The organism is Neorhizobium sp. T7_12, from assembly GCF_002968535.1.
GTDB classification, from domain to species: domain Bacteria; phylum Pseudomonadota; class Alphaproteobacteria; order Rhizobiales; family Rhizobiaceae; genus Neorhizobium; species Neorhizobium tomejilense.
On the sequence record NZ_PVBK01000001.1, the window covers coordinates 335,393 to 390,345 of the forward strand.

The 54,953-nt window shown below is 62.2% G+C and carries 59 protein-coding genes and 1 tRNA gene (2 of these 60 running past the window's edge); 42 read left to right on the forward strand and 18 right to left on the reverse strand.

The features are described 5' to 3' along the window. The 10 genes from C5J26_RS01605 to C5J26_RS01650 form a co-directional block, all read left to right on the forward strand. A protein-coding gene (locus C5J26_RS01605) for an AbrB/MazE/SpoVT family DNA-binding domain-containing protein (RefSeq protein ID WP_105400239.1) crosses the window boundary here: on the forward strand, window positions 1-251 show its 3' portion. Its footprint begins 13 nt before the window's first position; 251 of the gene's 264 nt are visible here — the last part of the coding sequence; its start codon lies off the left edge, out of view; its stop codon occupies window positions 249-251. Further along, window positions 232-648 carry a type II toxin-antitoxin system VapC family toxin gene (locus tag C5J26_RS01610; RefSeq protein WP_105400240.1) on the forward strand — a complete coding sequence of 139 codons (417 nt, stop codon included), beginning with the start codon at window positions 232-234 and terminating at the stop codon, window positions 646-648. The genes C5J26_RS01605 and C5J26_RS01610 overlap by 20 nt, the downstream gene beginning before the upstream one ends. Window positions 649-660: 12 nt before the next feature. Then, entirely contained in the window at window positions 661-1,278 is a 618-nt protein-coding gene (ruvA, locus tag C5J26_RS01615; RefSeq protein ID WP_038544898.1) for a Holliday junction branch migration protein RuvA, read from the forward strand. A gap of 73 nt (window positions 1,279-1,351) precedes the next feature. Then, window positions 1,352-1,636: an AbrB/MazE/SpoVT family DNA-binding domain-containing protein gene (locus tag C5J26_RS01620; protein ID WP_105400241.1), complete on the forward strand. Its 285-nt coding sequence runs from the start codon at window positions 1,352-1,354 to the stop codon at window positions 1,634-1,636. Then, complete coding sequence (locus C5J26_RS01625; RefSeq protein ID WP_105400242.1) at window positions 1,633-2,037, forward strand: PIN domain-containing protein; 405 nt, start codon at window positions 1,633-1,635, stop codon at window positions 2,035-2,037. Before C5J26_RS01620 ends, C5J26_RS01625 begins: the two co-directional genes overlap by 4 nt. Next, entirely contained in the window at window positions 2,034-3,074 is a 1,041-nt protein-coding gene (gene ruvB / locus C5J26_RS01630) for a Holliday junction branch migration DNA helicase RuvB (RefSeq protein ID WP_046634939.1), read from the forward strand. Before C5J26_RS01625 ends, ruvB begins: the two co-directional genes overlap by 4 nt. Next, on the forward strand, window positions 3,074-3,973 hold the full coding sequence (locus C5J26_RS01635) for a metallophosphoesterase (RefSeq protein ID WP_105400243.1): 900 nt from the start codon (window positions 3,074-3,076) through the stop codon (window positions 3,971-3,973). The genes ruvB and C5J26_RS01635 overlap by 1 nt, the downstream gene beginning before the upstream one ends. A 5-nt stretch (window positions 3,974-3,978) precedes the next feature. Further along, window positions 3,979-4,488 (forward strand): NUDIX hydrolase, encoded by a 510-nt coding sequence (locus tag C5J26_RS01640; RefSeq protein WP_105400244.1) that lies wholly within the window; start codon window positions 3,979-3,981, stop codon window positions 4,486-4,488. A 153-nt stretch (window positions 4,489-4,641) separates the two neighbouring features. After that, the gene (locus C5J26_RS01645; RefSeq protein ID WP_105400245.1) at window positions 4,642-4,863 is read left to right on the forward strand and encodes a DUF2945 domain-containing protein; all 222 of its coding nucleotides are present in this window, start codon (window positions 4,642-4,644) and stop codon (window positions 4,861-4,863) included. Further along, entirely contained in the window at window positions 4,856-5,221 is a 366-nt protein-coding gene (locus C5J26_RS01650; RefSeq protein WP_105400246.1) for a hypothetical protein, read from the forward strand. The genes C5J26_RS01645 and C5J26_RS01650 overlap by 8 nt, the downstream gene beginning before the upstream one ends. Here C5J26_RS01650 and C5J26_RS01655 read toward each other — a convergent pair. From C5J26_RS01655 to C5J26_RS01665, 3 genes are all read right to left on the reverse strand, one after another. Then, window positions 5,205-6,092 (reverse strand): NAD(P)-dependent oxidoreductase, encoded by an 888-nt coding sequence (locus C5J26_RS01655; RefSeq protein WP_105400247.1) that lies wholly within the window; start codon window positions 6,090-6,092, stop codon window positions 5,205-5,207. The genes C5J26_RS01650 and C5J26_RS01655 overlap by 17 nt on opposite strands. Beyond that, complete coding sequence (locus C5J26_RS01660) at window positions 6,089-6,901, reverse strand: glycosyltransferase (RefSeq protein ID WP_105400248.1); 813 nt, start codon at window positions 6,899-6,901, stop codon at window positions 6,089-6,091. Before C5J26_RS01660 ends, C5J26_RS01655 begins: the two co-directional genes overlap by 4 nt. A gap of 285 nt (window positions 6,902-7,186) precedes the next feature. Next, window positions 7,187-8,407 (reverse strand): NAD-dependent epimerase/dehydratase family protein, encoded by a 1,221-nt coding sequence (locus C5J26_RS01665; RefSeq protein WP_105400249.1) that lies wholly within the window; start codon window positions 8,405-8,407, stop codon window positions 7,187-7,189. Between the two features lie 122 nt (window positions 8,408-8,529). Between C5J26_RS01665 and ybgC the strand changes: the two genes are divergently transcribed. Then, complete coding sequence (gene ybgC / locus C5J26_RS01670; protein WP_046666777.1) at window positions 8,530-8,997, forward strand: tol-pal system-associated acyl-CoA thioesterase; 468 nt, start codon at window positions 8,530-8,532, stop codon at window positions 8,995-8,997. Between the two features lie 8 nt (window positions 8,998-9,005). On the opposite strand, the gene C5J26_RS01675 is transcribed toward ybgC, so the two are convergent. Next, a complete protein-coding gene (locus C5J26_RS01675) occupies window positions 9,006-9,686 on the reverse strand; it encodes a lysozyme inhibitor LprI family protein (protein WP_105400250.1) in 681 nt (226 codons plus the stop codon). A gap of 348 nt (window positions 9,687-10,034) precedes the next feature. On the opposite strand from C5J26_RS01675, the gene tolQ reads away from it, so the two are divergent. The 9 genes from tolQ (at window position 10,035) to glmM (ending at window position 20,805) form a co-directional block, all read left to right on the forward strand. Next, entirely contained in the window at window positions 10,035-10,754 is a 720-nt protein-coding gene (tolQ, locus tag C5J26_RS01680) for a protein TolQ (protein WP_037076986.1), read from the forward strand. A gap of 31 nt (window positions 10,755-10,785) precedes the next feature. Continuing rightward, window positions 10,786-11,238, forward strand: a complete 453-nt coding sequence (gene tolR, locus C5J26_RS01685; protein WP_046634957.1) for a protein TolR — start codon at window positions 10,786-10,788, stop codon at window positions 11,236-11,238. Between the two features lie 10 nt (window positions 11,239-11,248). Beyond that, window positions 11,249-12,469 (forward strand): hypothetical protein, encoded by a 1,221-nt coding sequence (locus C5J26_RS01690; protein WP_105400251.1) that lies wholly within the window; start codon window positions 11,249-11,251, stop codon window positions 12,467-12,469. 84 nt (window positions 12,470-12,553) lie between these two features. Then, entirely contained in the window at window positions 12,554-13,867 is a 1,314-nt protein-coding gene (tolB, locus tag C5J26_RS01695; RefSeq protein ID WP_038544862.1) for a Tol-Pal system beta propeller repeat protein TolB, read from the forward strand. 172 nt (window positions 13,868-14,039) lie between these two features. Next, on the forward strand, window positions 14,040-14,573 hold the full coding sequence (gene pal / locus C5J26_RS01700) for a peptidoglycan-associated lipoprotein Pal (RefSeq protein WP_046666774.1): 534 nt from the start codon (window positions 14,040-14,042) through the stop codon (window positions 14,571-14,573). A 175-nt stretch (window positions 14,574-14,748) separates the two neighbouring features. Next, window positions 14,749-15,801: a tol-pal system protein YbgF gene (gene ybgF / locus C5J26_RS01705; RefSeq protein ID WP_105400252.1), complete on the forward strand. Its 1,053-nt coding sequence runs from the start codon at window positions 14,749-14,751 to the stop codon at window positions 15,799-15,801. 19 nt (window positions 15,802-15,820) lie between these two features. Then, the gene (gene tilS / locus C5J26_RS01710) at window positions 15,821-17,182 is read left to right on the forward strand and encodes a tRNA lysidine(34) synthetase TilS (RefSeq protein WP_245441023.1); all 1,362 of its coding nucleotides are present in this window, start codon (window positions 15,821-15,823) and stop codon (window positions 17,180-17,182) included. A 105-nt stretch (window positions 17,183-17,287) separates the two neighbouring features. After that, window positions 17,288-19,222, forward strand: coding sequence for an ATP-dependent zinc metalloprotease FtsH (ftsH, locus tag C5J26_RS01715; RefSeq protein WP_105400253.1), 1,935 nt, complete (start codon window positions 17,288-17,290; stop codon window positions 19,220-19,222). A gap of 230 nt (window positions 19,223-19,452) precedes the next feature. Next, window positions 19,453-20,805: a phosphoglucosamine mutase gene (gene glmM / locus C5J26_RS01720; protein WP_105400254.1), complete on the forward strand. Its 1,353-nt coding sequence runs from the start codon at window positions 19,453-19,455 to the stop codon at window positions 20,803-20,805. Between the two features lie 99 nt (window positions 20,806-20,904). Here glmM and C5J26_RS01725 read toward each other — a convergent pair whose 3' ends face one another. Further along, on the reverse strand, window positions 20,905-22,872 hold the full coding sequence (locus C5J26_RS01725) for a methyl-accepting chemotaxis protein (protein WP_105400255.1): 1,968 nt from the start codon (window positions 22,870-22,872) through the stop codon (window positions 20,905-20,907). A gap of 599 nt (window positions 22,873-23,471) precedes the next feature. Between C5J26_RS01725 and C5J26_RS01730 the strand changes: the two genes are divergently transcribed. From C5J26_RS01730 to serA, 3 genes are all read left to right on the forward strand, one after another. Then, window positions 23,472-24,320, forward strand: a complete 849-nt coding sequence (locus tag C5J26_RS01730; protein WP_105400256.1) for an outer membrane protein — start codon at window positions 23,472-23,474, stop codon at window positions 24,318-24,320. Between the two features lie 183 nt (window positions 24,321-24,503). Continuing rightward, window positions 24,504-25,682, forward strand: a complete 1,179-nt coding sequence (locus C5J26_RS01735; RefSeq protein ID WP_105400257.1) for a phosphoserine transaminase — start codon at window positions 24,504-24,506, stop codon at window positions 25,680-25,682. A gap of 82 nt (window positions 25,683-25,764) precedes the next feature. Then, window positions 25,765-27,360, forward strand: a complete 1,596-nt coding sequence (gene serA / locus C5J26_RS01740) for a phosphoglycerate dehydrogenase (protein ID WP_105400258.1) — start codon at window positions 25,765-25,767, stop codon at window positions 27,358-27,360. Window positions 27,361-27,453: 93 nt separating this feature from the next. Here the strand turns inward: serA and C5J26_RS01745 are convergent, their stop codons facing one another. Continuing rightward, window positions 27,454-28,350 carry an alanine--tRNA ligase-related protein gene (locus tag C5J26_RS01745; protein ID WP_245441025.1) on the reverse strand — a complete coding sequence of 299 codons (897 nt, stop codon included), beginning with the start codon at window positions 28,348-28,350 and terminating at the stop codon, window positions 27,454-27,456. Between the two features lie 216 nt (window positions 28,351-28,566). Between C5J26_RS01745 and C5J26_RS01750 the strand changes: the two genes are divergently transcribed. Continuing rightward, window positions 28,567-29,628, forward strand: coding sequence for a Tim44 domain-containing protein (locus C5J26_RS01750; protein ID WP_105400259.1), 1,062 nt, complete (start codon window positions 28,567-28,569; stop codon window positions 29,626-29,628). On the opposite strand, the gene C5J26_RS01755 is transcribed toward C5J26_RS01750, so the two are convergent. Then, window positions 29,625-30,044, reverse strand: a complete 420-nt coding sequence (locus C5J26_RS01755; protein WP_105400260.1) for a DUF1810 domain-containing protein — start codon at window positions 30,042-30,044, stop codon at window positions 29,625-29,627. The genes C5J26_RS01750 and C5J26_RS01755 overlap by 4 nt on opposite strands. Window positions 30,045-30,163: 119 nt before the next feature. Here C5J26_RS01755 and C5J26_RS01760 point away from each other — a divergent pair, with 119 nt between their 5' ends. From C5J26_RS01760 to C5J26_RS01775, 4 genes are all read left to right on the forward strand, one after another. Then, window positions 30,164-31,285: a mechanosensitive ion channel family protein gene (locus tag C5J26_RS01760; RefSeq protein ID WP_105400261.1), complete on the forward strand. Its 1,122-nt coding sequence runs from the start codon at window positions 30,164-30,166 to the stop codon at window positions 31,283-31,285. A 105-nt stretch (window positions 31,286-31,390) separates the two neighbouring features. After that, window positions 31,391-31,777 (forward strand): VOC family protein, encoded by a 387-nt coding sequence (locus C5J26_RS01765; protein ID WP_105400262.1) that lies wholly within the window; start codon window positions 31,391-31,393, stop codon window positions 31,775-31,777. A 172-nt stretch (window positions 31,778-31,949) separates the two neighbouring features. Continuing rightward, on the forward strand, window positions 31,950-33,146 hold the full coding sequence (mnmA, locus tag C5J26_RS01770) for a tRNA 2-thiouridine(34) synthase MnmA (RefSeq protein WP_105400263.1): 1,197 nt from the start codon (window positions 31,950-31,952) through the stop codon (window positions 33,144-33,146). Window positions 33,147-33,281: 135 nt separating this feature from the next. Then, a tRNA-Met gene (locus C5J26_RS01775) sits at window positions 33,282-33,358 on the forward strand. A 64-nt stretch (window positions 33,359-33,422) separates the two neighbouring features. Here C5J26_RS01775 and C5J26_RS01780 read toward each other — a convergent pair. Then, window positions 33,423-34,025 (reverse strand): TetR/AcrR family transcriptional regulator, encoded by a 603-nt coding sequence (locus tag C5J26_RS01780; protein ID WP_105400264.1) that lies wholly within the window; start codon window positions 34,023-34,025, stop codon window positions 33,423-33,425. A gap of 173 nt (window positions 34,026-34,198) precedes the next feature. On the opposite strand from C5J26_RS01780, the gene C5J26_RS01785 reads away from it, so the two are divergent. Then, on the forward strand, window positions 34,199-34,600 hold the full coding sequence (locus C5J26_RS01785; protein WP_245437353.1) for a nuclear transport factor 2 family protein: 402 nt from the start codon (window positions 34,199-34,201) through the stop codon (window positions 34,598-34,600). Window positions 34,601-34,655: 55 nt separating this feature from the next. Here the strand turns inward: C5J26_RS01785 and C5J26_RS01790 are convergent, their stop codons facing one another. The 3 genes from C5J26_RS01790 to C5J26_RS01800 form a co-directional block, all read right to left on the reverse strand. Next, window positions 34,656-35,207, reverse strand: coding sequence for an AraC family transcriptional regulator (locus C5J26_RS01790; RefSeq protein WP_105400266.1), 552 nt, complete (start codon window positions 35,205-35,207; stop codon window positions 34,656-34,658). A 249-nt stretch (window positions 35,208-35,456) separates the two neighbouring features. Next, the gene (locus tag C5J26_RS01795; protein ID WP_105400267.1) at window positions 35,457-36,653 is read right to left on the reverse strand and encodes a mandelate racemase/muconate lactonizing enzyme family protein; all 1,197 of its coding nucleotides are present in this window, start codon (window positions 36,651-36,653) and stop codon (window positions 35,457-35,459) included. A gap of 30 nt (window positions 36,654-36,683) precedes the next feature. Further along, entirely contained in the window at window positions 36,684-37,466 is a 783-nt protein-coding gene (locus C5J26_RS01800) for an IclR family transcriptional regulator (protein WP_245441030.1), read from the reverse strand. A gap of 146 nt (window positions 37,467-37,612) precedes the next feature. Between C5J26_RS01800 and C5J26_RS01805 the strand changes: the two genes are divergently transcribed. The 9 genes from C5J26_RS01805 to C5J26_RS01845 all read left to right on the forward strand — a co-directional run bounded on the left by C5J26_RS01805 (window position 37,613) and on the right by C5J26_RS01845 (window position 46,190). After that, complete coding sequence (locus C5J26_RS01805) at window positions 37,613-38,308, forward strand: RraA family protein (protein WP_105400268.1); 696 nt, start codon at window positions 37,613-37,615, stop codon at window positions 38,306-38,308. Between the two features lie 14 nt (window positions 38,309-38,322). Next, window positions 38,323-38,760, forward strand: coding sequence for a VOC family protein (locus C5J26_RS01810; protein WP_105400269.1), 438 nt, complete (start codon window positions 38,323-38,325; stop codon window positions 38,758-38,760). Between the two features lie 49 nt (window positions 38,761-38,809). Continuing rightward, window positions 38,810-39,985, forward strand: a complete 1,176-nt coding sequence (locus C5J26_RS01815) for a mandelate racemase/muconate lactonizing enzyme family protein (protein ID WP_105400270.1) — start codon at window positions 38,810-38,812, stop codon at window positions 39,983-39,985. A 115-nt stretch (window positions 39,986-40,100) separates the two neighbouring features. Then, a complete protein-coding gene (locus C5J26_RS01820; protein WP_105400271.1) occupies window positions 40,101-41,234 on the forward strand; it encodes a mannonate dehydratase in 1,134 nt (377 codons plus the stop codon). Window positions 41,235-41,292: 58 nt separating this feature from the next. After that, window positions 41,293-42,510, forward strand: a complete 1,218-nt coding sequence (locus tag C5J26_RS01825; RefSeq protein ID WP_245441031.1) for a sugar ABC transporter substrate-binding protein — start codon at window positions 41,293-41,295, stop codon at window positions 42,508-42,510. A gap of 82 nt (window positions 42,511-42,592) precedes the next feature. Further along, entirely contained in the window at window positions 42,593-43,453 is an 861-nt protein-coding gene (locus tag C5J26_RS01830) for a carbohydrate ABC transporter permease (RefSeq protein WP_105400272.1), read from the forward strand. After that, window positions 43,450-44,298 carry a carbohydrate ABC transporter permease gene (locus tag C5J26_RS01835; RefSeq protein ID WP_105400273.1) on the forward strand — a complete coding sequence of 283 codons (849 nt, stop codon included), beginning with the start codon at window positions 43,450-43,452 and terminating at the stop codon, window positions 44,296-44,298. The genes C5J26_RS01830 and C5J26_RS01835 overlap by 4 nt, the downstream gene beginning before the upstream one ends. 2 nt (window positions 44,299-44,300) lie before the next feature. Beyond that, window positions 44,301-45,113 (forward strand): aldo/keto reductase, encoded by an 813-nt coding sequence (locus C5J26_RS01840; RefSeq protein WP_105400274.1) that lies wholly within the window; start codon window positions 44,301-44,303, stop codon window positions 45,111-45,113. Window positions 45,114-45,134: 21 nt separating this feature from the next. Beyond that, on the forward strand, window positions 45,135-46,190 hold the full coding sequence (locus C5J26_RS01845; RefSeq protein WP_105400275.1) for an ABC transporter ATP-binding protein: 1,056 nt from the start codon (window positions 45,135-45,137) through the stop codon (window positions 46,188-46,190). A gap of 41 nt (window positions 46,191-46,231) precedes the next feature. Here C5J26_RS01845 and C5J26_RS01850 read toward each other — a convergent pair whose 3' ends face one another. The 3 genes from C5J26_RS01850 to C5J26_RS01860 form a co-directional block, all read right to left on the reverse strand. Continuing rightward, window positions 46,232-47,299, reverse strand: coding sequence for an LLM class flavin-dependent oxidoreductase (locus tag C5J26_RS01850; RefSeq protein WP_105400893.1), 1,068 nt, complete (start codon window positions 47,297-47,299; stop codon window positions 46,232-46,234). An 87-nt stretch (window positions 47,300-47,386) separates the two neighbouring features. After that, window positions 47,387-48,163 (reverse strand): SDR family NAD(P)-dependent oxidoreductase, encoded by a 777-nt coding sequence (locus C5J26_RS01855; protein ID WP_105400276.1) that lies wholly within the window; start codon window positions 48,161-48,163, stop codon window positions 47,387-47,389. 212 nt (window positions 48,164-48,375) lie between these two features. Next, complete coding sequence (locus tag C5J26_RS01860) at window positions 48,376-49,737, reverse strand: amidase (RefSeq protein WP_105400894.1); 1,362 nt, start codon at window positions 49,735-49,737, stop codon at window positions 48,376-48,378. A 164-nt stretch (window positions 49,738-49,901) separates the two neighbouring features. Here C5J26_RS01860 and C5J26_RS01865 point away from each other — a divergent pair, with 164 nt between their 5' ends. After that, the gene (locus tag C5J26_RS01865; protein ID WP_105400277.1) at window positions 49,902-50,204 is read left to right on the forward strand and encodes a hypothetical protein; all 303 of its coding nucleotides are present in this window, start codon (window positions 49,902-49,904) and stop codon (window positions 50,202-50,204) included. 6 nt (window positions 50,205-50,210) lie between these two features. Here the strand turns inward: C5J26_RS01865 and C5J26_RS01870 are convergent, their stop codons facing one another. Further along, on the reverse strand, window positions 50,211-51,065 hold the full coding sequence (locus tag C5J26_RS01870; RefSeq protein WP_105400278.1) for a glycerophosphodiester phosphodiesterase family protein: 855 nt from the start codon (window positions 51,063-51,065) through the stop codon (window positions 50,211-50,213). Window positions 51,066-51,270: 205 nt separating this feature from the next. On the opposite strand from C5J26_RS01870, the gene C5J26_RS01875 reads away from it, so the two are divergent. The 3 genes from C5J26_RS01875 to C5J26_RS01885 all read left to right on the forward strand — a co-directional run bounded on the left by C5J26_RS01875 (window position 51,271) and on the right by C5J26_RS01885 (window position 53,013). Then, window positions 51,271-51,684 (forward strand): DUF983 domain-containing protein, encoded by a 414-nt coding sequence (locus tag C5J26_RS01875; RefSeq protein ID WP_105400279.1) that lies wholly within the window; start codon window positions 51,271-51,273, stop codon window positions 51,682-51,684. Between the two features lie 100 nt (window positions 51,685-51,784). Beyond that, window positions 51,785-52,033: a hypothetical protein gene (locus C5J26_RS01880; RefSeq protein WP_105400280.1), complete on the forward strand. Its 249-nt coding sequence runs from the start codon at window positions 51,785-51,787 to the stop codon at window positions 52,031-52,033. Between the two features lie 122 nt (window positions 52,034-52,155). After that, on the forward strand, window positions 52,156-53,013 hold the full coding sequence (locus C5J26_RS01885) for an SDR family oxidoreductase (RefSeq protein WP_105400281.1): 858 nt from the start codon (window positions 52,156-52,158) through the stop codon (window positions 53,011-53,013). A 74-nt stretch (window positions 53,014-53,087) separates the two neighbouring features. Here C5J26_RS01885 and C5J26_RS01890 read toward each other — a convergent pair whose 3' ends face one another. From C5J26_RS01890 to C5J26_RS32495, 3 genes are all read right to left on the reverse strand, one after another. Beyond that, entirely contained in the window at window positions 53,088-53,372 is a 285-nt protein-coding gene (locus C5J26_RS01890) for a hypothetical protein (protein WP_046635001.1), read from the reverse strand. Then, on the reverse strand, window positions 53,369-54,697 hold the full coding sequence (locus tag C5J26_RS01895; protein ID WP_245441033.1) for an NAD(P)/FAD-dependent oxidoreductase: 1,329 nt from the start codon (window positions 54,695-54,697) through the stop codon (window positions 53,369-53,371). Before C5J26_RS01895 ends, C5J26_RS01890 begins: the two co-directional genes overlap by 4 nt. 116 nt (window positions 54,698-54,813) lie before the next feature. Further along, window positions 54,814-54,953: the 3' portion of a hypothetical protein gene (locus tag C5J26_RS32495; RefSeq protein ID WP_172724267.1), read on the reverse strand. 34 nt of this gene lie beyond the right edge of the window; the window shows 140 of its 174 coding nt (coding positions 35-174); the start codon falls outside the window, past its right edge — the gene reads right to left on this strand; its stop codon occupies window positions 54,814-54,816.

Here is a 54,953-nt window from a genome sequence, read left to right on the forward strand (position 1 = left end):
AAAAAGGCCAGGTTACGATCCCCAAGGAAATCCGCGACCGATTGAAGATCGGACCGGGTTCGGAGGTGGACTTTGTCGCCGACGACAGAGGCGCGCGATTGGTCGTCGTATCCAACGGCGAAAACCAGTCCACGGACGATTTTGCCTCATGGATTAAGAGCAGATCCGGCACCTTCGATACGGGGGGTATGACGGCTGACGAATTTATGGAATTCTTGAGGGGGCCTCGCGATGACATCGGTTCTCATTGATACCAATGTGTTTATCGACGTTTTCGGCCCGGATAACCCATTCAAGGAATGGTCGTCGAATATGCTGGTCTCGTTGAAGGCGGAGACGCAGTTCATTCTGACGCCGATCGTCTGGGCTGAGCTTGCCAGCATGGCGCCGAGCGAAGAGAAGCTGATGCTTCTGTTGTCGAAGCTTAACCTTGCGCGCGAAATGCTGCCGTTCACAGCGGCCTATCGGGCTGGACTGGCGCATATGCAGTATCGCAAAGCCGGCGGGCTTCGTGAGCGGACCCTGCCGGATTTCCTGATCGGCGCCCATGCCGCGGTCCGCTCCCATCGTCTCCTGACCCGTGATGCAGCCCGTTACCGCGCCTATTTCCCTTCGCTCGACATCATCTCCCCCGAAACCCATCCCTGACGGACATCTTTCATGATCGGCAAGCTCAAAGGCACTATCGACGAGATCGGCGACGACTATGTGCTCGTCGACGTTCATGGCGTCTGTTACGAGGTCTTCTGCTCGTCGCGGGTGCTGTCGAAGATGGGGTCGGTCGGCGAAGCGGTGGTCCTCTTCATCGAGACCTATGTCCGCGAGGACCAGTTCAAGCTTTTCGGCTTCCTGAGCGCGCTGGAGCGGGAATGGTTCAACCTGCTGCAGAGCGTGCAGGGCGTCGGCGCCAAGGTGGCGCTCGCGGTGCTCTCGACGCTGACGCCCTCCGAGCTTGCCAACGCCATCGCCCTTCAGGACAAGACCACTGTCTCGCGTGCGCCCGGCGTCGGGCCGAAGGTCGCGGTGCGTATCGTCACCGAACTCAAGAACAAGGCGCCCGCCTTTGCCGGCGAGGCTTCGGGCAATATCGGCCTCAAGCAGGAGCTTGGCGAGGGTGTGGCCGCAGCACCGGTCGCCGATGCCGTCTCGGCGCTCACCAATCTCGGTTATTCGCGAGACCAGGCCGCGAACGCGGTTGCGGCGGCGCTCAAGAACGGCGGTGAGGGGGGCGATAGTGCAAGGCTCATACGGCTGGGGCTGAAGGAACTGGCTCGGTGAGTGGAAGATTTGCGAGTTTGTCGGAATAATCGTATTATTTCCTCCAATCGCAGCTTTATCGGAGGAACGTGCTATGGGTTGGACGCTTACGCTTTCTGCCAAGGGGCAGCTGACGATACCGAAAGACCTGCGGGAGGCGATCAATTTGCATCCGGGAGATGAAGTTGTTTATTCGGTGGTGAACGGAGATATCGTGATTACACCGAAGAATATCGATTTCGGCGACCTTGTCGGTCTTCTCGGTAATCCGCCGAACGGGCCAGCAACATTGGAGGAAATCGACGCAGCCGTGCTGGCCGCTGGCGGAGCCAATGTCCTTGACATCGGCGACGATGAACAAGCGGATGCAGCGGAATGACGTTGCTGGGGCTGGATACCAACGTCATTGTGCGAACGCTGGTCGCAGATGACCCACAGCAAATGGCAGCAGCGAAAGAGTTCGCAAAAGGACTGGGCCGGGAATATACCGCATTCGTAACGCTTATCAGTCTGCTTGAACTCGATTGGGCCCTGCGATCGCGGTATGGCTTCAAAAAAAAGGAAGTCGTACTTGCCATTGGGAAGTTGCTGCAGACGCGCGGGCTTGTGATAGAAAGCCATGCGCTTGTCGTTGCTGCGCTTCGGCAGGTTGAAAATACGAACGTGGATTTCGCTGATGCCCTCATCGCCGGCCGCTCGCTGGAAGAGGGATGCAAATCCATTAAAACTTTCGATAAGAAAGCCGCTTCGCGCGTCCCCGGAATGGAACTTCTCGCATGAGTGAACCCGCCCGCCTGATAACGCCGGAAAAGCGGGGCGAAGACCTGGATACGACGCTGCGCCCGCAGTCGCTGGACGAGTTCACCGGCCAGGCGGAGGCGCGCGCCAACCTGAAGGTGTTCATCGAGGCGGCGAAGAACCGCGGCGAGGCGCTGGATCACGTGCTGTTCGTCGGTCCGCCGGGGCTTGGCAAGACGACGCTGGCGCAGATCATGGCCAAGGAACTCGGCGTCAATTTCCGCTCGACATCCGGCCCGGTCATCGCCAAGGCAGGCGACCTCGCGGCCCTGCTCACCAATCTCGAAGAGCGGGACGTGCTCTTCATCGACGAAATCCACCGGCTCAATCCGGCGGTCGAGGAAATCCTCTATCCGGCGATGGAGGATTTCCAACTCGACCTGATCATCGGCGAAGGGCCGTCGGCGCGGTCGGTGAAGATCGATCTGTCGAAGTTCACGCTGGTTGCCGCCACCACCCGGGCCGGTCTGCTCACCACGCCGCTGCGCGACCGGTTCGGCATTCCCATCCGGTTGTCCTTCTACACGGTCGATGAGTTGGAACTGATCGTCCGGCGCGGTGCGCGGCTGATGAGCCTTTCGATGACCGATGCAGGCGCCCGCGAGATCGCCCGCCGCGCCCGTGGCACGCCGCGCATCGCCGGGCGACTCTTGCGCCGGGTGCGCGATTTCGCCGAAGTAGCGAAGGCCGAGGCGGTGACGAAGGAGATCGCCGACGAGGCGCTGACCCGGCTGCTGGTCGACAATATGGGCCTGGACCAGCTCGACAAACGCTATCTCAACATGATCGCCGTCAATTTCGGCGGCGGACCGGTCGGCATCGAAACCATCGCCGCCGGCCTGTCGGAACCGCGCGATGCGATCGAAGACATCATCGAACCCTACATGATCCAGCAGGGTTTCATCCAGCGCACGCCGCGGGGCCGCGTTTTGACCGCAAACGCGTGGAAACATCTGGGAATGCAGCCGCCGAAGGATCTCGAGGCCGCGCAATTCCGGATGAATCTCGAGGATGAATAGTGCTCACAAGGCGGACTTTGCTCAAGGCCTTCGCCGGAGGAGTAGCGACCCTGTTCGCTCTGGTCGCCTATCCCTTCGTGGAGGTGATGGCACGGCCTCGGCTGACGCAATATGCCGTCACGCCCAGGCGATGGACGCCGGGATTGAAGCTGCGCGTTGTCGTCCTTGCGGATATCCACGCCTGCGAGCCCTGGATGAGCCTCGATCGGATCGGGTCGATCTGTTCGGCGGCCAATGCGCTGAACGGGGATGTCATCCTGCTGCTCGGCGATTACGTGTCGGGAATGAACCTGGCGACCGAGCATATCCCGTCGGCGGATTGGTCGCAGGTGTTCTCGGTGCTGAAAGCGCCGCTCGGCGTTCATGCAGTGCTCGGCAATCACGACCATTGGGAGGATCTTCGCTTCCAGAGAGATCCCCTCGCCGAGAATATCGCGGCGGCTGCACTGAGGGCGGTTGGAATACCGACCTACATCAACGAGGCCGTCAGGCTGGAGAAAGACGGCCACTCGTTCTGGCTTGCGGGCCTCGGCGACCAGATGGCTCTGCGCCCCGGCAAAGACTTCAAGCGGACGATGATGAGGGGCATCGACGATCTTCCGGGAACGCTCGCGCAGATTGACGATGACTCGCCGGTACTGCTCATGGCACATGAGCCGGACATATTTCCGCAGGTGAGCGAGAGGGTCAGCCTGACGCTTTCGGGTCATACCCATGGCGGCCAGATCAATATCCTGGGCTGGCGGCCCGCCGCCGCATCGCAGGGCTCGCGGCGTTATCCGGCCGGACATTATCGTGAGGGGGAGCGTGATCTCATCGTGTCCCGGGGCCTCGGCTGTTCCATCCTGCCGGTGAGAGTAGGCTCGAGGCCGGAAATCGTCGTGATTGAACTGGGGTAAACCGCATGGCGCGCACTCGCATCCGTATCAAGACCAAGAGCAAGCGTATCTTCCAGATGCGGATTGCCGGGCTTGGGTTCCGGGACGGTCATGTGCTGGTGCATCGCGCCGTGGACGAGGCCTTCTGGACTTTTCCGGGCGGGCGGGCCGAAATCGGCGAGACATCGGAAGAGACTCTCAGACGCGAGATGGTCGAGGAAATCGGCGCCGAGGTGACGGTCGGGCGGCTGCTCTGGTCGGTCGAGAACTTCTTCCACTACGAAGACCGCGACTGGCATGAGCTCGGTTATTATTACCTGATGGACATACCGCAGACCTTTCCCTTTCATCCGACGGACATCGTCCATCGGATCAGGGACGAGCACGATCTGGAATTCAAATGGGTACCGGCGACGACTGCGGCGCTGAGGGCGCTCGACATCCCGCCCTACTTCATCGCCGAGGAGATCGAGAACCTGCCGATCAGTCCGCGCCACCTCGTCTGGCGCGACGGCGACCTCGACCTGAAATCTTAAGTTCGATCTTTTTTCCGCATTCGGTCGGACTTCAGCGCTCGCCACCGGCGATCGTCGGCTGGCGCGGGCAAAGCGAGCTTCATTTCCGCTCGCCCGCATTCCGGCTGGAACATCTGCGCATCGCTTGCCGTTTCTCCCCGAAAGGAGAACGCCATGCAGAAGATCGAGATCGGAAACGAGGTCGCGTGGACCTGGGGGCGATCCGAGGCCAACGGCAAAGTCGCCCAGAAATTCACCAGCGACGTGGAGCGCAAGATCAAGGGCAAGACGATCAAGCGCAAGGCGGATGCCGATGAGCCCGCGTTCCTCATCCGCCAGGAAGACGGCGACCGCGTTCTCAAGAGTGAGTCCGAGCTGAGGAAGACCCATGGATAACGAGATCCCCGATCACGTCCCGCCCGCCGAAGTGGCGCAGGCCGCTGAAAAAGGCTTGAAGCTCCGCTCCCAGCATCGCCGCGGCGGCACGATGGTCGGGGTAGCGCGAGCCCGGGACCTCAAGAACCGCAAGTTGATCTCGGAAAAGACGGTGCGGCGGATGGTGAGCTATTTTTCCCGCCACAAGGCGGACAAGCGTGCCGAGAATTTTGGCGACGACGAAAATCCGTCGACCGGTTACATCGCCTGGCTGCTCTGGGGCGGCGATGCGGGCCAGAAATGGGCCGAGGAGCACAAGAAGGCGATCGAAAAGGCAAAGAACGAAGCAAAGATGCGGCGGTTCACGCAGTCGCATTGAGAGCGGCCACAAGATCCGCGATCGTCTGCCGCAAGAGCGGCGCGCCGCCCGGCTGCCAGCCGAGCGCCTTCAGTTTGTCCGTCGACATGACGTTGACAGCGCTGCGATCGGCCGACGGTGGCAGGTTGTGATGGGACCCCGGCAGGTGGCCGAGGATTTCGCGGGTATCGGTCAGTATGTCCGAAGCATTGAACACCTGGCCGGCGATCTTGCCGGTCTCTGTTTCCAGCATGAGACGAACGGCGGCGGCGACATCGCGACCATGTGTCTCCGTTCCCGCACGCGGCGGAACCGGCCGGCCCGCCAGGTAATCCGCAAAGAGAGCGTCCCATTTATTGGGGCGCAGATTGCCGTAGACGCCGGTGAGCCGGAGAGACGAGGTGGCAAAGCCGGGGGCCGAGAGCTCCGCCAGTGCTCCCTCGGCCCAGAGTTTGATCTCGCCGTAGAGCCCGTCCGGCTTCAAAGGCAGGTCTTCGTGAAGCACCGTTCCGGTCGGTTGTCCGTCATAGACGGCCCTGCTCGAGAGGAAGACCGCCCGGCGGGTGCCGGCCTTCCTGGCGGTCTCGAACAGCTTGACGGTGCCGTCGAGGTTCAGCCGGCGGAAACGATCGGGATCATCGCCTTCGCCGCCGCGATATTTTCCGGGCAAATGGTCGAAGGCAGCATGGACGAAAAAATAGGCCTCGTCGAAAGCTTCGATCTGGTCGAGGGCGGGATCGAGCGAAAGGGGTGCGAACTCGACAGGTTTGGAAAAGAAGCCAGGCGTCGGCGGGCTGCGCCCTCCGACAATCACCTGATATCCGGCATCGATGAGGCCCTCGACGATGTAGCGGCCGACCAGGCCCGTTCCGCCCGATATCAGCACCTTCATGGCGTCTCTCCCGGTTTCGGCAGGCTGGAGAGGGCGGGGATTTCGCGATCCCCGTAAAAGGCATGCCAGAGGTCGATCAGCGGCCGCAGCCGGTCGGCCTTCGGGTGATCCTTCTCCCACGGCTTCTCATACTGGTAATGCAGCACGCCGATGCTTTCCCAGTTCCAGAGATCGGGCATGTTGAACCAGACGTATTGCAGCATGTTCATGAAGACCGGCAGGCCGTGCCAATCCGGGAAGAAGGTCTCGAGAAACGTCTGGTCCGTCCGCCGCCAGAAGGCGTTCGGCTGGTCGAGCGCCGCAAGCATCCTGTCAAATGTCTCCGCGGAAGGTTTGGCGACGAAGACGCCGGAGTTCAGGCGGTGGAAGTCCGAGAGGTTTTCGTAAACATTCGGGGCTGCGGAAAATTCCGGATAGGAAAACAGCTTGTCGATCGGCTTCAGCACCAGCGCGTCGGCGTCGATGAAGATGCAGGTTTCGTAGTCGGTGAGCTGCCAGAGCCGAAGCTTGCAGAAATTGTCGAGCGGCGTGTGGAAAACCGGCTTGCGGCCCTTGGTGAAGGGAGCGGCGCCGTGGAGGGTTTTTCGCGCATGTCGTTCGTTGAAGGCTTCGGAGAGGGGCAGATGTTCGACTTCGACCAGCCGGCAGCCGAGGGCTTCGAGCGGGGCTAGGGTGGAGCGCTCGACGCCGCCTGTGTGGAGGACGACGATATCGGCCTGCGTGCCGGTGCGGCGGATGGAGCGGGCCAGCGCGGTGGCGCCCATGGCGTAGTCGGCATTGGTGACCAGGGTGACGAAGGCGTTGGTCATGGAGCAGACTTCCGTAGGATCAAGGCTGCTGTTCCGCAGTCCCCCTCATCCGCCTGCCGGCACCTTCTCCCCGAGGGGAGAAGAGATTCGCGGATGGGCCGCGACCCCATCTGCCGGCGCATTTGGTTGAAGGAAATGCGTGCGGCATACCTCTTCTCCCCACCGGGGAGAAGGTGCCGGCAGGCGGATGAGGGGGCCATACGGCACAACCTTCCGACTATCCGCACAGCAGGCCTGTTTGATAGGGAAGGCCCCGACGGGCGATGCGGCGCAAACCTCATTTCCTCACGACACCGACTTCAACCTCACGCCCTCCGGGTCATGTTCCACCTTCGCGGCGATGTCCCTCGTCCAGGCGGAGACGGCCGGAACGCGTGATCTGTCAACGCGATAAGCGTATTTCTTCGCGACGTCGACGATCTCTCCGAGCAGTCCTTCGCCGAGTGTCGTCGGTTCGAGGCCGAGGCCGAGGAATTTTTCGTTCTTCACCACCAGTTCGTTTTCCGACGCTTCCTTGCGCGGGTTCGGCAGCCAGGCGATCTTGGAGCCGCTCATCCGGGCGATCATCTCGGCAAGATCGCGCACCCGGTGGGTCTCGGTCATCTGGTTGAAGATCTCGACGCGGCTGCTGCGGGCGGGCGGATTGTTCAGTGCGATCTCGATGCAGCGGACCGAATCCTGGATGTGGATGAAGGCGCGGGTCTGGCCGCCGGTGCCGTGGACGGTGAGGGGATAACCGATCGCCGCCTGGATGAGAAAACGATTCAAGACCGTCCCGTAATCTCCGTCATAGTCGAATCTATTGATCAATTGCGTGTGCCGGCGGGTTTGTTCGGTGTGGGTGCCCCAGACGATGCCCTGGTGCAGGTCGGTGATCCGCAATCCGTCGTTCTTCGCGTAGAACTGGAAGAGCTGCTGATCGAGGCATTTGGTCATGTGGTAGATCGAGCCGGGATTGCTTGGATAGAGAATTTCCTGGGAAACGGTGCGGCCGTCGGCCGTTTCGATGCCGACCGGGAGGTAGCCTTCCGGGATCGCCGCTCCGACCGTCGAATAGCCGTAGACGCCCATCGTGCCGAGATGCACGAGATGCGCGTCGAGATCGAGTTCGACCAGCGCATTCAAGAGGTTATGGGTGGCGTTTACATTATTGCTGACGGTATAGTTCTTGTGCCGGTCGCTCTTCATCGAATAGGGCGCGGCCCGCTGTTCGGCGAAGTGGATGATGGCGTCCGGGCGATGTTTTGAAAGCCAGCCCTTCAGGAGTTCGTAGTCCTTGGCGAGATCGATCAGATGGAAATGAATGCGGCGTCCAGTCTCGGCATGCCAGATTCGGGTGCGTTCCTGGATGCTGTCCATCGGCGTCAGCGACTGGACGCCAAGCTCCGTATCGATCCAGCGGCGGGAGAGGTTGTCGAGGATGTGGATCTCGTGGCCGGCGTCCGACAGGTGAAGCGATGTCGGCCAGCCGACGAAGCCGTCGCCGCCCAGGACTGCAATCTTCATGAGTTACTCTCCGCTGGTTTTCGACCTATTTCCTGATAGGGAGGATATGTGACAGCACGTCAAAACTGGGGCGGCATTGCGCGCTTATCCAGTGGAGTAGAGGGAATTTCCAAGGCAAAGCCATGAAGGAACACAATTTTTTGTTATCGGGCGAATTGATGGAAGGCGGCCATCGGCTGGCCCAGCGCGTCTATTATGAAGACACGGATTTTTCCGGCCTCGTCTACCACGCCCGATATCTGCATTTCCTGGAGCGCGGCCGTACCGACTATCTGCGTTGCCTCGGTTGCGAACAGAGCGCGTTGCTTTCCGCCGACGAAGAAGGGCTGGTCTTCGTCGTCCACCGGATGGAGATCGACTTCAAGCAGCCGGCCCGCATGGACGACATCCTGATCATCCAGACCGTGACGGAAAAGGCGGGCGGCGCCAAGATGGTGCTCAACCAGGAGATCCGCCGGGGCGAAACGCTGCTGATCGCCGCAAAAGTGGTGATCGCCGTCATCAACAGGCACGGGCGTCCGCGCCGGCTGCCGGAGAGCGTGGCGGAAAAGTTTCTCGGGCGTCCGGCCGAGCAGGTGAACCCGGTCTAGACCCGGGCCTATGGGCCACCGCAGGCATGCTGCGAATCGGCCATTGCCCAGCTCTGCCCGGTGCGGGCGTTGGTGACGAAATATTCGCGGCCCCGGTCGTCGCCCTGCGGGCAGCGTTTGGGAATGGCAATCAGGCACATGGTCACCTTGTCGCCGGGCTTGGAGGCAATCAGCGCCTCCTCGCGGGCATAGGAAACCTGATAGCCCTCATTGGCATATTCGATGCCGGTTCCGGCGTCGTAATCCTCGTCCTTGATGGGATCCTGGCCCACCCGCGGGTGGACCTCGGTGACGTTGGTGACGGAGCATTGGCCGATCTTCGCGGGCAATGTCGGGGAGGGCTTGGCCCGCCCGCCCGCGATCGTGCTGGCAGTGATGTCCGCGGGGATGCTCTTGGCGCCGCCGAGTTCTCCAAGGACCGCAATATACGTGCTCAGAACGCAGGAGCGGTTGGAGCCGCAGGATGATCGGTCGCTCGTGAAGTCGCGCAGAACCTGGCGGGTCTCCGCCCTTTTCTCCTGTTCGGCCTTTTCCTGGACCCGCGGAAGCTGCGTATCCAGCGCCGAAAGGAGAGGATCGTTGCAGACTATCAGTTCATCGGGCGAGGGGACGCCCTTGCAGTCGAACGAGGCGGCATGGGCCGGCACCGCGATCAACATCGTCAAGGCTATCAACACTGCGCGCCACATGGTGTGTCCCCGAGAATCCGATTCTGACAGTGTCATAACCCGTGAATGAGAAAAAACTAAGTTGGAAGTTGCCGGCTTTCCTTGTTCCAACTTCAAGTGATCTGGGAACTCGCGATTGCAAGGCCCGCCTAAACCTTTCGTTAACGATAATGGTGTCTTACTGAGACATGAGGAATTTGTGCAACGCACGCCTTCCTTTGACCAAAATTGAAAGCGAGAAGCCAAGCTTGAAGCTCAGGGTATCTTGGGGTTAGGGCTAAGCGCATCCAGCGGTCAAAGATATACTCGCGAGAGCGCTTTTGAACCGCCCGGTCCTTAAAGCCGGGCGTTTGGATTCGGGGATAGTAGATGGAACAGGTAGGTTTGGCGGCAGCGGCGAGCGAAGTGAGCCTCTGGTCGCTGTTCATGCAGGCCGGTCTGGTCGTCAAGCTGGTGATGATAGGTCTCATCGGCGCATCGATCTGGACCTGGGCGATCGTGATCGACAAGTATATCAGCTTCGGCAAGGCCAAGCGCCAGTTCGACCAGTTCGAGCAGGTCTTCTGGTCCGGCCAGTCGCTGGAAGAACTTTACCGTACCCTGTCGGAACGGACGAACACCGGTCTTGCCGCGATTTTCGTCGCCGCCATGCGCGAGTGGAAGAAGAGCTTCGAGCGCGGCGCGCGTTCGCCGATCGGCCTGCAGATGCGTATCGACCGGGCGATGGACGTCACCATGTCGCGCGAAGCGGAAACCTATGAGGCGCGCCTTGGGTCGCTGGCGACGATCGGCTCGGCCGGTCCGTTCATCGGTCTGTTCGGCACGGTCGTCGGCATCATGACATCGTTCCAGGCAATCGCCGGATCGAAATCCACCAATCTCGCCGTCGTCGCACCGGGTATCGCCGAAGCGCTGCTCGCCACCGCGATCGGCCTGGTCGCCGCTATTCCGGCGGTCATCGCCTACAACAAGTTCACCGCCGACGCCGGCAAGCTCTCTGGCCGCATGGAAGGTTTCGCGGACGAATTCTCCGCCATCCTGTCGCGCCAGATCGACGAGAAGCTGCAGCCGCGCCAGGCGGCGCAGTAAAAGGCCTCTCGGGCTCAAGGAGTAACGTCTCATGGGTATGTCGGCCGGAGGAGCAAAATCGGGTGGCGGTCGTCGCAGGCGCGGCGGTCGTCGCAGCGGTGCGATCAGCGAAATCAACGTGACGCCGCTTGTCGACGTCATGCTCGTGCTGCTCATCATCTTCATGGTGGCGGCACCGATGATGACCGTTGGCGTGCCTATCGACCTGCCGGAAACGCAGGCGAAGGCGATGAACGCCGATACCCAGCCGATCACCGTCTCGGTCAATCCGAAGGGCGAAATCTACCTGCAGGAAACGCCGATCGGCCTCGACGAGATCGTGCCGAAGCTTCAGGCGATCGCCACCACAGGCTATAACGAACGTATCTATGTGCGCGGCGATACGACCGCGGCCTACGGCGTCGTCATGAAGGTCATGGCCCGCATTTCTTCTGCCGGGTACAAGAATATCGGCCTCGTGACCCTGCAGGAACAGGAGAAGTGATCGCGGCGCCATGAAGGTCAGTCTCGGCACATCGCTGGTCCTACACACGCTGGTACTCGGCTTGGCGCTCGTTTCGCTGAGCGCGCCCGCGACTTTCGACGTGGCCGAAGTGGACGCGCTTCCCGTCGACATCGTCTCCGTGGAATCGATCACCCAGACCCAGCAGGGTGACAAGAAGGCGCCTGCCAGCCAGAAGCCTTCCCCCAAGGAAACCAAGAACCAGAAGATCGTCGAGAACGCCCAGAACGCGGGCGAGAACGACGTCGACCTGAAGACACCTCCGACGCCGACCACCAAGCCGCAGCCGACCGAAACCACGGCTGCTCCGAAGCCGGTGGAACGGCCGACGCCTACCCCGACGCCGGAACAGAACCAGGTCAAGGACATCGTCAAGGAAGAGACGGCTCCGAAGCCGACCGAGATGGCCGCACTGCCGCAGCCCAAGCCGGAAATCACGCCACCGAAGCCGGAAGCGACCCCGCCGAAGCCCGAGCCTACGCCGCCAAAGCCGGAGGCCGCCAAGCCGACGGCCGTGCCGCTACAGAGCGAAAACACGTCCGAGACGGGTGAACTGCCGCAGGCGGTTCCGACGCCCGCCTCCAGGCCGCAGCCGCCGAAGCCCGAACCGCCGAAGGAGCAGGCCAAGCCCGTTGAAAAGCCGGCCGAGACGAAGCCGGATGCGGCCAAGGCAGCCGAGACGGCCAAGACCGACAACAAGGCGACCGCATCCGTCAAGCCATCCGACAAGAAGGAAGGCAAGCAGCAGGAAACCGCCAAGTCGTCGTCCTCCATGCAGAGCGATTTCAATGCAGACGACATCGCAGCCCTGCTGAACAAGCAGGAGGCATCGGGTGGCGGTGCCAAGCGTTCCACCCAGGTGGCCGCCCGCGGCGATACCAAGACCATCGGCGTCGGCCTGAGCTCCAGCGAGATCGACAACGTCAAGGGGCAGATCCAGGGCAACTGGGCGCTCGTCGGCGGCTTGACCGGCGTCTCGGAAGTGCGCGTGAAGATCAGGGTGCAGCTCGATCAGTCCGGCAATATCGTCGGTGATCCTGAGGTGACGGCCACCGGCGGTCCGGAAGGAACCCGGCGCGCGGTCGAAGGCAGCACGCGCCGCGCCCTCATGAAATCCGCCCCGCTCAAGAATTTGCCGGTCGAAAAATACCAGGGCGAAAAGGGCTGGAATGTTTTGGTGCTGAACTTCGATCCGTCGGAGTTCGCATTGTGAGCCGGCAGGTATGGAACCGATGCAGAAACAGATGAAACGGAACCTGCCCCGAAACTCTCGTATTAAGCTGAAAGGCTTGTTTCAATGATCAAGAGTTCTTTTTTTCGCGCCGTGATGGTGGCCGCGGGGATGTTGACGGCATTGATGGCCGCGACCCCGGCCAACGCTGTCGTCGAGATCAACATCAACAAGGGCAATATTCAGCCGCTGCCGATCGCGGTGACGGATTTCCTGTCGAACAATGATCTCGGTGCCCAGATTTCCCAGGTGATCGCCGCAGACCTGCAGCGCTCCGGGCTTTTCGCGCCGATCAACAAAAGCGCCTTCATCGAAAAGATCGCCGATCCCAACAAGGCACCGCGTTTCGAGGACTGGAAGGTCATCAATGCGCAGGCGCTGGTGACGGGCCGTATCACCCGCGAAGGCGACGGCCGCCTGCGCGCCGAGTTCCGGCTGTGGGATACGTTTGCCGGCAGCCAGATGACCGGCCAGCAGTTCTTTACCCAGCCGGAAAACTGGCGCCGCGTCGCGCATATCATCGCCGATGCGATCTATAAGCAGATCACCGGCGAGAACGGCTATTTCGATACCCGCGTCGTGTTCGTCTCCGAAAGCGGGCCGAAGACCGCCCGCCAGCGCCAGCTGGCGATCATGGACCAGGACGGCTTCAACGTCCGCATGCTGACCAACACCAAGGATATCGTGCTGACGCCGCGCTTCTCGCCGAGCCGGCAGGAAGTCACCTACATGTCGTTCGAGGGCAACCAGCCGCGGGTCTACCTGCTGCAACTGGAGACCGGGCAGCGCGAAGTGGTGGGCAATTTCCCGGGCATGACATTCTCGCCGCGGTTCTCGCCGGACGGCCAGAAGGTGATCATGAGCCTGCAGCAGGAAGGCAATTCCAACATCTATACGATGGACCTGCGCTCGCGCACCACGACGCGGCTTACCTCGACGGCGGCGATCGACACATCGCCCTCCTACGCACCGGATGGCGGGCGCATCGCGTTCGAAAGCGACCGCGGCGGACGTCCGCAGATCTACGTGATGAATGCCGACGGTTCCGGCCAGACCCGCATCTCCTTCGGCGACGGGTCCTATTCGACGCCGGTGTGGTCGCCGCGCGGCGATCTGATCGCCTTCACCAAGCAGTCGGGCGGCAAGTTCTCGATCGGCGTCATGAAGCCTGACGGTTCCGGCGAGCGCATCCTGACCAGCGGCTTCCACAACGAAGGCCCGACCTGGGCGCCGAACGGCCGCGTGCTGATGTTCTTCCGCCAGAATGCCGGCGCCGGCGGTCCGCAGCTCTATTCCATCGACCTGACCGGCTACAACGAACTCCAGGTCAAGACACCTTCCTACGGTTCGGATCCTGCCTGGTCGCCGCTGCTCGAATAGGGCGCGTTGATGAAAGAGGCGGATTTCCGCCTCTTTCCCGCCCCAATCTGCTGAAAATGAACGAAAAGGGACACCGGGAATATTTTGTTAACCATAAGAATTTGATCATGGTTAACCCAACCCGGTTAGAATCTGGAAACTCTGAAAGTTACTGATCAAGGAGAGACCGGCCATGAGCCGCATCGATACTTCGGCGATGAGCCGCATGCAGATCCTCGCCCGCAATCCTGCCGTTATCGCCCTGACTGTGGCGCTTGCGCTCGCAGGCTGCGCCAACAAGAAGAACCTGCCGAACAATGCCGGCGAGCTCGGTCTCAACGGCGCCGGCGCTGCAACGCCCGGTTCGACCCAGGACTTCACCGTCAATGTCGGCGACCGCATCTTTTTCGACACCGATAGCACTTCGATCCGCGCCGACGCTCAGCAGACGCTCGACCGTCAGGCGCAGTGGCTGGCGCGTTATCCGAACTACGCGATCACCGTCGAAGGCCATGCCGACGAACGCGGCACGCGCGAATACAACCTGGCGCTCGGCGCCCGCCGCGCTGCCGCCACCAAGGAATATCTCGCCTCGCGCGGCGTTCCGGCGAATCGCTTGAAGACCATCTCCTACGGCAAGGAACGCCCAGTTGCCGTCTGCGACGACATCTCCTGCTGGTCGCAGAACCGTCGCGCGGTCACCGTCCTCGGCGGCGCTGGTATGTGATCCGAGCCACAGGCTCGATATAAAAGGCGGTCTTCGGGCCGCCTTTTTGTTTTTTCCATAGTTTAGCCCTGTTTTCCGGGATTTTTGACCGGGAGCTCGGTTGCTTTTTGCCGGCAGTTGGAAAAATCTCCTCTCGCGCCAATCCGGCGCAGACTAAAGAGCAGGACGGACAAAGATGAAGAAACTTGTCTTGGCAGCGATGCTGGGGCTGATGGCGACGAGCGCCCCGGCCGGGGCTTTGTCGCTGCCGAAACTCTTCCAGGGCAGCAATCAGCCTGCTGCAGAACAGCCGCGGGAAACCACTCCGCCCCCGGTCATTCTGGCGCAGAGCAATGATGCCGTCCGTATCCAGCAGCTCCAGGAAGAGGTCCGGCAGTTGAACGGCCGGATCGAGGAAATGAGTTTTCAGCTGCTGCAGATGCAGGAGCAGCTGCGCAAGACGCAGGAAGACAACGAATTCCGCTTCCAGGACCTGGAAAAGAAGAAGCGCACCGAAGTGGACGACGCGACCGGGAAACCGGCCGTGGCGTCCAACCGCGCTCCCGCCGCCCAGCCCCCGTTGCCGCAGACGACCGCTCCCGCGCAGTCCTCCGACGATGTCGCTCGGATCATCGAATCGCCGTCCGGTCAGGGCGTCGGCGGGGCAACCGCACCCGGCCGCGCGCCGCCTCCGACGACGCTCGGTTCGATGGATCTCGACCAGAACGGCAATCCGCGTGGCGCAGGCCGCAACGACCGGGCCAACAATGCCGCCGGGCTTCCGGGCGTCGAGACCGGCCCGCAGACGACCGGCAGGACGCCGGCACCGACGGGCAGAACCGATCCGCAGCAGACCGCGTCGCTCGGCAGCGAGAACGATGCCTACCAGACCGCCTACAACCACGTACTGGCCGGCGATTATCCGCTCGCCGAGAAGGAATTCAACGGTTACCTGGCCGCCTATCCGAAGGGCGCCAAGGTGGCGGATGCGAGCTTCTGGCTGGGTGAATCGCAGTATTCCCAGGGAAAATACAACGACGCCGCCAAGACTTTCCTCAACGCGCACCAGACCTACGGCAAGTCGCCGAAGGCGCCGGAAATGCTGCTGAAGCTCGGCATGTCGCTTGCCGCACTCGACAATACCGACACGGCTTGCGCAACCCTCAAGGAAGTCACCCGGCGTTATCCGAGCGCGCCGAAGGCCGTGCTCGCCAAGGTGGGCAGCGAACAGAAGCGCCTGGCCTGCTGATCCGCGGCGTCGTTTTCTGGTGACCGCGGGCCCGAAGATCCTGTCGCCCGAACAGGCGGCCGAACGGCTGATCGCCGATCTCGCCAGACCAGCGCGCCTTCTCGTGGCGATTTCCGGGGGCAGCGATTCCTGCGGGCTTCTGGTCGCCCTTTCGAAAACCAATTTCCCCGGCTCCGGCCTGTCGCTTTTCGCGGCGACGATCGATCATGGGCTGAGGTCCGGATCGGCGGACGAGGCACATGCCATGGCAGCCCTTTGCGGCCGACTGGGTATTCCGCATTTCATCCGCCGGTGGGAAGGCGAGAAACCGCGGACCGGCATCTCCGCGGCGGCCCGCGAGGCGCGCTACCGGCTGCTGCTCGAGGTCGCCGACGCGGTCGATGCGACGGCAATCGTTACCGGGCATACGCTCGACGACCAGGCCGAAACGATCGCGATGCGTGCGGCCCGCGGCGAGGGCGATGAAAATTCCGGGCTTGCCGGCATGGCCCACGCGGTGCTCCTCGATCGCCGCCGGTGGCTTTTGCGCCCGTTCCTTGAGACGCGCCGATCCGATATCCGTGACTTCCTGACCAGGGAAGGGCTGGGCTGGATCGACGATCCCAGCAATCTCGATCCGCATTACGAGCGGGTGCGGGTCCGCGGACAGCTGGCGCAGGAGGATCGGTTCGACGCCGCCGCCCAAGCCATGGCCGCTGCGCGGCGGACGGCGCTTTCCGACGAGGCGGCGCGGCTTGTGCGGGAGCATCTGACCATCCGCCAGGGCGTTCTGGCGCATCTTGCCCCAGCGGGCCTGCAGGGGGACGAGACGTCACGCCGTCATGCACTGTCGCTCCTCGCCGCGGTGCTCGGGGGCAGGGCGCATGCGCTCGGCAGCGAGAGCATGGACCGGCTCATGGCCTTTCTCGACGGCGGCCAGCCGGGCCGCATCACTGCCGGCCGGGTGATCTTCGACCGGCGCCGCGACGGGCTTTATCTCGTCCGCGAAAACCGCGGCATACTGCCGCTGCACCTTCCTGCGGGCAATACGGCGATCTGGGACGGCCGCTACCGCATCACGAACACCGGCCAGCACGAGATCATCGTCGGCCCGACCGCTCCGGATCGCGACGAAGCGTTGGCGCTGTTTCCCGGCGTGCCGCCCGCGATCGCTATGCGCGCCGTGGCAGCGATGCCTTTCATCGAAGCCAATGCCCTCCTTTCGGCGGAGGATCGCGAAAACAAAAGTGTGCCCGACCGAAGTATCGTCCGCCCTGTGCTTGCGCCTTTCGACCGTTTTTTGCCGCAGTTCGAGCTTAGATTTGGCATCGAGTTAGCGGTTTTGCTCGGATGCGACGGTTTTCCCCGGCTGCCAGTTAAGGATTCCTGGCGGAAAAGGTAGGCGGTGGCTCCGGTTCGCCTTGGCAAGGACTTGCCGCAACCCTATGTTATGCGGCAAGCAAGGCGGCCGGCTCAAGAAGCTGGCCGTCGCAGTCCGGGGAGTTCAATGAACCCAAACTTTCGTAATATCGCCCTCTGGGTCATCATAGCCCTCCTGCTGGTCGCGTTGTTCAGCATGTTCCAGACGGCACCGTCGCAGACCAGCTCGCGTGAGGTCCCATATTCGCAGTTCCTGCGAGATGTGGATTCGGGGCGAGTGCGGGATGTCGTCGTCACAGGCAACCGGGTGCTCGGCACCTACACCGAAAACGGGTCGGGATTTCAGACCTATTCGCCCGTCATCGACGATTCTCTGATGGATCGGCTGCAGGCAAAGAACGTTACCATCGTCGCACGTCCGGAAACGGATGGATCCTCGGGTTTCCTCAGCTATCTCGGCACGCTGCTGCCGATGCTGCTCATCCTCGGCGTCTGGCTGTTCTTCATGCGGCAGATGCAGGGCGGTTCTCGCGGCGCTATGGGCTTCGGCAAATCCAAGGCCAAGCTTCTGACCGAAGCGCATGGGCGCGTGACGTTTGAAGACGTTGCCGGTGTCGACGAAGCCAAGCAGGATCTCGAAGAAATCGTCGAGTTCCTCCGCGATCCGCAGAAATTCCAGCGCCTCGGCGGTCGTATTCCGCGCGGCGTGCTGCTTGTCGGTCCTCCGGGCACCGGTAAGACGCTGCTGGCCCGTGCGATCGCCGGCGAAGCCAATGTGCCCTTCTTCACCATTTCGGGTTCCGACTTCGTCGAAATGTTCGTCGGCGTCGGTGCAAGCCGCGTGCGCGACATGTTCGAGCAAGCGAAGAAGAACGCACCCTGCATCATCTTCATCGACGAAATCGACGCTGTCGGCCGTCATCGTGGCGCCGGCTTGGGCGGCGGTAACGACGAACGCGAACAGACCCTCAACCAGCTTCTCGTCGAGATGGACGGTTTCGAAGCCAATGAAGGCATCATCCTGATCGCCGCGACCAACCGTCCCGACGTTCTCGACCCGGCGCTCTTGCGTCCCGGCCGTTTCGACCGCCAGGTCGTCGTGCCGAACCCGGATATCGTCGGCCGCGAGCGCATCCTCAAGGTACATGCCCGCAACGTGCCGCTGGCTCCGAATGTCGACCTCAAGGTTCTGGCCCGCGGTACGCCCGGCTTCTCCGGCGCGGACCTCATGAACCTCGTCAACGAAGCAGCCCTGATGGCCGCGCGCCGCAACAAGCGCATGGTCACCATGAGCGAATTCGAAGACGCCAAGGACAAGATCATGATGGGCGCCGAGCGCCGCTCGTCCGCCATGACGGAAGCGGAAAAGAAGCTCACCGCCTACCACGAAGCCGGCCACGCCACGACCGCGATCAACGTGCCTGTCGCCGATCCGCTGCATAAGGCGACCATCATTCCGCGCGGCCGCGCGCTTGGCATGGTCATGCAGTTGCCGGAAGGCGACCGCTACTCGATGAGCTACAAGTGGATGGTCTCGCGTCTGGTCATCATGATGGGTGGCCGCGTCGCCGAGGAATTGACCTTCGGCAAGGAAAACATCACCTCCGGCGCATCCTCGGACATCGAGCAGGCGACGAAGCTTGCCCGCGCGATGGTCACCCAGTGGGGCTTTTCCGACATGCTCGGCCAGGTCGCCTACGGCGAAAACCAGCAGGAAGTCTTCCTCGGCCATTCCGTCTCGCAATCGAAGAACGTCTCGGAATCGACTGCCCAGAAGATCGATACCGAGGTTCGCCGCCTGATCGACGAAGCCTATACCGAAGCGCGCCGCATTCTGACCGAGAAGCACGACGACTTCGTCGCGATTGCCGAAGGCCTGCTCGAATACGAGACGCTTTCGGGCGAGGAGATCAAGGCGCTGATCAAGGGCCAGAAGCCGTCGCGCGATCTCGGCGACGATGCGCCTCCGACCCGCAGTTCGGCTGTTCCCTCGACTGGCTCCAAGAAGGACGAACCGAAGGGCGGAGAGCCGGAAAGCGGTCTGGAGCCGCAGCCGCACTGATCCTTCGTCGACTGAATTCAAAAGCCGCCGCGGAGCAATCCGCGGCGGCTTTTGCTTGGAAGGTTTTGTTATGAGTAACGGGATATAATCGATTTTGATGCTAATTTATGTGCTTGTGCCGTTAAACTATGGCATGAGCCAAGCTTCAGGCCGGTTTTACCGTCTAACATGCTGCGGGTTCGATCCCTGCAAGGACCGCGACGTTCAGGCGCGATGACGAAGGAGCTTATATGACACGCCGCTATTTTGGCACCGATGGCATTCGCGGACAGTCCAACATCCATCCGATGACGCCGGATCTCGCGATGCGCGTCGGCATTGCCGTCGGCACGATCTTCCGCAACGGCAATCATCGCCACCGGGTGGTGATCGGCAAGGATACGCGTCTCTCCGGCTATATGCTGGAAAACGCCATGGTGGCAGGTTTCACCGCTGCCGGCCTCGACGTCTTCCTGCTCGGGCCGATCCCGACGCCGGCCGTCGCCATGCTCACGCGGTCGCTGCGCGCCGATGTCGGCGTGATGATCTCCGCCTCGCACAATCCTTACGAGGATAACGGCATCAAGCTGTTTGGCCCCGACGGCTACAAGCTCTCCGACGATCTGGAGATGCGCATCGAGGACCTGCTCGACAGCGACCTGCACTCCCAGCTCGCCAAGTCCGGCGATATCGGCCGGGCGAAGCGCGTCGAGGGCGACATCTACCGCTATATCGAACATGTGAAGCGTACCCTGCCGCGCGACGTTACCCTGCACGGACTGCGCGTCGCGATCGACTGCGCCAATGGCGCGGCCTACAAGGTGGCTCCGCTCGCGCTCTGGGAACTCGGCGCCGAGGTGGTGACGATCGGCAACGAACCGAACGGCACGAACATCAATCTCGACTGCGGCTCGACCAGCCCGGAAGCGCTGCAGCGGAAAGTGCATGAAGTGCGCGCCGATATCGGCATCGCGCTCGACGGCGACGCCGACCGGGTGATTATCGTCGACGAGCGCGGCGAGATCGTCGACGGCGACCAGCTGATGGCGGTGATCGCCGAGAGCTGGGCCGAGGACCAGAAGCTGAAAGGCGGCGGCATCGTCGCGACCGTGATGTCCAATCTCGGCCTTGAACGGTTTCTCAACGGCAAGGGCCTCGATCTGGCTCGCACCAAAGTCGGCGACCGCTATGTCGTCGAACATATGCGCACACATGATTTCAACGTCGGCGGCGAACAGTCCGGCCATATCGTGCTTTCCGATTTCGGCACGACCGGTGACGGCCTTGTCGCCGGCCTGCAGGTTCTGGCACGGGCAAAGCGCCTTGGCCGGCCGGTCAGCGAGATCTGCCGCCGTTTCGATCCCGTGCCGCAGCTTCTGAAGAATGTCCGTTTCCAGGGCGGCAAGCCGCTGGAGGACCAGATCGTCCGCCAGGCGATCGCCGATGCGGAAGCCGAGCTCGCCGCCAAGGGCCGCCTGGTGATCCGCCCGTCCGGCACAGAGCCGCTGATCCGGGTGATGGCGGAAGGCGACGACCGGGGACAGATCGAGCGCATCGTCGACGGATTGGTCGGCGTCATCGCCAACGTCCGCAACGCGGCCTGACGGCGCAAGCCCCCCAAGCTCAAAGGCCACCCGCGGTTTTCGCGAGTGGCCTTTATTTTTGCGGCGAGTTCCGGATGGCCGGATCGCCTTCTTGCTGTCTCAGAACTCTTCCCAATCCTGCTTTGCGGCAACGGCATTGCCCTGGAATGACTGCGCGACTTTGGCAACCATTCGGCGGGCCGGCGAGGCCGCCGGGCGGCTGCTGCCGGATGCGATTGCGGGCGGGCTGCGGTGCGAAGACGTTCCCGTTACGGCGCCGCCGCCGATATGGAATTGCGACAGGAGCTGGAACAGGCCCTCCGCGTCGCGGGCAAGACTGTGTGCCGCTGCGGTGGTTTCCTCGACCATGGCCGCGTTCTGCTGCGTCCCCTGATCCATGGTATTGACCGAGGTGTTGATCTCCTTGAGGCCGGTCGACTGTTCCTTCGAGGCTTCCACAATGGCCTCGACATTGCCGTTGACCTGCTGGACCTGGATGACGATCTCCTGCAGGGCCTTGCCGGTTTCCCCGACCAGCGCCACGCCGCTCTTCACGTGGTCGTTGGAGGTGTGGATCAGTTCCTTGATCTCTTTTGCCGCCTTGGCGGAACGCTGGGCGAGTTCCCGCACTTCCTGCGCCACCACCGCGAAGCCCTTGCCGGCCTCGCCGGCACGGGCAGCCTCGACGCCGGCGTTGAGAGCGAGCAGATTGGTCTGGAAAGCGATTTCGTCGATGACGCCGATGATGTTGCCGATCTCGACGGCAGACGAATCGATCTTGCCCATCGCCTCGACCGCATCGCGGACGACCCGGCCGGAGCGCTCGGCATTTTCCTTGGTCATGCGCACCAGGTTGCCAGCCTCCTGAGCGCGGTTGCTGGAGTCGGAAACCGTCGTGGTGATCTCTTCCAGAGCCGCTGCGGTTTCTTCGACGGAGGCCGCCTGCTGTTCGGTGCGTTTGGCGAGGTCGTCCGAGGCCGAGCGGATTTCCTGGGCGCCGGCGGCTATCGCACTCGCATTCGCGGCAACCTTCTGCATCGCTTCGCGAAGTTTCGCCACCGCGGCGTTGTAGTCGGCCCTCAACTGGTCGAGCGAGGGAGTGAAGGGTGTGTTGATCTCCCGGGTCAGGTCGCCGTTTGCCAGGGCCTGCAGGGCGTCGGCGAGCTGGCGGACCGCCTGGCTCGTCTGTTCTGCGAGCGCACTGCGCTCTGTCGCTTCCTGTTCCAGCCTGTGGCGTTCTCCAACGGTCCGCTTCGCCTCGGCATCCGCTTCGCGCTCCGCCTTGATGGAGATGGCCTCCCGGAGGGCCGCCACGGCGCGAGCCAGCATGCCGATCTCGTCGCCGCGCGCCTCGATCGTCCGGTCGCCTTCGAGGTTGCCCGCTGCCATGGCTTTCAGCGATTGCTGTAGCTTGGAGAGCGGTCCGATGATCGAGCGGGCGGTCAGGAAGGCCGCAATGATCGAAAGCAGCGCGGCTATGCCAAGCGCGGCCAGCGCAAGATTTCTAAAGCCGCTCGCCGCATTGCGGACATCGCCGCCGATCGTTTTGTTGAGCGCTTCCTGGTAGTCGATGAATTTGTTGATTGCGCCAAGCCAGGAGACGAAGAGCGGACGGGCCTGTTCCAGCAGGATCTTGCGGGCTGCATCGCCATCGCCTTTTTCCTGCAGCGAAATGATCTGGCCGACCAGCGGGTTGGTCTTTGACTGGATGTCGGCGATCTCTGCCAGTATCGTCTTTTCGCGATCCGTTGCACCGGAAGGTGCGCCGACCATTTCCGCCATGCGCTTTTCGTTTTCCGCATAGGATGCCGCGAGCTTGCCGATAAGCGCTTCCGCTTCCTTGCGCTCGGCCTCGGACGTGACGAGCGTCACATCGCGGATCGCGATCGCCCGGTCGTGCACGCTGCCGCGATAGTTGATGGCATAACGCTGCTTGACGCTGTTGACGTCGTTTACGGTTGCCAGGTCGTTGTCGATCGTCTTGACCTGGCCGGTGGAATAGAAAGTCAGGCCGATCATCAGGAGAAGCAAAAAGCCGAACCCGACAGCCAGTCGGAATGCTATGCCGAATGCCTTGACATTGCTCATGGACAGTTCTCTCTTTTACGGCGCCTTGCGCCGCAGCTACACGCGGTCAATCTTCTCCGGAAGAGCACTCGCGCAACCCCATCGCAGTAGTTCGCCGATTGGAGTTGCTTGTTTGGCGCAAAAGATATTTGCGGATTGACCGTATCGGCAATCTAAGCATCGAGTTCAGAATGCGCTCGGCGCTCAGGTGGACTCCACCAGTCCTTCGGCACTATCGATTCCCCGGTATTCCCCCCTTCGGAATGTGCTAAAAATAGCTATCTATGGTTTATAAAGAATTAATTGTTTATCTAAGCTTAAATTACCAATTGCTAACTATTTTGTACTGAAGCAGGTGAGATCAATAGTTCGGTGAGGCGCCGTGGATATCGCCGGTCGCGCCTGGCGGGGAAAAGAACGGGATCCGTCCGGTGCGAGTGCCTTCCTGCAAGTCTCGGGCGCGCCGTTACTTGTAGAATTGCCTGCGATTTAGGAAAACGCGCGGTAAACGAGCATGGTTAAGCGAGACTTAACCTTTGTCGATCATCATCCACGGCGGATCAACCCGTTGGCTGCCCGCTTTGCATGCCATACGCGATACGAGCTTTGGAGATGAACCCATGAAAAAGTTGCTGGCCAGCGCTTTTGCGCTGACACTGACGGTGAGTGCCGCCAATTCCGCCGATCTCTACCAGCCGCAGCCGGAGCCTTATCAGGATGCGCCCGAAGTGACCGTTCAGGAGGCTACCGGCTGGTACCTTCGCGGCGACGTCGGCTATTCTTTCAAGAAGTCGCGCGGCACCGAATTCTACCAGGGTACCGGCGGACCCGGCGTGGCGCTTGCAGAATTCGGCCGCTCCGACCTGCGTGATGCCTTCACGCTCGGAGGCGGTGTCGGTTACCAGATCAACAGCTACCTGCGCACCGACGTCACCCTCGACTACATGTTCAACAGCAAGTTCCGCGGCTCAACATCTGGTGGTGGCGCCGGCGGTGGTGCTTGCGCCGTCGCATGTACGTCGACCGACCTGGCCTCGATGCATGCTTACTCGCTCCTGGCCAACGCCTATGTCGACCTTGGCACCTATGGCTACTTCACGCCTTATGTCGGTGGCGGTATCGGCGGCACCTACGTCAAGTGGTCGAACCTGCGCAACACGTCGTGCCCCGACGGCGGCGGCGCCTGCGACGCGGAAGTGACGCATGGCGGCGAGAAGAGCTGGCGCTTCACCTATGCGCTCATGGCCGGCGCGTCGATCGATGTCACCTGCAACGTCAAGGCCGATGTCGGCTATCGCTTCCGGCATGTCACGGGTGGCGACATGTTCGGTCTCGCATCAGGTGGCGGCCCGGGCAAGGACAAGGGTTTCTATTCGCATGAAGCCCGCGTCGGCGCCCGCTACATCTTCGGCGGCTGCGACACGCCGCCGGCCTACGAGCCTCCGCCGCAGCAGATCGTTTACAAGTAATATTACCTCGTCTCCTAGCGAAAGCCGCCTTCGGGCGGCTTTTTGCGTTTGCGGCGACAAAGCTGCGGCAGAAATTTGTCCGTGGGCGACATTACCCGCTTGACTGTGAAGGCGCTCGGGCATAACCACAGCGGCGGGACACCCTTCCCCAACGAAGGGCCATCTATCTGGAAGGATAGCCATATGGCAAACGCCGCGAAGCCGGACCTGCGTCCGAACAACACCCATTTTTCTTCTGGCCCTTGCTCGAAGCGCCCCGGTTGGTCGCTCGAAGCGCTTTCCGATGCTCCGCTCGGTCGTTCGCACCGCGCTAAGGTCGGCAAGGCCAAGCTGAAGCAGGCCATCGATCTCACCCGTGAAATTCTGGGCGTGCCGGCGGATTACCGCATCGGCATCGTGCCGGCTTCCGACACCGGCGCTGTCGAAATGGCGCTCTGGTCGCTGCTCGGCGAGCGCGGCGTCGACATGCTGTCCTGGGAAAGCTTTGGAGCCGGCTGGGTTACCGACGTCGTCAAGCAGCTGAAGCTCAAGGACGTCCGCAAGATCGAGGCCGGCTACGGCCTGCTTCCGGACCTTTCCACGGTCGATTTCGACCGCGACGTGGTCTTCACTTGGAACGGCACCACCTCGGGCGTCCGCGTTCCGAACGCCGACTTCATCCCGGCAGATCGCAAGGGCCTGACCATCTGCGACGCCACCTCGGCGGCGTTTGCTCAAGCCATGGACTTTTCCAAGCTCGACGTTGTCACCTTCTCCTGGCAGAAGGTTCTGGGCGGTGAGGGCGGCCATGGCATGCTGATCCTCAGCCCCCGTGCTGTCGAACGCCTTCAGAGCTACGTGCCTGCCTGGCCGCTGCCGAAGATTTTTCGCCTGACCTCGGGCGGCAAGCTGATCGAAGGCATCTTCGTCGGCGAGACGATCAACACGCCGTCGATGCTCTGCGTCGAGGACTATATCGATGCGCTCAATTGGGCGAAGTCGGTCGGCAGCCTTGAAGGCCTGATTGCCCGCGCCGACGCCAATGCCAAGGTCATCCACGATTTCGTGGCCGCCAATGCCTGGATCGACAACCTCGCCGTCGACCCGGCGACGCGCTCCAACACCTCCGTCTGCCTCAAGATCGCCGACGCCGATGTTGCCGCGCTCGATACTGACGCGCAGGAAGCCTTTGCCAAGGGCATGGTGTCGATCCTCGAAAAGGAAGGCGTCGCGCTCGACATCGGTGCCTATCGGGATGCCCCGTCCGGCCTTCGCATCTGGGCCGGCGCGACGATCGAAGAAGCCGACATGAAGGCTCTGATGCCCTGGCTCACCTACGCTTTCGAAACGCAGAAGGCTGCGCTTTCCAAGGCCGCCGCGTAAAGCAAGTCGCGTATCCGGCTCCGCTGACGAAGCGGAGCCCATTTCCTCATTCACGACAGAAACTTTTTCAGGAGGCCCACTGATGGCACCTCGCGTTCTCGTATCCGACGAACTGTCGGAAACCGCCGTCCAGATCTTTCGCGACCGCGGCGTCGAAGTCGATTTCCAGCCGAAGCTCGGCAAGGACAAGGAAAAGCTTGCCGAGATCATCGGCAACTATGACGGTCTTGCGATCCGTTCCGCCACAAAGGCGACCGAAAAGCTGATCGCCGCCGCGACCAATCTCAAGGTCATCGGCCGCGCCGGCATCGGCGTCGACAATGTCGATATCCCGGCCGCCTCGCGCCGCGGCATCATCGTCATGAACACGCCGTTCGGCAACTCGATTACCACAGCCGAACACGCCATCGCCCTGATGTTCGCCGTCGCCCGCCAGCTTCCGGCAGCCGACGCCTCGACCCAGGCCGGCAAGTGGGAAAAGTCGCGCTTCATGGGCGTCGAGATCACCGGCAAGATCCTCGGCGTCATCGGCGCCGGCAATATCGGCGGCATCGTCTGCAAGAAGGCGATCGGCATCGGCATGCACGTCCTCGCCTATGACCCCTTCCTCTCGGCCGAGCGCGCCGAGGAAATGGGCGTCACCAAGGTCGAACTCGACGAACTGCTGGCCCAGGCCGATTTCATCACCCTGCACGTGCCGATGACCGACAAGACCCGCGGCATTCTTGGCAGGGAAGCGCTCGCTAAGACCAAGCCCGGCGTTCGCATCATCAACTGCGCCCGCGGTGGCCTCGTCGATGAGGCAGCGCTTGCCGAAGCCATCAAGTCCGGCCACGTCGCCGGCGCCGGTTTCGACGTGTTCGAAGTCGAACCCGCCACCGAAAGCCCGCTGTTTGGCCTCGATAACGTCGTCTGCACCCCGCATCTTGGCGCATCGACCACTGAAGCGCAGGAAAACGTAGCACTTCAGGTCGCCGAGCAGATGTCGGACTACCTGATCAAGGGCGCCGTCTCGAACGCCATCAACATGCCGTCGATCACCGCGGAAGAAGCGCCGCGCCTGAAGCCGTTCATTCGTCTGGCGGACGTGCTCGGCGCCTTTGTCGGCCAGGTCACCGAGGATGCGATCAAGGAAATCGAGATCCTCTATGACGGCTCGACCGCCGGCATGAACACCAAGGCGCTGACGAGCGCGCTGCTCGCCGGCCTCATCCGTAGCCAGGTCTCCGACGTCAACATGGTTTCGGCGCCGATCATGATCAAGGAAAAGGGCATCATCCTTTCCGAAGCCAAGCGCGACAAGTCGGGCGTCTTCGACGGCTATATCAAGCTTACCGTCACCACCGACACGATGACCCGCTCGGTTGCCGGCACCGTCTTCTCCGACGGCAAGCCGCGCTTCATCCAGATCAAGGGCATCAACCTCGATGCGGATGTCGGCGCCAACATGGTCTATATCGCCAATACCGACGTTCCCGGCATGATCGGCTTCATCGGCACGACGCTCGGCAATGCCGGCGTCAACATCGCCAACTTCCACCTCGGCCGCGACAAGGAAGGTGGCGACGCGATCGCTCTCCTTTACGTCGACGGTCCGGTTCCGGCCGACGTGCTGGCGAAGCTGACCGCCAATCCGGCAGTCCGCCAGGCCAAGCCGCTGGCGTTCAACGTCGAGTAACAATCACCGAAGCTGCTCAAGCCCGTTGTGGTCGTGAGAGTTTTCCGAAAAATACGAAGGCCTCCGGCGAAGCCGCCGGAGGCCTTCGTCATTTTATCCGTCCGACGTATCCGGCATGTCGGAAAGCTCGATGCCATGGGTATCGAACCACCATTCGGGGCTCATGCCGGGATGCCTTTCCCGCAGGTGGAGATATCTGGCCCGAAGGCGATCCTGGCGCTCGCCCTCCTCGATGAAGAAGGGATGGTCGAGCGTCCCGCCCATCCGATGCAAGCGGCGGAGCAGTTTGCGCAGGACGTAACCCTGCTCCTTGTTTCCTGGCCGATAGCCGCTTTCGATGATCTTCATGATCGCGCCACTCAGCGTTTCGAGCACATCCTCCGGCGGCGTGCCGTTGATGAGCATGTCGAGACGATCGGCACCGAAGCCGACATCGATGCAAGTTCCAAGTGGATTGACGATATTTCCGATCTCCACCCCGTCCTTATAGAACTCGGTACTGTATCCGGTGATGCTGCCATCGCTCCACGTGCATTCCGGATCCGGGACGATCGGCATGCGGCCACGGTAAAGCGGCGCCCATTCGGCCAGGCGGTCCGGATGAATGGTGACGTGATCCGGCACAAGATCGAGGGTCGCCAAGAACTCGAGCCAGAAATCGATGGCACCGGCAACGCTCATCTCCCGGAAGGAGAAGAGCCCGAGCATGGTGAAGTGAAGGAAGTGGGTTCCGTCCCCGATTTCGTCCAGATCGCCCAGGCGCAGGCATGCCTGGCTGTTTGCGACGGTTCCCCTGTGGCAGGGATCGGAGAAAAGGGGTTTGTACTGCTGCATGCCAGCGCTGCAGAAGAGCGTGGTGGCGTCGTGCGGCCTTATGGATTCGATGCGTGTGAAATCGATGCCCTTTGAAAGGCAGAAGTCTTGATAGTGCCGGATCAGGCGTCCCGCGGTGTCATAGGCAACCTCCTTTGCGTGTATGTGCCTCACCAAGAGGTAATGCCATTTGCGATGCCGCGCAACGTGTTTTGCAGGATCATCTTTCGGCGCAGAAGCACTGCGCCTGGTTGTATTTTGAGCGCTTGGCTCTCGTTTCAAACTCCGTTATCTACTTCGACGGGAAAAATGGAGGATGGGCCTAAAATCCAGATGGCCGCCTCTCTATATAAACGGGAATACCGCGCTTGAGCGGTTTATGAGGAGAAAACGATGTTATCCAACCTTCGGCGTTTCAAGAACCTGTTCGCGATCATGGCGATCGGAATGGCGGTTTCCTTGACCGCCGTGGACATGGCTGAGGCGCGCCGCGCCAGCGGCGGTTTCGGCAGCCGCGGCACGCGCACATTCTCGGCTCCGGCGACCACCAACACCGCGCCCACGGCGCCGACCGGCATCAACCGGTCGATGACGCCCAATACGCAGCAGAACGCCACGACGCCGCAGAACGGTCTTGGCCAGCAGGCGGCGCAGCAGCCCCGTCGCGGCCTTTTCGGTGGCATGTTTGGCGGCCTGCTCGGCGGTCTCGCTCTCGGCGGCCTGATCGGCATGTTCATGGGCACCGGTTTCGGTGGCATGGCCGGCATGCTCGGCATGTTGCTGCAGATTGCTTTGATCGGCGGTCTCGCCATGCTGGCTTTCCGTTGGTTCGCGCGCCGTCAGCAGACGGCCGGCGGCCCGACAGGCGGGGTGAATGCAGGCGGGGCGAATACCGGCTTTGGCCAGCCGCGCAACGCCTATGAGGCGCCGAGCCAGAACACCTCGTCCTTCCAGATTCCGAAGATCGGGTCGCTCGGCGGCGGTGGTCAGGGCGGTTTCGGAGGCGGTTCCAATGCCGCTCCGCGCCAGGCCGGACCGGAGACCGACGAGATCGGCATCACCAACCGCGACCTCGACCAGTTCGAGAAGCTGCTGACCAACGTCCAGTCTGCCTATGGCGAGGAAGACTATGCCAAGCTCCGCAGCCTCACGACGCCGGAAGCGATGTCCTACCTGGCCGAGGAACTCGGCGAGAACGCCACCAACGGCGTCAAGAACGAGGTGAAGGACGTCAAGCTGCTGCAGGGCGACCTGGCGGAAGCCTGGCGGGAAAACGGCCAGGACTACGCGACCGTCGCGATGCGTTACTCCAGCGTCGACTACATGAAGGACCGCACTACCGGCGCAGTCGCCGAAGGCGACCCGAACGCGGTGACCGAAACCGTCGAAGTCTGGACCTTCGTGCGCAAGCCTGCCACGGATTGGAAGCTTTCCGCGATCCAGGCTGCCGCCTAACTTCGAAGCAGCGCGATGGTCTTTTCATCGCGCTCGCCGTCAAAGAACAGTTCAAGGGCTCGCTCGAAAGGCGAGCCCTTTTTGCTGACGGCCTCGAACAGCGTCATCGAACTCTTGAACTTGATGTCGTCCGGCGAACCGAGGATGGCGTGCGCCGAAAGGTCCGAATGGGAGAGCATCGCCACGGTGCATTCGGTGAGCCGGGGCCCGAGCAGGGGATGTTTGAGATAGGCTGTCGCCTCTGTCTTCGAGCCGATCGCGAAGCGCTGGGACATGATCGAGAAACCAAGCCCCTCCACCTGCGGGAAGATGTACCACATCCAGTGGGAGCGCTTTTTGCCATCGCGGAGCTCGCCGATGACGCGCGCATAGACCGGCGCTTGCGCGTCGACAAAGCGCATGAGGTCGAATTGCATTGTCTTTCCGTCCCTATCGCCCTGTTGCCACAAATCACCCCACTGCCAGAAGACTCCCAAATCATGAAATTTTTGCGGCCGCTCTTTCCGATGCTGCATCGCACCCTAGCTGAGGGGGCATGGAACGCTTCATTCAGGAATTCCGGAATGATACGGCTTGGCTGCCGGACTGGCTCGTCAGCTGCGGTGTTATGGCCGTCGCATTTCTGATCGGCCTTGCGATCCAGCGCTTCGGATTTCGCTTTCTGACGCGGCTGGTCGAGAACAGGGACCTGTTCTGGCGGTCGCTGGTGTCGCGTACGCGGCGGCCGATGCGGCTGGCGATCCTCACCTGGACGCTGTCGCTCGGCGCGACCATCGCTCCTCTCAGTGCCGGGCAGGGAGAGGTGATACGTCACCTGCTGCTGCTCGGCTTCATCGTCGTCGTCGGCTGGATGGCAAAGATCGCCCTGCATGTGTGGATGATCGTCTATCTGCGCCGCTTCAAGCTCGATGCGGAAGACAATCTGCTCGCCCGCACGCATGTTACCCAATCGCGGATCGCCGAACGGATCGCGAGCGTCATGATCGTGGCGATCACCATCGCCGCGATGCTGATGACCTTCCCGGCGGTGCAGCAATACGGCGTCAGCCTGCTCGCCTCCGCCGGCGTGGCGGGCGTCGTGCTCGGCCTTGCGCTGCAGCCGGTGCTGAAGAACCTCTTCGCGGGCATCCAGCTTGCGATCACCCAGCCGATCCGCATCGACGACGCGCTGATCGTCGAGGGCGAGTGGGGCAATGTCGAGGAGATCACCTCCACCTATGTGGTGGTGAAGCTGTGGGACTGGAGGCGGATGATCCTGCCGCTCAGCTATTTCATCGAGAAGCCGTTCCAGAACTGGACGCGCGACAGTTCGGAGCTGATCGGCACGGTGATGATCTATCTCGACTATTCGGTTCCGGTGAATGCGGTCCGTCGCAAGGTCGAGGAGATCGCCGCAACGTCGAAGCTCTGGGACAAGCGGGTAGTGGCCGTGCAGGTGACGGATTTCAGGGAAAACGTCATGGAAATCCGTATCCTCGTCTCGGCCTCCAATGCCCCGCGAACCTTTGACCTCAGATGCGAGGTGCGCGAAAAGATCATCGACTTCATCCAGCGCGAATATCCGGCAAGCCTGCCGCGGGTGCGGGCGGAGGGCGCCGCCAGCGGCGTCAGGACGGCTGCCGGCAAGGTCGTACGGCATGGGGCGCTGCAGTCTTGAAGCCCGGCCTCCCGGCTTCGGGCAGGCTGCTTTTCGGGGCGCTGAGCCCCGGTGGGACAGCCCAAGTGTTTTACAAAACAATCCTATGGGCATAGACAGTCGGCCATGCAAACCTCCACTGGGTCGACCGCATTGAACACCGAAGCAAAGCCGATATGCGCCGTCCTTGTCCATGTCGCGGATGTTGCACGGGCATTGGACTGGTATCAGGCCGCTTTCCCGCAATCGGTGCGGCGTCATCTTGAGGCTTTCGAATTTCAGTTCCTCGATATCGGCGGGATCTGCCTCGAGATCGTGGCGGCTGACGAGAAGGTGGGAAGCGGCGCTAGCGGGTCCGTCGTCTATTGGCAGGTCGCTGATCTCTATGCGGCGGTCGAGCATTTCACCGCTATCGGCGCGACGCTTTATCGGGGACCGATCGACATCCAGAACGGCCTGCGCATGTGTCAGGTCCGCGATCCATGGGGAAACTGCATCGGTCTTCGCGGCTGAGGCCTTGTCCGTTCCTGCACGCGCGCACCTGCGATTCGTGCTCCTCCTTGCGCAGGCCGCAAATCCTTTCTATATCCGGCAAGAATTGCCTCCGACGGCCGATCCCGCCGCAGGCCCTGAACATGTCGCCCCCCATCACGGACCGGCGCTTGAGAGACCGAGAGAGTTACTCGTGAATACGCTGGATTTTGACAAGAGGCCGGAAGACACACGTGTTGTCGTTGCCATGTCAGGGGGAGTGGATTCCTCCGTCGTCGCAGGTCTGCTCAAACGCCAGGGTTACGACGTGCTCGGCATCACGCTGCAGCTTTACGACCATGGCGCGGCCGTCCACCGCGCCGGCTCGTGCTGCGCCGGCCAGGACATCGACGATGCGCGGCGTGTTTCCGAAACGCTCGGCATTCCCCATTACGTGCTCGATTACGAAAAGCGTTTTCGCGAGACGGTGATCAACCCGTTCGCGGAAGCCTATGCGATGGGCGAAACGCCGATCCCTTGCGTTGCCTGCAACCAGACGGTCAAGTTCGCCGATCTGCTGGCGACCGCCAAGGACCTCGGTGCCGATGCGCTGGCGACCGGCCACTATATCCGCTCCTCCGCCAATCCGTCGCCGGGCAATCCGAACCGCCGCGCGCTGTTTCGCCCGATCGACAGCGATCGCGACCAGAGCTGGTTCCTGTTTGCGACGACCCAGGAGCAGATCGACTACCTGCGCTTCCCGCTCGGCGGCATGTCGAAGGCGCAGGTGCGCGAGTTGGCGCAAGAGATGGGCCTCGTGGTCGCCAAGAAGGCCGACAGCCAGGACATCTGTTTCGTACCGCAGGGCAAATACGCCGACATCATCAACAAGGTGAAGCCGAACGCGGCACTCGCCGGCGATATCGTGCATATGGACGGGCGCGTGCTCGGCCGCCACGAGGGCATCGTGCATTATACGATCGGCCAGCGCCGCGGTATCGGCATCGCTACCGGCGAGCCGCTCTACGTCGTTTATCTCGATGCCCGCTCGCGCCGGGTGATCGTTGGGCCGAAGGAAGCGCTCGATACCCACCGCGTCTACCTGCGCGACGTCAACTGGATCGGCGATGGGGCGCTAGGCGAGGACGCGAAGGGCGGGTTCGCCTGTTTCGCCAAGGTGCGCTCGACACGCCCGCCGACGCCGGCGGTCCTCCATTCCGACAACCAGGGCGTCTATGTGGATCTGGCGATCGGCGAGGCCGGTGTCGCGCCAGGCCAGGCGTGTGTGCTCTATTCGGCCGAAGGTGCGGATGCGCGCGTCTATGGCGGCGGTTTCATCGAGCGTTCGGAACGCGCAGCCGAGGCCGAAATCGCTCTGAAGGCCCTGCTTTCGACGCCGGTCGCGGCCTGAAACCGGCACTTGCCGGGGCTGACGAAATTGCCGCCGGTTTTTGCCCAAACCCTGCTTGACACTTTGGTGACGGGGGACTTATAAGCCGCACGACCAAAGCGGAACCGGCCACGCCGGAACTTCCGCAGTCCCTGTGGCGGGGTAGCTCAGTTGGTGAGAGCGCAGGATTCATAACCCTGAGGTCGGCAGTTCAATTCTGCCTCCCGCTACCATTCAATCTCATGGCATAACCTGAAACGGTCTCTCACGCTGGCAGAAGCTCGAGCCATGACGTGTTCAGGGACCAGCTTGGCCGAGCTGCGGGGCGGTGCCCAGTTTCAACAGAGCCATGAACAAACGGATGCCGCCCTCAAACTCCGGCCCGGCGCCGCGTGTGTGCTTGATCCCATCCATCGCCGCGACAACCAGTGCGGCCAGCTCCGTGGGTTGAGTCTGCAGGGTGGCGAGGTCGATCTCCCGGGTTTTCTCGGCTTCGCTCAGCGCCTTGATCAGCAGGTCCAGCAGCCTTGCCCGCGCCTCCAGCGCAATGTCGGGTGCCAGTTCGGTGCTGGCGGCAAAAAGCTCTTCGACATTGTGACCGCCCCCGAATGGCGTGATCAGGCCTTCCTGAAAGGCGCGTATGGCGGCCGTTATGCGGTCGAAGATGCTGCCGGAGCGGTCGAGTGCCGCCTTGACGTTGTTCATCGTACTGAGATGCTCGCGCTTCGACCCGGCCCGAAAGAGTTCTTCCTTGCTGTTGAAGCAGAGATAGAGCGAGGCCCGCGATATCTTCGCCGCACGGGCAATATCGGCCATGGTCGTCTTTCGAAATCCGAAACGGACGAAGACGGGCAGGGCGGCGTCGAGAATCAGGTCTGTCTTGGAAGCGGTTTCGTTCATCTGGACATATTGACACTCGGCGTCTTATTGGTCAAAAGACGATTAGACATTTTTGATCCATATGTCTATTTGAGGTGGCGCCCGACTGATCGGGGGTCTATCTGCCGCAGGTTTGGCTGGAACGCCCTCGGCCGCCGCCGAAGCCTGCTTGTCCTGAAAAACTGGAGACGCCCGTGACTCGCGACATTGCTACCGAAGAAAACCGAATCCGCCAGACCGAACGGGCAAGGCTAAGCACCCTGGTCAGCGGCGACGTAGCAGCGGCGGAAGTCTATCACGCGGCGGATTTCCAGCTGATCACGCCGATCGGCGCCGTTCTGTCGCGGGATCAATATCTCGGCGCGATCGCGTCCGGACACATCAAATATCTCACCTGGGAACCGGAGGAAATCGCTGTCCGTCTTTACGGCCCTGCGGCCGTCATCCGCTACCGAGCTCGGCTGGCCGTCGTTTTCGGCGGGCACCATGTGCCCCTCAGCGGCTATTGGCATACCGACAGCTACGAATATCGCGACGATCTCTGGGTTGCCGTATGGTCGCAGGCGACTGCCATCAGTCACGGCAGTCCCGAATAACCCGCACGGTCAAAGGCAACGAAGCTCTCGGGTGACGCGCAGCTTCGTCTCATTGTCAGTTGAGCGGAGCAACGGTTGTCTCCTGAACGCCATATCCAGATCCTTCGAGCAGCATCCGCTTTCGCCATGCGTTGGGAGCTATTCCGTAAAGACGGCGGAAGCTGTTGGTAAGATGCGCCTGGTCGGTCATGCCGCATTCCAGGGCGATCTGGCAGAGAGGTTCATCCGTGCCCGCCATCATCCGACAGGCCATTTCCATCCGCCTGCGGGTGACGTATTTGTGCGGCGTCTCGCCAAGGCTTGCCTTGAAGGCCCGCTGGAAATGGCCGCTGCTCAGATTGCAGAGACCGGCCAGGGCCTCGACGCGGATTGTCGAGCGGAGGTACAGGTCGACATAGGCCTGCACATTGCGCATTTGCCACGGGGCCAGGCCGCCAACGGCGATTTGACGGAGGTTGGGGTCCGGTCCGGACTGGTCGGGATTTCGGGGGGCCTGTCCGGCGACAAGTCCTTCGAGGTCGATCTCCGACGCCCGATATCTTGAAACATCAGTGCGCTTTGCGGAAGGGTCGGCAGGCGGGGTCTGCGCGGACTGTGGGATCTGCATCCTAAGTCTCCTCCATCTCAGTGTGCTTCGTCGATAATCGGAGTCTAACGCCGAGGCAGGCGGTGAGACTATTGGACAAGGGGACTTGTCCCCCTATCCAAAGGTATGACCGGGACCCACTGAAATTGCCTGGCCACCTTCGGAAGCCTGCGTTTCTGTCCCGCGGCCACATCAAAAAAGCTCCGGGACGACGGTTCCGGAGCTGTTGCTTTCTTTGGCAGTCGGTGAAGCGCCGGCAGCGGCGCCGGTTCAGTCGAAGAATGCCCTGTCATCTTCGGTGAGATAACGCCTGGCCTTTTCGGGTACGAGATCGACGCCCATGCCAGGCCGGTCGATGACTTCGATGAAGCCGTCCCTGACGATCGTTTCCGGCAGGCCTTCGACGATGTCGTACCACCAGGCGGGATCGCCGGTCGTATATTCAAAGGCGATGAAATTGTTGGGAAGGGTGGCAGAGACCTGGATGAGGGCGGCGAGCCCGAGCAGCCCATTCGCCGTGCCATGCGGCGCCATCAGGATCGAATGCAGGTCGGCATATTCGGCGATCCATTTCAGTTCGGCGATGCCACCGACATCGGCAGGGTCCGGGCCGACCACATGGACGGCCTGGCCCTCGATCAGTTCCTTGAAGTTTTGCCGGAGATAGATCTGTTCGCCGGTATGGATAGGCGTCGTGCTCGCGCGGGTCAGCTCACGATAGACGCCGGCATTGACCCAGGGCGTATAATCTCCCGAGAGGAGGTCCTCGACCCAGAGAAGATTGTATTGCTCCAGCATGCGCACGAGGCGGATCGCGTCTGGCAGCATCCAGCCGGGGCCGCAGTCGAGCGCCAGGCCTATGCTGTCGCCGGCGACTTCTTTCATCGCGGCGACGCAATCGACGAAATGCCGCAGGCCCTTTTCGGTGATCGGGCCGCGATCGAGCGCCCCATGGAAGGGGCTGGCATTCGGCTCGTGGTAGTAAAAATTCTCGACCGTGCGCTTCATCGGCGAATGGAAGCCGATCGGCTGCTTGATGATGGTGAAGCCTTCCGGCAGCGCCATCATCTTCTTGAGATCGTCGGCGAGGTCCTCCGGCCGGTGGTCGGTCATCGGGAAGCGGATCGAGCCGTTATAGACGCGCACGCGATCGCGCACCTTGCCGCCGAGAAGCTTGTAGACGGGCACGTTGGCGGCCTTGCCGGCAATGTCCCACAGCGCCATCTCGATGACGCTGACGGCGGAGCCCCAGGGCTTGAAGCCGCCGCGCTGGCGGATCTTCAGCATGACGCGCTCGACATTGGTCGGGTCCTCGCCGATCAGTGCGTCTCGGAAGGCGAGGATATGGGACTTCAGGTAGGGCTTCCAGGTCTCGGCCTGCCCGTAACCCGAGATGCCCTCGTCGGTGACGATCCGCACGATCGGGCTTTTGCCGATGACCGCGCATTTGAGATCGACGATCTTCATTCTTCCTCCCAGCCGACATTCCGGCCCTGATCAGGACGGCATTGCTTCGCTTATCGCCCGCGCAGCATCGATGGCGGCAAGCCGGATCTCCTCCATGCGGCTCGCCTCCGCCCCGGCGAGATAAGGAATGCTGATCGCCGCGACCACCCGTCCGGTCCTGTCCCGCACCGGGGCGGCAAAGGCCTGGATGCTGGGGGCGTTTTCGCCCCTGTCCTGCGCCCAGCCCAGCCGCTTGATGCGGGTCAGTTCCGTCATCAGCCGCTTCGGATCGGTCAGTGACTTGGGCGTATAGGCAATCAGCGGCTTTGCGAGCCAGGCAGCCATCTCCTCGGGCGGCAGATGCGCCAGCAGCAGCTTGCTGGCGGCGCCGGCGTGGATGGGCATGCGCTGGCCGGGCGCCACCGTCAAAGCATATTGCCGACGGCCCTGCGCCGCTGCCAGAACCAGAATGCCGTCCTGGTCGATGACCGACAGTTTGCTGCCTTCGCCGATTTCCGCCGACAGTTTGTCGAGGAAAGGTTGCGCCAGTGCCGCGAGGTCGACCTCGCTGACGCCGGCGACCACATGCGAGGCAAGCGACAGCAGGCGCCGCCCCAGATGATAGGCGCCGGTATCGTCCCGGCGAACCATGTCGTGGCCCTGCAGCGTGTTGACGATGCGGTAGATGGTGGTGCGGGGCAGCGACAGGAGGGCCGTCAGCTCGCGGATCGTTGTGCCGTTCGGCCGTCGCTCCAGCTGCTCGAGGACATCCATCATCCGGTCGATGACCGGGATCGTGTACTTCGACGCGCCGGCGTCACTGATTTGATCCATGGAACAGGTTCGCCGTTGACAATCGGTTCGGCATCTTCCTATCATGCATTATTGAACTTCGGAAGTTCAAATATGAATTTGTCCGCAATTATTTTTCGAGCGCCGGGCAGGTTCGCATCAGGTTTCTGCTGGAGGAGGCGGGCCATATGGAGAGAGATTCCGCAGCGATCGCGGCGAAAGCCGCGCGCTTCAACAAGCTATACACCGCCGCCGTCTACGACATTCTCGACGAGATGGGGCTTCCGCACCAATGCATGGATCTCGATATCCGGGCGCTGGACCGCGGCATGCGGATCGCCGGGCCGGCCTTCACCGTCGCCTGCGCCGCGGACATGCGCACCGATGACGAATACGACAATGAAGAGGTGAAGACCTTCACCTTCTTCCGGCGGATGTATTCCGGCTGCGTCGTGCTGGTTTCGGCGGCGGGGGAGCGCAAGGCGGGTCACTGGGGCGAGCTGATGAGCACCGGCGCGAAGAGCAAGGGTGCGGTCGGCGTCGTCGTCGATGGCGGCATCCGCGACGGCAACATCCTGATGGGCATGGAAAACTGGCCGGTCTTCACACGTTATCTTTCGCCGATCGAATCCCGCCAGCGAACCCGCATCAGCGGCATCGAGGTGCCGATCGCGGTCACCGGAACCTTGACCACGCAGATCAGGGTCAATCCGGGCGACTGGATCTTCGGGGACATGGATGGCGTGATCGTCATTCCGGCCGACACGGTGGATGCGGTGCTGGATCGTGCCGAAAAGATCATGGGCATCGAGAACCGCTCGCGCAACGAAATCCGCGCAGGTGCCGACGTCGCCGACGTCTACGCCAAATACGGCCGCCTCTAACCGGAGAAACTCCCATGCTGACCGTTTCGTCGATCGCCCATGTGGCCATTCGCGTCAAGGATATCGATCGTACCCTCGACTTCTACGTCAACAAGCTCGGCTTTTCGGAAATGATGCGTCTCGACCGCGAAGGCCGGCTCTGGCTGGTCTATCTGCGTATTACCGACGACCAGTATCTCGAAATCTTCCCGGAAGGCGAGGGCGACAAGGCGGCCGAACGCGAGGCGGTCGGCTACAATCATGTCTGCCTTGCCGTGCCGGATATCCAGAAGGCCGTGGCTGAACTCGACGCGCTCGGAATCGAGCGCATCCGCCCGACGATCAAGGCCGCCGACAACAACTGGCAGACCTGGATCGAGGATCCGGACGGGCATCGCATCGAACTGATGCAGATGGCCGACGACAGCCTGCAGTTCGAAGCGATCAAGCGCCTGCAGGCGCAGGCCAAATAGTCACACGGCAATAACGAGGGGTGGGCGACAACCCGCCGGGAGGAGCCTCATGAGGATCGTGCAGCAGAAGATCTTTGTTGCGAATGTGTCCCGTACCAACTTCGTCTTCGTCAAACTCTATACGGACGAAGGCTACGAGGGCGTCGGCGAGGCGACGCTGGAGTGGAAAACGAAGACCATCGTATCGGCCCTGGAGGAGTTGGAGCGCGTGCTGATCGGCCGCAATCCGTTCGAGGTCGATGCGATCATCGAGCAGTTGCACCGGGATTCCTATTGGCGGACGGGTGCCGTGTTCCGTACAGCGCTCGGTGCCATCGAAGCGGCGTTATTGGATATCAAGGGCAAGGCGCTCGGCGTGCCGGTCTTCGAACTGCTCGGCGGCAAATACCGGGATCGCGTCGAATGCTACGCCAACCATTGGTTCTTCGGCGCGGTGACGCCCGACCAATATGCCGAGAATGCACGCAAGGCCGTCGCCATGGGGTATCGCGCCCTCAAATGGGACCCGTTCGACGTCGCGGACCTGGAGATGAGCCGCAAGCAGCGCCGCCAGACGATCGATATCGTCGCCGCCGTACGAGACGCGGTCGGTCCGGACGTCGACCTGATGCTCGATGTTCACGGCCGGCTCAACGTGCCGACGGCGATCGCCATGTGCCGGGAACTGGCGCCTTATAACCTGCGATGGATAGAGGAGCCGACGCCGCCCGAAAGCATCGATGCCCTGGTGGACGTGCGGGAGAAAAGCCCGGTGCCGATCGCGGCCGGCGAGCGCTGGTACGAGCCCGGCAAGTTCCTCGAGGCGCTCAGCAAGAAGGCCCTCGATATCCTGCAGCCGGACGTCTCACATGCCGGCGGGCTCGGCGAGACGAAGCGCATTTCGCACATGGCGCATCACCACCTCATCCCGGTCGCGCCGCATAATCCGGTCGGCCCGGTGATGAATGCGATGACGCTGCATATGTCGGTCGCCATCCCGAACTTCTCGATCTTTGAGACCGTTTCGGTGGATGTTCCGTGGCGCAAGGAACTGGTGCGCGAAACGCTGCAGTTCGAGGACGGGGCGATCCGGGCGCCGACCGCGCCGGGGCTCGGGGTGGAGCTCATCGAGGAAGCCTGCGACCGCTACCCCTATGCGCCTTACAATGTGCCTTTGTTCGACGGCAGCATGAACACCAGCGGCGTTGCCACCGGCGCAGCCACGTTGGAGGACGGCAGGCGTTGATGGCGGGGGAACAATTGACAATCGGGTCTTCTGGGCGCAAGTTATATTGCGAATTGATGACATTCAAATATGAACTAGCCGGCGGCAAAGCCGGGCGTCAATCGGGGAGGGTAACGTGCGGGTAGGTCTGACCCTGTTCGGCGATCATCTGTCGGAGGATGGCGCGCGTTATGCGAGCCAGCTCGGTGTCGGCGACGTTGTCATCCACCTGACCCAATATGCCCGCAATGCCGACAACAGCGGCTATCGCAACGGCGGTGTCGGCCCCATCAACGGCGAATGCATCGACATGCCGCTGTGGACCTACGACCACATGGCCGACACGGTCGCGATGCTCGCAAGGCACGGGCTCAAGGTTGCGGCGTTGGAAAACCTGTCGCCCAATTTCTGGTCGGACATCCTGCTCGACGGGCCGAAGAAACACGAACAGATGGATGGGCTGAAGCAGCTCGTCCGCGACGCCGGAAGAGCGGGCATCCCGGTCCTCGGCTACAATTTTTCGATCGCCGGTGTCTGGGGCTGGCAGCGCAAGCGCGTCGCCCGTGGCGGGGCGATGACAGCGGTGTTCTTCGGCGACGAATTCGATACGGACGCGCCGATCCCGGACGGGATGCTCTGGAACATGCGGTACCGCCATCCCGTCGCAGGGGCTGCGCCGATCAGCGTCAGCGAGCGGGATCTCTGGTCGCGCCTCGAATGGTTCCTCAAGGAACTCGTGCCGGTGGCGGAAAAGGCGAATGTCCGGCTGGCGGCCCATCCCGACGATCCGCCGGTGGAACGCCTGCGCGGTAGTGCTCGTCTCGTTAACGCCCACGCGAAATACCAGCGGCTGCTGGATATCGCGCCCAGTCCGGCCAATGCCATGGAGTTCTGCATAGGCTCGCTGCAGGAAATGGCCGACGGCGACGTCTACGAAACGACCCGCCATTTCGCGCGGCTGGGCGCGATTGCCTACGTTCATTTCCGCAACGTCCGCGGCAAGGTCCCCCATTATGTCGAGACCTTCGTCGATGATGGCGATGTCGAGATGGCGGAAATCGTTCGCGTCCTGCGGGACGAGGGCTTTGATGGGGTGATGGTTCCCGATCATGTGCCGGATCTCGATTGCCCGGCCCCGTGGCACGCCGGCAACGCCTATACGATCGGCTTCATGAAGGCCCTGACGATGAATGCCGATGCGCTGGGACCGGCGCGTTCGCAGGATGTCGCGTATTTCGGAAGAGGAAGGCAGGCCGCAGCATCGCGGTGAACCAATCCGGTGGAGGCCGGTAGGGAAAAGGGCGGCATGGAGCCGCGCGGAGGAGGAGATGATGATGAAATTCAAGACGTTGGCCGTGATGGCCACGGCAATGACGATGCTGACGAGCGGCGCGGCGCTGGCCGGCGAGGTCGTCTGGTGGACGCCCAATTTCAACGAGGCGCGTGCCCGCGAACTCGCCACCAAGTTCGAGCAGGCCAACCAGGGCATCAAGATCAAGCTCGAGATCACCACGACCGACGGGCTGCCGCAGCGCGTGCTGACCGCCCTGCAGTCCGGTGCCGCACCGGACATCATCGATGTGCAGCACGCCTGGGTGAACGGTTATGCCCAGAACGGCCTGGTCGTTGCGGTGGATGACGTGTTGAAGGACCGCGAGGACTATATTCCCGCCTCGCTCGACTATTGCACCTGGAACAGCAAGCTCTGGGCCATTCCCTACCGCATCGAGACCCATGCGGTCATCTACAACAAGGGCGCATTCAAGGATGCCGGCCTCGATCCGGCCAAGCCGCCGCAGACCTGGGACGAACTGGTCGCTGCAGCAAAGACGCTGTCGAAGGGCAAGGTCTCCGGTTTCGCCATCACCGGCGGCGGTGAAGTCGGCAATACGATATTCCGGTCGCTTCCCTTCATCTGGATGAACGGCGGCGACATCATCTCGGCGGACGCCAAGAAGGCGGTGGTCAACCAGCCGGCGGCCGTGGCGGCGGTCAAGTTCTATACCGACTTCTACAAGAACAAGCAGTCGCCGGCCTCGACGCTCGAAAACGATGGCACCGCAAACCGGCGGCTTTTCATCGCCGAGACGGTCGCGGCCTACCAGTCCGGCCAGTTCGACGTCGCTTCGATCAAGAAGGAAAACCCGAAGATCGATATCGGCGTGATGCCGATCCCGCATCCGGCCGGCAAGCCGACTGCGGCACTCCTCGGCGGCTGGAGTTTCGTCATCCCATCCTCGGCCAAGAACCCGACCGAAGCCAAGAAGTTCGTCGCCTTCCTTGCCGAAGCGCCGAACCAGGGCGCGCTGACGGATACGTTCCCGGCCCGCAAATCGGCCATGTCGCTGCCGCGCTTCAGCGATCCGATCCTGACGGTGTTCAAGGAAATGCTGCCCTATGGGCGTGCCGTGCCTAACAACAAGAACTGGGTGCAGATCACCCAGGCCTATTTCGAAGGCATCCAGCGCATCCTTCTCGGTGACGAAGACGTGCAGACGGCGATGGATGGAGCGGCCAAGGACATCCAGGCCCTGCTCGACCAATAATTCCGGACAGCCGGATCGCTCCGGGGGACACGCGTTTCCCGGAGCACGTATGCCACCTGATGTCGTTCGAGGGAACCTGCTGATGGACCGCAATTCGACGGGCCTCGTTTTCGTATTGCCGGCGCTGATCGTGCTGGCGATGCTGATCGCCTATCCCGTTGCCTATACCGGGCTGCTCAGCGTGACCGACCGGCAGGGCGCGTTCGTCGGCCTCACCAATTTCAAGGCTGTGCTTTCGGCCCGCGCGACGCCGCAGGCATTCTGGAACACCATCTGGTTCGTTGGCGGCTCGATCGTCTTCCAGGTCATCCTCGGAACCGCGACCGCCATCCTGCTCAACCAGAGCTTTTTCGGGCGCGGCATCGTGCGCTCGATCACGCTCATTCCCTGGGTCGTGCCGGGCATCGTCGCCGCCACCACCTGGGCGTGGATGTTCCATACGGAATTCGGCATCATCAACTACATGATGACCGGTTCCGGCATCATTCCGGAGCCGATCGGTTGGCTGACCAACGGCAATACCGTGATGCCGGTGCTGATCGCCATCAATGTCTGGAAACTCTTTCCGTTCGTTGCGATCATGGTGCTTGCAGGACTGCAGTCGATCCCCAACGACCTCTATGAAGCGGCGCGCGTCGACGGCGCCAATTTCTGGCAGGAAGTCCGCTTCATCATGATCCCGCAGGTGCGGTCGGTCATCGTCGCGGTCACCCTCCTGCTGGTGATCTGGGGCCTCAACTCGATCACCATCATCTATGCGATCACCCGCGGCGGCCCCGCCAACCGGACGCTGATCACGCCGATCCAGATTTTCCGCCTGGCGTTCGAAAGCACGCAGTTCAACCAGGCGGCCGCACTTTCGGTGATCTTCTTCGCCGTCGCGCTGGTCATCGTCATCATCTACATCAGGGCGCTCGCTTCGGCGCCGGGAGAGGCCAAATGAGCGATCCCAGCACCCTCAGGAGAACCGGCCTGCCGCTGCCGATCACCATTGTCGGCGCCGTGGTGGTCGTCCTGATCTGCCTGTTCCCGTTCATGTGGATGGCCGTCTCGTCGATCAAGACGCTGCCGGAGCTTTACACCGTTCCACCGATCTGGTGGCCGGAGACGCCGACGCTCGGCAACTATTACAAGGTTCTCTTCGAGAGCAATATTCCACGCTATTTCCTCAACAGCGTCATCATTTCCGTGGGCTCGACGTTCCTCGCACTGATCCTGGCGATCTTTGCGTCCTACGGCTTCGCGCGTTTCGACTTCCGCGGAAAACCGCTGCTGCAGAGCTTCGTGCTGATCGGCCAGCTGCTGCCGACGGCGGCGATCATCGTGCCGCTGTTCATCACGCTGCGGGTGCTCGGGCTCGTCAACACCTATTGGGGCCTGATCCTCGTCTACATGATCATCACCCTGCCACTCTCCGTCTGGATGCTGACCTCCTACTTCAAGGCGATCCCGGTGGAACTGGAAGAGGCGGCGATCATCGACGGGTCGTCGCGACTCGGCATCCTCTTCCGCATCACGCTGCCGCTGTCGACGCCCGGCATCGTCGCGGTCGTCGTCTATGCCTTCGTCACCACCTGGAACGAATTCGTCTTCGCACTGTGCTTTGCAACCGACTCCTCGGTGAAGACCCTGCCGATCGGCCTTGCGGAGTTCTCCACCGAGTTCAACACCGACTGGGGTGCGGTCATGGCCGCCTCGGTCGTCATGACGCTGCCGATCGCGCTTCTGTTCTTCTCGATGCAGCGCCTGTTTGTCGGCGGCCTCACCGCCGGCGCCACGAAAGGATAATCATGAGCGACAAGACCATCCCCAGATTGGGCCTCGGCACCTATGGCAGAACCGGCAGCGAGGGCGTCGCGGCCCTACGGAAGGCCATCGAAATCGGCTACCGCCATCTCGATACCGCGCAGAGCTATGATACCGAGCAGCCGGTCGGCGAGGCGGTGCGCCGCTCCGGCGTGCCGCGCGGCGATTTCTTCATCACCACCAAGGTGGCCGATACCCATCTCGACAAGGCGCAGTTCATGCCGTCGGTCCGCCGGAGCCTCGATACGATCGGCGTCGATCAGGTCGACCTGCTGCTGATCCACTGGCCTTCCCACGGGGACGCCGTGCCGTTCGAGGATTACATGACGGCGCTCGTCGAGGCGCAGCGACAAGGTTATGCGCGCCTGATCGGCGTTTCCAACTACCCGATCGCGCTTCTCGAAAAGGCCCGCGCGTTGCTCGGCAAGGACGCGCTCGCCACCAATCAGGTCGAGATCCATCCCTATCTGCAGTCACCGAAGCTCGTCGCCCATGCGCGCAAGATCGGCCTGCGGCTGACGGCCTATCAGCCGCTCGCCAAGGGCGAGATCGCCAGCGATCCGGTTCTCAGGCGGATCGCCGAAAAATATGGGACGACGGTCGCGGCCGTGGCGCTCGCCTTCCTGATCGGCGAGGGGCATATCGTCATTCCGGCCTCGGGCAGCGAGGCCAATCTTCGCGCCAATTTCGCCGCCCTCGACGTCTCATTGGGCGAGGCCGACATGGCGGAGATCCGCAGGCTCGATCGCGGCTATCGCCGCATCAATCCCGAAAAATCGCCCGGCTGGGATGATTGACATCATGAATGGAGTTGACCCTTGGGTTCGGTGACCATCAGACAGGTGCGCAAGAGTTATGGCGCGCTCGAAGTCCTGCACGGCGTTTCGGTCGATATCGCCAATGGCGAGTTCGTGGTGCTGGTCGGACCGTCCGGCTGCGGCAAGTCCACCCTGCTGCGGATGATCGCAGGCCTGGAAGCCATCAGCGGCGGCGAGATCGCCATCGACGGCAAGGTGGTGAATTCGCTCGCTCCGAAGGAGCGCGACATCGCCATGGTGTTCCAGTCCTATGCGCTCTATCCGCACATGACCGTTGAAGCCAATATGGGCTTTTCGCTGCGACTTGCCGGGGCGCCGAAGCAGGAGATTTCGGCTCGCGTTGCGGAGGCCGCCCGGATATTGGGGCTTGAACCCTATCTGAAACGCTATCCGCGCCACCTATCGGGCGGCCAGCGCCAGCGCGTCGCCATGGGGCGGGCGATGGTGCGCAAGCCGAAGGTCTTCCTGTTTGACGAGCCGCTTTCCAATCTTGATGCCAAGTTGCGCGTGCAGATGCGCTCCGAGATCAAGCAGAACCATCACCGCCTGAAGACGACGACGGTCTATGTCACCCACGACCAAATCGAGGCGATGACCATGGCCGACCGCATCGTCGTCATGAACGGCGGCGTCATCGAGCAGGTCGGCTCGCCGCTCGACCTCTACGACCGGCCGGCCAACCTGTTCGTTGCCGGCTTCATCGGGTCGCCGAGCATGAACATCCTCACCGGCAGGCTGGAAAACGGCAGCTTCGCCCTGGCCGACGGAACGACAATTCCCGCCGCCAATCTGGCGCCGTTCGGCAATCGGTCGATCCATCTCGGGGTCCGGCCGGAGCATCTCCGGCTCGATCCGAACGGCCTGAACGCCGAGATCGTCACCGTCGAGCCGACCGGCTCCGAAACCCAGGTGGTGATGCGGCTCGGTGGCCATGAGGTAATTGGTGTTTTTCGCGAGCGCATCATGAAAGCGCCCGGCGAGGCGCTGTCGATCGGGATCGACATCGGGCATGTCCATATCTTCGATCCTGAGACGGGCAAGCGGCTGGACGCCTGAGAAGAGGCCGGCTGCTTCTCGCGGTCGATCGCTGTTCCGCCTCAACCGCGCAAAAGCGGAAGCAGCTGGTCGCCCTGCCGCTTGATCTCCTGGAGATAAGGCGTGTCGGAGAGCACGAAATGGGTGATGCCAAGATTTTCGTATTTGCGCAGCGAACGGGCGACGTCTTCCGCTGAGCCGACGAGCCAGGTGGTGCCGGCACCACCGCCGCCGAATTTTCCAGGCGCCGTGTAAAGGTTGTCGTCGAGGACGTCGCCGCGCTCGTGCAGTTCGAGCAGCCGGCGCTGGCCGACGGCGAGCGGCTTTCCGTGGTCGTTCCAGTTACCGGCCTTGCCCTTGGCCATCTCGGCGACCTTCGCCTCGGCATCGGCCCATGCCTGTTCGGTCGTGTCGCGGACAAGGGTGGTGATCCGAAGCCCGAATTGAAGCGGAGGAAGGTCGCGGTCGAGCTGCCTGCTCAGCGCCTTTAGCCGTTCGATCCTTTCCCGCACGCCGTCGAGCGGTTCGCCCCAGAAAAGCTGGATATCGGCTTCCGTCGCGGCCACCCGTTCGGCGGCTTCGGAAGCGCCGCCGAAATAGAGCTTCGGGTGCTTGCGGTCGCCGCGGGGTTGGAGGCGAGGCTCGATCGTGGAACCGGTGACCTGGAAATGCTCGCCTTTGAACGTGACGTTCTCCTCGGTCCACAGCCGGCGGACCAGCCGCATGAATTCCCTGGTACGGGCATAACGATGCGCCTGATCGCCCTCGCTGTCTCCATAGGCGGCGAGGTTATCCTGGCCCGAGACGATGTTGACCCGCACCCGGCCGCCGCTCAGGTGGTCGAGCGTCGCCGCGGCGGAGGCGAAGTTCGCCGGCCGCCAATAACCCGGGCGGATGGCGATCAGCGGCTCGAAGGTGGTGGTGCAGGCGGCAAGAGCGGTTGCGATGGTGAACGTATCCGGCCGGCCCCAGCCGGTGCCGACGAGAGCGCCCTTCCAGCCGTGCTCCTCCAGCGCCTTGGCGTGGCTGGTCAGCGTCTCCAGGCTGTTGTGGTTCTCGGCGGAGGAATCGCCGCGATGGCCGGCTTTGACATCGTTCGGGATATACCAGAGGAACTCGGAATTGCTCATCTTATCGACCTGCATCTCTAATGTCTGAAATAGGGAAGTGAGTGGAAGGCATCGCGGCGCACACCGGCCGGGGTCCGAGAGGTTCCGTCAGACGACGATCGGGTTGAGGGCGCCGTCCATGCCGATCACGACACCGGTGACGTAGCTTGCCTTCGCCGAACTCAGGAAGGTGACGACGTTGGCGATCTCGTCAGGCGTTGCCATGCGGCCGAGAGGGATGCGCTGAACCAGTTTTTCGAGCGCCGCTTGCTCGCTGATGCCGTGGAGTGCCGCCTCTGCCCGAAGGCCCTCGGTTACCCGCTCCGTTTCGGTATTGCCGGGATTGATGCCGACGATGCGCAACCCGCTGGCGGCGTAGGCGTTTGCAAGGCCGACGGTCGCCAGCATCAGCGCCGCGTTGGCGGCCCCGCCCGGAAGGTGGATCGGCGAAGCGACCTTGCCGCCGCCGCCGATGACATTGACGATCACACCCGTCCGCCGGGCCGCCATCCGTTTGACCACCGGATCGATGACATTGATGTAGGAGAAATATTTGGCGTCCATCGCGGCACGCCAGTGAGCCGGGCTGAGGTCCTGGGGCGGCGTGCGTCTTGCTGCTCCCGCGCAGTTGACGAGAATGTCCAGCGCTCCCACGTCGGCTTCGATCTTGTCGACGAGCGACAGCGCCTCGTTTTCCGATATCAGATCCGCCGCAAAGCCGATCGCGCCGGGCAATTTTGCCAGAGCCGCGTCGATATTCGCCTGGGAACGCGAACAGATGACGACGCGCACGCCTTCGGACAGGAGAGATTGGGCGCAGGCGAGGCCGATGCCTTTGGAGCCGCCCGTGATCAATGCCGTCTTGCCGTTCAAATCGAGTTGCATGGTGCGCTGCTTTCCTCAAAATCCAAGGGAGAGGCTAGGCTCTCGAGGATATTGGAACAAGCAAAAGGCAACTGCCGTGATCCCGGTTACGGGGAAACGGTTCCTTAGTTAGCTGCGCAGGGAGGCAACTCTTCCATGCGGCGCGCCTTGCACGTTTTGCCGGCTTTGCCGAGACGGCGATGTCTGTTGGAGCCGATCCGGCTCCGCCGTTCCTACCCTCGGATGATTTCCTCATGGGCCATCGCGGCCTGCAGCAGTGTCTCATCGCAATTGGCGTTGGCGGACAAGAGGAAGCCGATCGGCATGCCCGCATCGCCGGTGCCGCAGGGGATCGAGACGCCGCACCAGTCGAGAAAATTGCCGAAGCCGGTATTGCGCAGCGTCTTGCCGTTGGTGGCGAAGAACAGCTCGTCGTCCTTTTCGAGCGGGGCGATCGGCGGGGCTACATGGGCGACCGATGGCATGGCGACGAAGCGGTTGCCGATCAGTGCCTCGGTTTCGGCAATCATCCGGGCGCGGTTTTCAACGATGGCAATATAGTCGGACAGGCTGGTCTTTTCGCCGAGGCGGGTGCGGGCGACGACACGGTGGTCCATCTCCGCGGCATCCGGCCCCGACAGCTTTTCCCGATGCATGGCAAAGGCTTCGGCGGTCACCATTGGACCGTATTTCGCCATCAGCTTCGGGAGTTCGTCGAAGGTCGGGAAGGCGAGGCGGGTGATCCTGGCTCCGGCCTTTGCCAGCCGCTCGATCGCCGCTTCGAAGGCGGCCACCACGCCCGGCTCGGCGCCATCAAAGACGATATTGGTGGGGATGACGATATCGAGCGGCCGCGCCGGGTGGCGGGCCGTCTGCGGAACTGCGAGCCCGCGCATGGCCGCATCGATCCAGACCGCATCCTGCACCGTGCGGCAAAGCGGGCCGAGCGAATCGAGGCTGGTTGCCAGCGGATAGACGCCGTTCATCGCATAACGGCCGCGGGTCGCCTTGTAACCGACGATGCCGTTGAAACCGGCCGGAATGCGGATCGAGCCGCCCGTATCTGTGCCCATCGCGACAGGCACGAGGCCGGCCGCGACCGCGACGCCGGAACCGGAGGAGGAGCCGCCGGGAATGCGCGGCGCATCCTTGCCATGCGGATTGTGCGGCGTACCGTAATTCGGATTGATGCCGATGCCGGAAAAGGCGAATTCGCTCATGTTGGTGCGGCCGACCGCGACCATGCCGGCCTGTTTCAGCAGGTCGACGATCGCTGCATCCTTTGTGGCGGGATCTGCCTTCTTCAGGACTTTCGAGCCGGCGGTGGTCGGCAATCCCTCGATGTCGAAGAGGTCCTTCCAGGCGATCGGGATGCCATCGAGCAGGCCGAGCGAGCGGCCTTCCTTCATGCGCTTCGAGGAGCCTTGCGCTTCAGCCATAGCGCGATCCTCGAGAAGCGAGATGAACACGGCCTTGTCGGGGTAGGCCTTGATACCTGAGAGGACCGATTCCGTGACTTCGACGGGGTCGACCCTGCCCATCTGGATGAGCGCGGAAAGCTCGGCGATCGACATCGCTCCAAAGGATTTCGTCACGGCAGTCATTCTCCTCATTCCGTTACTGGCGGGCGACAGATGTATCGGATATTTTGGCAATGGGTAGAGGATTTATCGGTTCGGTTCATGGCATGGAACTTCCCGCATATTCGCGAAGTTCAGTGAGTCCACCGCGTCAGCGGGACATCGGGAAGGATCAGCCCATGAGAAACATTATCGCCACCGTCGGTCTCGTGATCGCGCTTGCCGGCTGCAGCACGGACGGCGGCGGAACCACCGGCGCACTCGACATCGGTCCGGGCATCCGGCCGATCCCCGGCAGCATCACCTATGGCGGCCAGCCGCGCACCAAGCTCACCAAGGCGCCGATCGGCAGCGTCGTGCCGCACGAATTCCGCAACGAACTCGGCCAGCGGGTCGAGGAAAATTACATCATCCAGCCGGACCGCAGTCTCAAGCTGGTCAACCGGCGGGTGTTTCGCGATCCGTTCGGGTTCGACGATTGATGAACTTCAAGCGGAGATGGCCGCCCAGGCACGTTCGGTGGCGACCGGTTCGTCGGTGGTGACCTGATCCGCCTTCAGCGCTATCAGGGCGGAGAAGCTGCGGGCTTCGGCCTCGTCGAACCCGGCGTCCGGGTTCTTGAGATTGAAGGTCCAGGCATCCACCAGCCGGTCGGCATCGTGGCAGAGGCCGATCAGGTCGAGCCCGTCCTTGGCCGCCTGCAACACCAGCTGCCAGGCGAGATAGATGGTGTCCGGCTCGGTCGGGCCGGAGATATCGGCGCGAAGATCCGCCTCGACGGCCTTGAGGCCCTGGTGGCGATAGATTTCCATGAGCTTGCCGGTCGGGTCGATGCCGCGCTTGAGGCCCGGCAGTCTCTGCTTGACGGCGACGACAAGATCGAGATCGGCGCCGCTGACGATGATCGAGGAGCCGGCGCCGCCGAAATGATCGGCGAGGTGATCCATGCCGCGTGCGCCGATCGCCTCCAGTCCGTCCTTCATGTCGAACTGCAGCAGGGCGTCCGGATGCGCTGTTTGAAGCATCGTCGCGAGATCCTCGCTGAGGATCGGCGGATGGCCGCCCTGCAAAAGCGTCAGGCCGCGGATGGTTTCGGGCAAAGCCTCACGGATGAGGCCGTGGCCGGTGGTTTCACCTTCGAGCTCCTCGTCGTGCAGCACGACAAAGCCGCCATCGGCGCGGACGCGCAGATCGAGTTCGCTCGATGCGCCCAGGCGAAAACCTTGTGCCATGACGCCGGCGGAAAACAGCGGGTCCTTGAAGCTGCGGCGCAGGCGATGCCACTTCAGCCGGGTGAAACGGCCCTGATGGGCGATGCCGAGGCCTGAAAATTCTGAAGCCATGAAATACCATCTAAGGTGAAGGGCAGCGATTCGATCGACGCCAGACTATTGTTTTGAAGCTGCCTGCCATAGATCGATGACAGAAGTTTCGTGCCGAACCTCAAAAGCCGAGATTGCGCCCGGCAGGGAACGGCTTGTTATAGAGGTCTGCCGGATAAATATCCGGAAAACACATTTTGTCTCCTGTCACGAAAGGCAGATTTCCATGTCCCATGACGCGAATTGGGCGCCGCTTCCTCCCTATAGCACCGGCCCGCGCGGCCGTTGCCCGCGTTGCGGCCAGGGACATCTGTTCAACGGGTTCCTGTCGATGCGGCCGGCTTGCGAGGTTTGCGGCCTCGATTATTCCTTCGCCGATCCCGGAGACGGTCCCGCCTTTTTTGTCATGTGCTTCGGCTGCATTCCGAGCATTGCGCTTGCGGTCTGGATCGAGACCAGTTTCCAGCCGCCATTCTGGGTGCATCTGCTGATCTCGCTGCCTTTCCTGCTCATCACCTGCCTTGCGCCGATGCGGCCGCTGAAGGGCTGGTTGGTCGCGAGCCAGTATTTTTACAGGGCAGGCCCCGGCAAGGTCGACAAGAGCCCGTCACCGCCGAATGACGCCCCGAACGGCCACTGACTGCCGACAGACTTCGAGGCTTGCGACAAGACCGGGCAGGATGGTGAGGAACAATCTTCGCCCCAAACCATTCGGCAGGTGACAGTTCAAGGAGCCTGCAATGTCCGATGCCGATGAAGTCGAAATGGAAACGCACCGACGATCGCTCGCGGTCGAGGGGGCGATGCTCGTGCTGATCAACGGCCTCGCCGCCCGGGGCACCATTTCCGCAGACGAGGCGGAGGATATATTGCGGATCCTGTCGAAGAGCTCGGATTCCTCGGCGGCGCGGGCCGCAAGCTCGCTTCGGATCGTCAATCAGTTGAAACGCCTGCGGCGCGGCGACGGAGCAATCACCCCTGGGGCGTGAGCCGGAAGGTGGGGTCGCGTCGCGTTTTCTCCTTTTTTGATTGTTCATTTTGATTGGGAACATCTCCAGACGAGGCCAGTTGGGGCGATCAGTTCGCTACCTCGACAACAAGGAAGATCTTGATGGCCCAGTATCCTATTCCGCCGTTTCCCGAACAGCAGCAGCCGATGCCGGGCTTTACCGGGCGCATGGATCCGGTGCCAGATCACGGCGAGCTTTCCTACCGCGGTTCCGGCCGACTGGCCGGCAAGAAGGCGGTGATCACAGGCGGCGACAGCGGCATCGGCCGGGCGGTGGCGATCGCCTATGCGCGCGAGGGCGCCGATCTTTTGATTTCCTATCTGGATGAAGACGAGGATGCCGAGGATACCAGGCGCCTGGTCGAGGAGGCCGGCCGCAAGGCGGTGCTGGTGCCGGGCGATATCAAGACCGCAGCGCATTGCCGGGCGATCATCGACAAGGCGGTCCAGGAGTTCGGCGGGATCGATATCCTCGTCAACAACGCCGCTCATCAGGCGACGTTTTCCGACATCGGCGACATCAGCGACGAAGAATGGGAACTGACCTTCCAGGTCAACATCCATGCGATGTTCTATCTCACCAAGGCAGCAGTCCCCCACATGAAGCCGGGGAGCGCCATCATCAACACGGCCTCGATCAATTCCGATAGTCCGAGCCCGACGCTGCTCGCCTATGCGACCACCAAGGGCGCGATCCAGAATTTCACGGCGGGCCTCGCACAGCTGCTGGCCGAAAAGGGCATACGGGCCAATGCGGTCGCACCCGGGCCGATCTGGACGCCGCTCATCCCCTCCACCATGCCGGAAGACCGGGTGAAGGAATTCGGCAAGCAGGTGCCGATGAAACGTCCCGGCCAGCCGGCCGAGCTGGCGACGGCCTATGTGATGCTCGCCGATCCGCTCTCCAGCTACGTTTCCGGCACGACGATCGCCGTCACCGGCGGCAAGCCCATCCTGTAGTTAAGCTCTCCTCCCACGAAAACAGCGGCGGCGTGGGCTCCACGCCGCCGTTCATGTTTGGCGGGTACATTTTCTCAGGTGCGGCGGCCGACTTCCCGGGCCAGGTCCTCGAAACAGATTTTGGTGCCTTGCTCGCTCGCCTCGTTTGCCAGAAGCAGGAGGCGGATCGGAAAAGCGATCGCCTTCTGATGGGACGTCGACACGGCGAGCGGCTTGTCGTCGGCAAGCACGGTGCGTTCGGCCACCTGCAGGGCGCTCTGAATGTCGGCATGGGAGACGACACCCTTTTCGACCAAAAGCCGGTTGATTGCGGCAACGGCGAGATAGAGGCCTTCGAGCTGCGGATTGGCGGTGTTCATGTCTCTGTCCTTTGCGTGGAAGACGGAACCGATGTGGCGGCGTTTTCATCGATCAGCCGCGCTCCGCGCTGCTGGGTCAGGTAACGCCAGATCCATTGTACGCTAACTAGCAGGCGTTTTTCAAAATTGACGAGCAGGTAGACGTGGACGAGCGCCCAGAGGAACCAGGCGACCCGACCTTTGAGCGTCCATTTGCCAAAATCGAAGATCGCGGCATTGCGGCCGATGACGGCGGTGTTGCCGCGATTCTTGAACCGGAACGGCTGCGGCGCCTTGCCGTCGAGCAGTCTCGCCCGCAGGGCTTCGCCGAGGTATTGCCCCTGCTGCTTGGCGACCTGGGCAAGGGCGGGTAGCGGCTTGCCGTCCTTCGCAAGACCCAGCGCCGTATCGCCGAGCGCGAAGATATCCGGAAAGCCGGTGATGGAGAGGTCCGGTTCGACCGGGATACGGCCGCCCGCCTTGCCCTCGATGCCGAGCCATTTGGCCGAAGGCGACGCCTTGACGCCGGCACCCCAGATGACGCAGCCGGTTCTGATCCGCTGCGAGCCGGCGACGACCTCGTCCTTGGTGACGGATTCGACCATTAGATTGGTCATCACCTCGACGCCCGCTTTTTCGAGGGCTTTCATGGCGTATTGGGTGAGATTGTCGGGGAAGGCCGCAAGGATCTTCGGGCCGGCTTCGATGAGGATGACCCGCATGTGATCCGGCTCGAGCTTGCGGAAATCGCGGGTGATCATGAAGTGGCCGAGCTCGGCGATCGCGCCGGCCATTTCGACGCCAGTCGGACCGCCGCCGATGATGACGCTGGTGAGCAGCGCCTTTTTTTCTTCCGGATCATGGGAAAGCTCGGCCTTCTCGAAGGCGAGCAGCAGGCGTTGGCGGATCAGCCTTGCTTCGTGGATGGTCTTCAAGCCCGGCGCCCAGGCGCGCCAGTCGTCATGGCCGAAATAGTTGTAGTCCGAGCCGGTGGCGATGACGAGGCGGTCGTAAGGGACCGAGGTGCCGTTATCGAGCATCACGGTCCTGGCAGCCGCATCGACGCCGGTGACTTCAGCCAGCATGACGTTGATGTTCCTGAAGCGCCCCAGCGTGCGGCGGATCGGTTCCGATATGTCGGCGGGAGACAGTGCGGCGGTCGCGACCTGATAGAGCAGCGGCTGGAAAAGGTTGTGGTTGCGCCGGTCGATGACGGTCACATCAATGGGGCTGTTGCCGAGCGCTCCGGCCGTCGCAAGCCCGCCGAAACCGGCGCCGACGATGACGACGCGTGGTGGTTTTGTTTCTCCGCCCGTCATGTCGTTCTTCAAAGTTTCGTCGGCCATATTGCCCCACCCTTTTGGCGGGGCAAGGCCCCGCTTGACGCTCGTTCAACCCACGCCAGGCGCGTTTGTTCCAGCCATGTTTCACCGGAACCTTTTACGCCTGTCGCCGTTCAATTTCACGACATCAAAAGGAGAAAGTCATGAACAGCATCGTTTGGTTGGTCGGCGCGGTCGTCATCGTCATCGCCGTTCTGAATCTCGTTGGGTTTGCTTGATTTATTGAATGGAATCAAACGGAAGCCTTGCTTCCACCTGT

Excerpts from the sequence above, each read along its gene's own strand:
- C5J26_RS01610 (WP_105400240.1), top strand. The coding sequence starts at position 232 with ATGACATCGGTTCTCATTGATACCAATGTGTTTATCGACGTTTTCGGC.
- ruvA (WP_038544898.1), top strand. The coding sequence starts at position 661 with ATGATCGGCAAGCTCAAAGGCACTATCGACGAGATCGGCGACGACTAT.
- C5J26_RS01620 (WP_105400241.1), top strand. The coding sequence starts at position 1,352 with ATGGGTTGGACGCTTACGCTTTCTGCCAAGGGGCAGCTGACGATACCG.
- C5J26_RS01625 (WP_105400242.1), top strand. The coding sequence starts at position 1,633 with ATGACGTTGCTGGGGCTGGATACCAACGTCATTGTGCGAACGCTGGTC.
- ruvB (WP_046634939.1), top strand. The coding sequence starts at position 2,034 with ATGAGTGAACCCGCCCGCCTGATAACGCCGGAAAAGCGGGGCGAAGAC.
- C5J26_RS01640 (WP_105400244.1), top strand. The coding sequence starts at position 3,979 with ATGGCGCGCACTCGCATCCGTATCAAGACCAAGAGCAAGCGTATCTTC.
- C5J26_RS01645 (WP_105400245.1), top strand. The coding sequence starts at position 4,642 with ATGCAGAAGATCGAGATCGGAAACGAGGTCGCGTGGACCTGGGGGCGA.
- C5J26_RS01650 (WP_105400246.1), top strand. The coding sequence starts at position 4,856 with ATGGATAACGAGATCCCCGATCACGTCCCGCCCGCCGAAGTGGCGCAG.
- C5J26_RS01655 (WP_105400247.1), bottom strand. The coding sequence starts at position 6,092 with ATGAAGGTGCTGATATCGGGCGGAACGGGCCTGGTCGGCCGCTACATC.
- C5J26_RS01660 (WP_105400248.1), bottom strand. The coding sequence starts at position 6,901 with ATGACCAACGCCTTCGTCACCCTGGTCACCAATGCCGACTACGCCATG.
- C5J26_RS01665 (WP_105400249.1), bottom strand. The coding sequence starts at position 8,407 with ATGAAGATTGCAGTCCTGGGCGGCGACGGCTTCGTCGGCTGGCCGACA.
- ybgC (WP_046666777.1), top strand. The coding sequence starts at position 8,530 with ATGAAGGAACACAATTTTTTGTTATCGGGCGAATTGATGGAAGGCGGC.
- C5J26_RS01675 (WP_105400250.1), bottom strand. The coding sequence starts at position 9,686 with ATGTGGCGCGCAGTGTTGATAGCCTTGACGATGTTGATCGCGGTGCCG.
- tolQ (WP_037076986.1), top strand. The coding sequence starts at position 10,035 with ATGGAACAGGTAGGTTTGGCGGCAGCGGCGAGCGAAGTGAGCCTCTGG.
- tolR (WP_046634957.1), top strand. The coding sequence starts at position 10,786 with ATGGGTATGTCGGCCGGAGGAGCAAAATCGGGTGGCGGTCGTCGCAGG.
- C5J26_RS01690 (WP_105400251.1), top strand. The coding sequence starts at position 11,249 with ATGAAGGTCAGTCTCGGCACATCGCTGGTCCTACACACGCTGGTACTC.
- tolB (WP_038544862.1), top strand. The coding sequence starts at position 12,554 with ATGATCAAGAGTTCTTTTTTTCGCGCCGTGATGGTGGCCGCGGGGATG.
- pal (WP_046666774.1), top strand. The coding sequence starts at position 14,040 with ATGAGCCGCATCGATACTTCGGCGATGAGCCGCATGCAGATCCTCGCC.
- ybgF (WP_105400252.1), top strand. The coding sequence starts at position 14,749 with ATGAAGAAACTTGTCTTGGCAGCGATGCTGGGGCTGATGGCGACGAGC.
- ftsH (WP_105400253.1), top strand. The coding sequence starts at position 17,288 with ATGAACCCAAACTTTCGTAATATCGCCCTCTGGGTCATCATAGCCCTC.
- glmM (WP_105400254.1), top strand. The coding sequence starts at position 19,453 with ATGACACGCCGCTATTTTGGCACCGATGGCATTCGCGGACAGTCCAAC.
- C5J26_RS01725 (WP_105400255.1), bottom strand. The coding sequence starts at position 22,872 with ATGAGCAATGTCAAGGCATTCGGCATAGCATTCCGACTGGCTGTCGGG.
- C5J26_RS01730 (WP_105400256.1), top strand. The coding sequence starts at position 23,472 with ATGAAAAAGTTGCTGGCCAGCGCTTTTGCGCTGACACTGACGGTGAGT.
- C5J26_RS01735 (WP_105400257.1), top strand. The coding sequence starts at position 24,504 with ATGGCAAACGCCGCGAAGCCGGACCTGCGTCCGAACAACACCCATTTT.
- serA (WP_105400258.1), top strand. The coding sequence starts at position 25,765 with ATGGCACCTCGCGTTCTCGTATCCGACGAACTGTCGGAAACCGCCGTC.
- C5J26_RS01750 (WP_105400259.1), top strand. The coding sequence starts at position 28,567 with ATGTTATCCAACCTTCGGCGTTTCAAGAACCTGTTCGCGATCATGGCG.
- C5J26_RS01755 (WP_105400260.1), bottom strand. The coding sequence starts at position 30,044 with ATGCAATTCGACCTCATGCGCTTTGTCGACGCGCAAGCGCCGGTCTAT.
- C5J26_RS01760 (WP_105400261.1), top strand. The coding sequence starts at position 30,164 with ATGGAACGCTTCATTCAGGAATTCCGGAATGATACGGCTTGGCTGCCG.
- C5J26_RS01765 (WP_105400262.1), top strand. The coding sequence starts at position 31,391 with ATGCAAACCTCCACTGGGTCGACCGCATTGAACACCGAAGCAAAGCCG.
- C5J26_RS01780 (WP_105400264.1), bottom strand. The coding sequence starts at position 34,025 with ATGAACGAAACCGCTTCCAAGACAGACCTGATTCTCGACGCCGCCCTG.
- C5J26_RS01790 (WP_105400266.1), bottom strand. The coding sequence starts at position 35,207 with ATGCAGATCCCACAGTCCGCGCAGACCCCGCCTGCCGACCCTTCCGCA.
- C5J26_RS01795 (WP_105400267.1), bottom strand. The coding sequence starts at position 36,653 with ATGAAGATCGTCGATCTCAAATGCGCGGTCATCGGCAAAAGCCCGATC.
- C5J26_RS01800 (WP_245441030.1), bottom strand. The coding sequence starts at position 37,466 with ATGGATCAAATCAGTGACGCCGGCGCGTCGAAGTACACGATCCCGGTC.
- C5J26_RS01805 (WP_105400268.1), top strand. The coding sequence starts at position 37,613 with ATGGAGAGAGATTCCGCAGCGATCGCGGCGAAAGCCGCGCGCTTCAAC.
- C5J26_RS01810 (WP_105400269.1), top strand. The coding sequence starts at position 38,323 with ATGCTGACCGTTTCGTCGATCGCCCATGTGGCCATTCGCGTCAAGGAT.
- C5J26_RS01815 (WP_105400270.1), top strand. The coding sequence starts at position 38,810 with ATGAGGATCGTGCAGCAGAAGATCTTTGTTGCGAATGTGTCCCGTACC.
- C5J26_RS01825 (WP_245441031.1), top strand. The coding sequence starts at position 41,293 with ATGATGATGAAATTCAAGACGTTGGCCGTGATGGCCACGGCAATGACG.
- C5J26_RS01830 (WP_105400272.1), top strand. The coding sequence starts at position 42,593 with ATGGACCGCAATTCGACGGGCCTCGTTTTCGTATTGCCGGCGCTGATC.
- C5J26_RS01835 (WP_105400273.1), top strand. The coding sequence starts at position 43,450 with ATGAGCGATCCCAGCACCCTCAGGAGAACCGGCCTGCCGCTGCCGATC.
- C5J26_RS01840 (WP_105400274.1), top strand. The coding sequence starts at position 44,301 with ATGAGCGACAAGACCATCCCCAGATTGGGCCTCGGCACCTATGGCAGA.
- C5J26_RS01850 (WP_105400893.1), bottom strand. The coding sequence starts at position 47,299 with ATGAGCAATTCCGAGTTCCTCTGGTATATCCCGAACGATGTCAAAGCC.
- C5J26_RS01855 (WP_105400276.1), bottom strand. The coding sequence starts at position 48,163 with ATGCAACTCGATTTGAACGGCAAGACGGCATTGATCACGGGCGGCTCC.
- C5J26_RS01865 (WP_105400277.1), top strand. The coding sequence starts at position 49,902 with ATGAGAAACATTATCGCCACCGTCGGTCTCGTGATCGCGCTTGCCGGC.
- C5J26_RS01870 (WP_105400278.1), bottom strand. The coding sequence starts at position 51,065 with ATGGCTTCAGAATTTTCAGGCCTCGGCATCGCCCATCAGGGCCGTTTC.
- C5J26_RS01875 (WP_105400279.1), top strand. The coding sequence starts at position 51,271 with ATGTCCCATGACGCGAATTGGGCGCCGCTTCCTCCCTATAGCACCGGC.
- C5J26_RS01880 (WP_105400280.1), top strand. The coding sequence starts at position 51,785 with ATGTCCGATGCCGATGAAGTCGAAATGGAAACGCACCGACGATCGCTC.
- C5J26_RS01885 (WP_105400281.1), top strand. The coding sequence starts at position 52,156 with ATGGCCCAGTATCCTATTCCGCCGTTTCCCGAACAGCAGCAGCCGATG.
- C5J26_RS01890 (WP_046635001.1), bottom strand. The coding sequence starts at position 53,372 with ATGAACACCGCCAATCCGCAGCTCGAAGGCCTCTATCTCGCCGTTGCC.
- C5J26_RS01895 (WP_245441033.1), bottom strand. The coding sequence starts at position 54,697 with ATGGCCGACGAAACTTTGAAGAACGACATGACGGGCGGAGAAACAAAA.